Annotated in this window: 48 protein-coding genes and 1 pseudogene (1 of these 49 running past the window's edge); 19 read left to right on the top strand and 30 right to left on the bottom strand. The window is 73.5% G+C overall.

Annotated elements, in window-relative coordinates; translation table 11 throughout:
* Both gatA and gatC read right to left on the bottom strand, forming a co-directional pair.
* Nucleotides 1–350, bottom strand: part of the annotated coding region (gene gatA, locus EPD83_RS08335) for an Asp-tRNA(Asn)/Glu-tRNA(Gln) amidotransferase subunit GatA (RefSeq protein ID WP_165566456.1) (this coding region is incomplete at its 3' end). The annotated region extends 1,017 nt beyond the left edge of the window; 350 of its 1,367 annotated nt are in view.
* Between the two features lie 70 nt (nt 351–420).
* Nucleotides 421–717 carry an Asp-tRNA(Asn)/Glu-tRNA(Gln) amidotransferase subunit GatC gene (gene gatC / locus EPD83_RS08330; RefSeq protein WP_128367774.1) on the bottom strand — a complete coding sequence of 99 codons (297 nt, stop codon included), beginning with the start codon at nt 715–717 and terminating at the stop codon, nt 421–423.
* A 105-nt stretch (nt 718–822) separates the two neighbouring features.
* On the opposite strand from gatC, the gene EPD83_RS08325 reads away from it, so the two are divergent.
* Nucleotides 823–1,491: a trimeric intracellular cation channel family protein gene (locus tag EPD83_RS08325; protein WP_235950414.1), complete on the top strand. Its 669-nt coding sequence runs from the start codon at nt 823–825 to the stop codon at nt 1,489–1,491.
* Nucleotides 1,492–1,503: 12 nt separating this feature from the next.
* Here the strand turns inward: EPD83_RS08325 and ligA are convergent, their stop codons facing one another.
* The 4 genes from ligA to EPD83_RS08305 all read right to left on the bottom strand — a co-directional run bounded on the left by ligA (nt 1,504) and on the right by EPD83_RS08305 (nt 6,958).
* The gene (gene ligA, locus EPD83_RS08320) at nt 1,504–3,750 is read right to left on the bottom strand and encodes an NAD-dependent DNA ligase LigA (RefSeq protein ID WP_165566455.1); all 2,247 of its coding nucleotides are present in this window, start codon (nt 3,748–3,750) and stop codon (nt 1,504–1,506) included.
* A 76-nt stretch (nt 3,751–3,826) separates the two neighbouring features.
* A complete protein-coding gene (locus EPD83_RS08315; protein ID WP_128368222.1) occupies nt 3,827–4,288 on the bottom strand; it encodes a mycothiol transferase in 462 nt (153 codons plus the stop codon).
* Between the two features lie 25 nt (nt 4,289–4,313).
* Entirely contained in the window at nt 4,314–5,813 is a 1,500-nt protein-coding gene (locus EPD83_RS08310; protein ID WP_165566454.1) for a hypothetical protein, read from the bottom strand.
* 389 nt (nt 5,814–6,202) lie between these two features.
* The gene (locus EPD83_RS08305) at nt 6,203–6,958 is read right to left on the bottom strand and encodes an endonuclease/exonuclease/phosphatase family protein (protein WP_407676019.1); all 756 of its coding nucleotides are present in this window, start codon (nt 6,956–6,958) and stop codon (nt 6,203–6,205) included.
* Between the two features lie 227 nt (nt 6,959–7,185).
* Between EPD83_RS08305 and EPD83_RS08300 the strand changes: the two genes are divergently transcribed.
* Both EPD83_RS08300 and EPD83_RS08295 read left to right on the top strand, forming a co-directional pair.
* Nucleotides 7,186–8,676 (top strand): long-chain-fatty-acid--CoA ligase, encoded by a 1,491-nt coding sequence (locus tag EPD83_RS08300; protein WP_128367562.1) that lies wholly within the window; start codon nt 7,186–7,188, stop codon nt 8,674–8,676.
* Nucleotides 8,673–9,473, top strand: coding sequence for a hypothetical protein (locus tag EPD83_RS08295; RefSeq protein ID WP_165566453.1), 801 nt, complete (start codon nt 8,673–8,675; stop codon nt 9,471–9,473). Before EPD83_RS08300 ends, EPD83_RS08295 begins: the two co-directional genes overlap by 4 nt.
* Nucleotides 9,474–9,489: 16 nt before the next feature.
* Here the strand turns inward: EPD83_RS08295 and EPD83_RS08290 are convergent, their stop codons facing one another.
* Nucleotides 9,490–10,512, bottom strand: coding sequence for a uroporphyrinogen decarboxylase/cobalamine-independent methonine synthase family protein (locus EPD83_RS08290; protein WP_165566452.1), 1,023 nt, complete (start codon nt 10,510–10,512; stop codon nt 9,490–9,492).
* Nucleotides 10,513–10,796: 284 nt separating this feature from the next.
* On the opposite strand from EPD83_RS08290, the gene EPD83_RS08285 reads away from it, so the two are divergent.
* Nucleotides 10,797–11,603 (top strand): hypothetical protein, encoded by an 807-nt coding sequence (locus tag EPD83_RS08285; RefSeq protein ID WP_128367739.1) that lies wholly within the window; start codon nt 10,797–10,799, stop codon nt 11,601–11,603.
* A 78-nt stretch (nt 11,604–11,681) separates the two neighbouring features.
* Here EPD83_RS08285 and EPD83_RS08280 read toward each other — a convergent pair whose 3' ends face one another.
* Nucleotides 11,682–12,656 (bottom strand): pirin family protein, encoded by a 975-nt coding sequence (locus EPD83_RS08280; protein WP_128367741.1) that lies wholly within the window; start codon nt 12,654–12,656, stop codon nt 11,682–11,684.
* 216 nt (nt 12,657–12,872) lie between these two features.
* Between EPD83_RS08280 and EPD83_RS08275 the strand changes: the two genes are divergently transcribed.
* Both EPD83_RS08275 and EPD83_RS08270 read left to right on the top strand, forming a co-directional pair.
* Entirely contained in the window at nt 12,873–14,366 is a 1,494-nt protein-coding gene (locus EPD83_RS08275) for a S8 family peptidase (protein ID WP_205859467.1), read from the top strand.
* Between the two features lie 92 nt (nt 14,367–14,458).
* Nucleotides 14,459–14,653, top strand: coding sequence for a hypothetical protein (locus tag EPD83_RS08270; RefSeq protein WP_128367730.1), 195 nt, complete (start codon nt 14,459–14,461; stop codon nt 14,651–14,653).
* Nucleotides 14,654–14,722: 69 nt separating this feature from the next.
* Here the strand turns inward: EPD83_RS08270 and EPD83_RS08265 are convergent, their stop codons facing one another.
* The 6 genes from EPD83_RS08265 to EPD83_RS08240 all read right to left on the bottom strand — a co-directional run bounded on the left by EPD83_RS08265 (nt 14,723) and on the right by EPD83_RS08240 (nt 19,699).
* Nucleotides 14,723–14,995, bottom strand: coding sequence for a TraR/DksA family transcriptional regulator (locus EPD83_RS08265; RefSeq protein WP_128367731.1), 273 nt, complete (start codon nt 14,993–14,995; stop codon nt 14,723–14,725).
* Nucleotides 14,996–15,053: 58 nt separating this feature from the next.
* Complete coding sequence (gene mnmA / locus EPD83_RS08260; RefSeq protein ID WP_128367729.1) at nt 15,054–16,136, bottom strand: tRNA 2-thiouridine(34) synthase MnmA; 1,083 nt, start codon at nt 16,134–16,136, stop codon at nt 15,054–15,056.
* Nucleotides 16,136–17,317 (bottom strand): cysteine desulfurase family protein, encoded by a 1,182-nt coding sequence (locus EPD83_RS08255; RefSeq protein WP_128367728.1) that lies wholly within the window; start codon nt 17,315–17,317, stop codon nt 16,136–16,138. The genes mnmA and EPD83_RS08255 overlap by 1 nt, the downstream gene beginning before the upstream one ends.
* A 46-nt stretch (nt 17,318–17,363) precedes the next feature.
* Nucleotides 17,364–17,771: a VOC family protein gene (locus tag EPD83_RS08250; protein ID WP_165566451.1), complete on the bottom strand. Its 408-nt coding sequence runs from the start codon at nt 17,769–17,771 to the stop codon at nt 17,364–17,366.
* 149 nt (nt 17,772–17,920) lie between these two features.
* Nucleotides 17,921–18,877 (bottom strand): electron transfer flavoprotein subunit alpha/FixB family protein, encoded by a 957-nt coding sequence (locus tag EPD83_RS08245; protein WP_128367321.1) that lies wholly within the window; start codon nt 18,875–18,877, stop codon nt 17,921–17,923.
* A gap of 30 nt (nt 18,878–18,907) precedes the next feature.
* Nucleotides 18,908–19,699, bottom strand: coding sequence for an electron transfer flavoprotein subunit beta/FixA family protein (locus tag EPD83_RS08240; protein WP_128367320.1), 792 nt, complete (start codon nt 19,697–19,699; stop codon nt 18,908–18,910).
* A 200-nt stretch (nt 19,700–19,899) separates the two neighbouring features.
* On the opposite strand from EPD83_RS08240, the gene EPD83_RS08235 reads away from it, so the two are divergent.
* Nucleotides 19,900–21,195: a DUF2254 domain-containing protein gene (locus tag EPD83_RS08235; protein WP_164896543.1), complete on the top strand. Its 1,296-nt coding sequence runs from the start codon at nt 19,900–19,902 to the stop codon at nt 21,193–21,195.
* A 28-nt stretch (nt 21,196–21,223) separates the two neighbouring features.
* On the opposite strand, the gene EPD83_RS08230 is transcribed toward EPD83_RS08235, so the two are convergent.
* Together EPD83_RS08230 and EPD83_RS08225 are read right to left on the bottom strand one after the other, a co-directional pair.
* A complete protein-coding gene (locus tag EPD83_RS08230; protein ID WP_128367318.1) occupies nt 21,224–22,003 on the bottom strand; it encodes an enoyl-CoA hydratase/isomerase family protein in 780 nt (259 codons plus the stop codon).
* On the bottom strand, nt 22,000–22,470 hold the full coding sequence (locus EPD83_RS08225) for a T3SS (YopN, CesT) and YbjN peptide-binding chaperone 1 (RefSeq protein WP_128368507.1): 471 nt from the start codon (nt 22,468–22,470) through the stop codon (nt 22,000–22,002). The genes EPD83_RS08230 and EPD83_RS08225 overlap by 4 nt, the downstream gene beginning before the upstream one ends.
* A gap of 91 nt (nt 22,471–22,561) precedes the next feature.
* Here EPD83_RS08225 and glgX point away from each other — a divergent pair, with 91 nt between their 5' ends.
* From glgX to glgB, 8 genes are all read left to right on the top strand, one after another.
* A complete protein-coding gene (gene glgX, locus EPD83_RS08220; RefSeq protein ID WP_165566450.1) occupies nt 22,562–24,724 on the top strand; it encodes a glycogen debranching protein GlgX in 2,163 nt (720 codons plus the stop codon).
* Between the two features lie 86 nt (nt 24,725–24,810).
* Nucleotides 24,811–25,701 (top strand): phytanoyl-CoA dioxygenase family protein, encoded by an 891-nt coding sequence (locus EPD83_RS08215; RefSeq protein ID WP_128366730.1) that lies wholly within the window; start codon nt 24,811–24,813, stop codon nt 25,699–25,701.
* Between the two features lie 211 nt (nt 25,702–25,912).
* Nucleotides 25,913–27,217: an alpha-hydroxy-acid oxidizing protein gene (locus EPD83_RS08210; protein WP_128366731.1), complete on the top strand. Its 1,305-nt coding sequence runs from the start codon at nt 25,913–25,915 to the stop codon at nt 27,215–27,217.
* A 130-nt stretch (nt 27,218–27,347) separates the two neighbouring features.
* Nucleotides 27,348–29,918: a glycogen/starch/alpha-glucan phosphorylase gene (locus EPD83_RS08205; RefSeq protein WP_235950413.1), complete on the top strand. Its 2,571-nt coding sequence runs from the start codon at nt 27,348–27,350 to the stop codon at nt 29,916–29,918.
* Between the two features lie 78 nt (nt 29,919–29,996).
* Complete coding sequence (locus tag EPD83_RS08200) at nt 29,997–32,024, top strand: alpha-1,4-glucan--maltose-1-phosphate maltosyltransferase (RefSeq protein ID WP_165566449.1); 2,028 nt, start codon at nt 29,997–29,999, stop codon at nt 32,022–32,024.
* Between the two features lie 14 nt (nt 32,025–32,038).
* On the top strand, nt 32,039–33,772 hold the full coding sequence (gene treS / locus EPD83_RS08195) for a maltose alpha-D-glucosyltransferase (RefSeq protein ID WP_128366775.1): 1,734 nt from the start codon (nt 32,039–32,041) through the stop codon (nt 33,770–33,772).
* On the top strand, nt 33,765–35,213 hold the full coding sequence (locus tag EPD83_RS08190; protein ID WP_128366773.1) for a maltokinase N-terminal cap-like domain-containing protein: 1,449 nt from the start codon (nt 33,765–33,767) through the stop codon (nt 35,211–35,213). Before treS ends, EPD83_RS08190 begins: the two co-directional genes overlap by 8 nt.
* Nucleotides 35,210–37,435 carry a 1,4-alpha-glucan branching protein GlgB gene (gene glgB / locus EPD83_RS08185; RefSeq protein ID WP_165566448.1) on the top strand — a complete coding sequence of 742 codons (2,226 nt, stop codon included), beginning with the start codon at nt 35,210–35,212 and terminating at the stop codon, nt 37,433–37,435. Before EPD83_RS08190 ends, glgB begins: the two co-directional genes overlap by 4 nt.
* Nucleotides 37,436–37,451: 16 nt before the next feature.
* Here glgB and EPD83_RS20635 read toward each other — a convergent pair whose 3' ends face one another.
* Complete coding sequence (locus EPD83_RS20635; protein WP_235950412.1) at nt 37,452–38,474, bottom strand: FAD-binding oxidoreductase; 1,023 nt, start codon at nt 38,472–38,474, stop codon at nt 37,452–37,454.
* An 11-nt stretch (nt 38,475–38,485) separates the two neighbouring features.
* Nucleotides 38,486–38,818 (bottom strand): annotated as a pseudogene (locus tag EPD83_RS21040) (FAD-binding protein); the annotation flags it as partial.
* Nucleotides 38,819–38,982: 164 nt separating this feature from the next.
* On the opposite strand from EPD83_RS21040, the gene pgm reads away from it, so the two are divergent.
* On the top strand, nt 38,983–40,647 hold the full coding sequence (gene pgm, locus EPD83_RS08175) for a phosphoglucomutase (alpha-D-glucose-1,6-bisphosphate-dependent) (protein ID WP_165566446.1): 1,665 nt from the start codon (nt 38,983–38,985) through the stop codon (nt 40,645–40,647).
* Nucleotides 40,648–40,680: 33 nt separating this feature from the next.
* Here pgm and EPD83_RS08170 read toward each other — a convergent pair whose 3' ends face one another.
* The 8 genes from EPD83_RS08170 to EPD83_RS08135 all read right to left on the bottom strand — a co-directional run bounded on the left by EPD83_RS08170 (nt 40,681) and on the right by EPD83_RS08135 (nt 49,216).
* Nucleotides 40,681–41,208 carry a hypothetical protein gene (locus EPD83_RS08170; RefSeq protein ID WP_128367903.1) on the bottom strand — a complete coding sequence of 176 codons (528 nt, stop codon included), beginning with the start codon at nt 41,206–41,208 and terminating at the stop codon, nt 40,681–40,683.
* Between the two features lie 1,431 nt (nt 41,209–42,639).
* Nucleotides 42,640–43,908, bottom strand: coding sequence for an ATP-grasp domain-containing protein (locus EPD83_RS08165; protein WP_165566445.1), 1,269 nt, complete (start codon nt 43,906–43,908; stop codon nt 42,640–42,642).
* A 22-nt stretch (nt 43,909–43,930) separates the two neighbouring features.
* Nucleotides 43,931–44,677 (bottom strand): esterase family protein, encoded by a 747-nt coding sequence (locus tag EPD83_RS08160; protein WP_128368530.1) that lies wholly within the window; start codon nt 44,675–44,677, stop codon nt 43,931–43,933.
* Nucleotides 44,678–44,711: 34 nt separating this feature from the next.
* Complete coding sequence (locus tag EPD83_RS08155; protein WP_128368529.1) at nt 44,712–45,752, bottom strand: alpha/beta hydrolase-fold protein; 1,041 nt, start codon at nt 45,750–45,752, stop codon at nt 44,712–44,714.
* Nucleotides 45,753–45,755: 3 nt separating this feature from the next.
* Nucleotides 45,756–46,763, bottom strand: coding sequence for a co-chaperone YbbN (locus EPD83_RS08150; protein ID WP_128367608.1), 1,008 nt, complete (start codon nt 46,761–46,763; stop codon nt 45,756–45,758).
* A 43-nt stretch (nt 46,764–46,806) separates the two neighbouring features.
* Entirely contained in the window at nt 46,807–47,859 is a 1,053-nt protein-coding gene (locus EPD83_RS08145) for a hypothetical protein (protein ID WP_128367607.1), read from the bottom strand.
* Nucleotides 47,856–48,572: a hypothetical protein gene (locus EPD83_RS08140; RefSeq protein WP_128367606.1), complete on the bottom strand. Its 717-nt coding sequence runs from the start codon at nt 48,570–48,572 to the stop codon at nt 47,856–47,858. Before EPD83_RS08140 ends, EPD83_RS08145 begins: the two co-directional genes overlap by 4 nt.
* Nucleotides 48,573–48,700: 128 nt before the next feature.
* Nucleotides 48,701–49,216: a MarR family winged helix-turn-helix transcriptional regulator gene (locus EPD83_RS08135; protein WP_128367605.1), complete on the bottom strand. Its 516-nt coding sequence runs from the start codon at nt 49,214–49,216 to the stop codon at nt 48,701–48,703.
* A 72-nt stretch (nt 49,217–49,288) separates the two neighbouring features.
* Between EPD83_RS08135 and EPD83_RS08130 the strand changes: the two genes are divergently transcribed.
* Together EPD83_RS08130 and EPD83_RS08125 are read left to right on the top strand one after the other, a co-directional pair.
* Entirely contained in the window at nt 49,289–50,044 is a 756-nt protein-coding gene (locus EPD83_RS08130) for an HAD family hydrolase (protein ID WP_235950411.1), read from the top strand.
* A complete protein-coding gene (locus tag EPD83_RS08125; protein WP_128366211.1) occupies nt 50,041–52,587 on the top strand; it encodes a glycoside hydrolase family 65 protein in 2,547 nt (848 codons plus the stop codon). Before EPD83_RS08130 ends, EPD83_RS08125 begins: the two co-directional genes overlap by 4 nt.
* Here EPD83_RS08125 and EPD83_RS08120 read toward each other — a convergent pair.
* The gene (locus EPD83_RS08120; protein WP_128366210.1) at nt 52,568–53,152 is read right to left on the bottom strand and encodes a GNAT family N-acetyltransferase; all 585 of its coding nucleotides are present in this window, start codon (nt 53,150–53,152) and stop codon (nt 52,568–52,570) included. The two genes, EPD83_RS08125 and EPD83_RS08120, sit on opposite strands and share 20 nt — an antisense overlap.
* Before the next feature lie 124 nt (nt 53,153–53,276).
* Between EPD83_RS08120 and EPD83_RS08115 the strand changes: the two genes are divergently transcribed.
* Complete coding sequence (locus tag EPD83_RS08115) at nt 53,277–54,650, top strand: 13E12 repeat family protein (RefSeq protein WP_164896245.1); 1,374 nt, start codon at nt 53,277–53,279, stop codon at nt 54,648–54,650.
* Between the two features lie 12 nt (nt 54,651–54,662).
* Here EPD83_RS08115 and meaB read toward each other — a convergent pair whose 3' ends face one another.
* The 3 genes from meaB to EPD83_RS08100 all read right to left on the bottom strand — a co-directional run.
* Nucleotides 54,663–55,622 (bottom strand): methylmalonyl Co-A mutase-associated GTPase MeaB, encoded by a 960-nt coding sequence (gene meaB / locus EPD83_RS08110; protein ID WP_128366213.1) that lies wholly within the window; start codon nt 55,620–55,622, stop codon nt 54,663–54,665.
* A 4-nt stretch (nt 55,623–55,626) separates the two neighbouring features.
* Nucleotides 55,627–56,826, bottom strand: a complete 1,200-nt coding sequence (locus tag EPD83_RS08105; RefSeq protein WP_128366208.1) for an acetyl-CoA C-acetyltransferase — start codon at nt 56,824–56,826, stop codon at nt 55,627–55,629.
* A gap of 122 nt (nt 56,827–56,948) precedes the next feature.
* A partial coding sequence (locus EPD83_RS08100) for a family 43 glycosylhydrolase (protein ID WP_165566444.1) occupies nt 56,949–57,671 on the bottom strand: 723 nt, incomplete at its 5' end.

The following is a 57,671-nucleotide window of genomic DNA, read 5'->3' as shown; positions in this document are numbered from 1 at the left end:
ATCCCCGCCGCGCGCAGCCGCGCGACGAGCGTCGCGTCGTACGGCGGGACCCAGCCTTCGAGGATGCGGCTGCCGCACGTCGTCGGCAGGCCCTCGGTCGCCATGACGTCCTTGACGGCGACCGGGACGCCCGCCAGGACGTGCAGCGGCTCCCCCGCCGTCCGGGCCTGGTCGACGGCGTCGGCGGCGGCGAGGGCGCCCTCGGCGTCGACGTGGAGGTAGGAGTGCACGGCACCGTCCACGGCCGCGGTGCGGTCCAGCAGCGCCTGGGTCACCTCCCGGGAGGAGACGGTGCGGGCGCCGAGCAGGTCGGCGAGCTCGGCGGCGGTGGCGCGGGTCAGGTCGGTCACGGTCGGGTCCTTGCGGGGGCGGGTGCGGGAGCGGCGGGGTGACGGGGAGCGGCGGAGACGGGCTCCGGCGTCACTCCTCCTCGAGGATGCGCGGGACGCTGAAGCGCTGCTGCGCGGCGTCCGGGGCGCCGGCGAGCGCCTGCTCGGGGGTCAGCGAGGGCCGGACCACGTCGGGCCGGGTCACGTTGACGAGCGGCAGCGGGTGGCTCATCGGCTCGACGCCGTCGGTGGGGGCCTGCTGCACCGTCGCCACCGACTCCAGGATGACGCCGAGCTCGCCGACCATGCGGTCCAGCTCGTCGTCGGACAGGTCGATCCGGGCGAGCCCGGCGAGGTGGGCGACGTCGTCGCGGGTGAGGTCGGCCATGGCGGCCAGTCTATGGGTGGCCGCGAGGTCCCCCGACCCGCCCTTCGGCCCGCCCGTCGACCCGCCGCCCGACGCTCGGCGGCCCGGTGCTGCCATGATCCTCCGGTGCTCACCGACACCGCGACGGTGCAGACCGTGCTCGACGTCTGCGGGGTCTTCGTCTTCGCCCTGTCGGGAGCCCTCGTCGCCGTCCGTGCCGGGCTCGACCTCCTCGGCCTCCTCGTCCTGGCCTGGGTCGCCGGGCTGGGTGGCGGCATCGTCCGCGACCTCTTCCTCGGCATCACCCCGCCGGTCGCCGTCAGCGACTGGCGGCTGCTGGCCGCCGCCGTCCTCGCCGCCCTGCTCGTCTTCCTCCTCCACGGCACCTGGCAACGCGCGGCGGACGACGCCGTGGGCGGGCGGCGGCGCCTGGTCTCCCGCGCGGTCCGGCTGCTCGACGCCGCCGGGCTCGCCCTGTTCGCGGTCAGCGGCGCCCTCGTGGCGCTGGCGAACGACGCCGGGCCGCTGGCCGCGACCCTCATCGGCGGCATCACCGCGGTCGGCGGCGGGCTGCTGCGCGACCTCCTGGCGGGCCGGGTGCCCGAGGTGCTCCAGCGCGAGCTCTACGCCCTGCCCGCCCTCGCCGGGGCCGCGCTCGTCGTCCTCCTCGACCGCCTCGGGGTGCTCTCGACGGTGACGGTCTGGGCGGCGGTGCTGCTCGTCTTCGCCATCCGGGTGCTCGCCGTGGCGCTGGACCTCAACGCCCCACGCGCCCTGCGCAGCCGCGACCGCTGACCGGCGGAGGGCTCAATCCGCGGGCTCGGAGTCGCCCGCGGCGTCGTCGGGCCCGGTCTCCGCCTCGTCCTCGGCGGGCTCGTCCTCCGCCGGCTCGGGCTCGGGCGGGTCCTCGGGACCGTCCGCGAGGAGGCGGGTGAACCCGGCCTCGTCGAGGATGGGGAGGCCGAGCTCGCGGGCCTTGGTCTCCTTGGTCCCCGCGTTGGCGCCGACGACGACGTAGTCGGTCTTCTTCGACACCGACCCCGACGCCTTTCCGCCGCGGGCGAGGATGGCCTCCTTGGCGGAGTCGCGCGAGAACTCCTCGAGCGACCCGGTGACGACGACGGTGAGCCCGGCCAGTGTCTGCTCGACCGAGGTGTCGCGCTCGTCCTCCATGCGGACGCCGTCGGCGCCCCACCGCTCGACGATGCGGACGTGCCAGTCGTTGCCCTCGCGGTCGAACCAGTCGCGGACGGCCTCGGCGATGACGGGCCCGACGCCCTCGACCCCGGCGAGCTCCTCGGTGCTCGCGGCCCGGATCGCGTCCATCGACGCGAAGTGCTGGGCGAGGGCCCGGGCCGCCGTGGGCCCGACGTGGCGGATCGACAGGGCCACGACGACGCGCCAGAGCGGCTGCTCCTTCGCGGCGTCGAGGTTGTCGACGAGCCGCCGGCCGTTGGCCGAGAGGACGCGGCCGTCCACGACCGCGTCCTGCGGGTCGGACCGCTTCGCGGCCCGCGTGTAGAGCGGGACACGGGCGACGTCCTCGGCGGTGAGCGAGAAGAGCATCGACTCGCACGGGCCGCCGAGCTCGGGGTCGTCGAGCACGCCGGACTCCAGCAGCGCCGAGGCGCCCTCCATGCCCAGGGCCTCGATGTCGAACCCGCCGCGGCCGGCCAGGCTGAACAGCCGCTCGCGCAGCTGGCTGGGGCAGGACCGGGAGTTGGGGCAGCGGAGGTCCTTGTCCCCCTCCTTCTCCTCGGCCAGCGGGGTCCGGCACGACGGACACCGGGTCGGCATCTTCCAGCGCCGGGTGCCCTTGGGGCGCAGGTCGACGACGGGGGCGAGGATCTCGGGGATGACGTCGCCGGCCTTGCGCAGCACGACGGTGTCGCCGGGCCGGACGTCCTTGCGGGCGACCTCGTACTTGTTGTGCAGGGTCGCCATCGAGACCGTCGACCCGGCGACGGTGACCGGCTCCATGACGCCGAAGGGGGTGACCCGGCCGGTGCGGCCGACGTTGACCTCGATCCGCAGGAGCCTGGTGTTGACCTCCTCCGGCGGGTACTTGAACGCCATGGCCCAGCGCGGCGCGCGGCTGGTGGACCCGAGCTGGCGCTGCACCGCGATCTCGTCGACCTTGACGACGACGCCGTCGATCTCGTGCTCGACGCTGTGCCGCTGCTCGCCGTAGCCGTCGACGAACGCCTGCACCTCCTCCAGCGAGTCCAGCACCCGGTAGTGGCTGCTCGTCGGCAGACCCCAGCCGTGGAGCAGCTCGTAGGCCTCGGACTGGCGGGTGATGTCGAGACCCTCCCGCCGGCCGAGGCCGTGGACGAGCATCCGCAGCGGCCGGGTGGCCGTCACCCGGGGGTCCTTCTGGCGCAGCGACCCGGCGGCGGCGTTGCGCGGGTTGGCGAAGGGCGCCTTGCCCTGCTCGACGAGGCCCGCGTTGAGGTCGGCGAAGGCCTCGATGGGGAAGAAGACCTCGCCGCGGACCTCGACGAGCCCCGGCAGGTCGTCGCCCTGCAGCTCGGAGGGCACCCCGTCGACGGTGCGCACGTTGAGGGTGACGTCCTCCCCCTCGCGGCCGTCGCCGCGGGTCAGGGCCCGGGTGAGGCGGCCGTTCTCGTAGAGCAGGTTGACCGCGAGCCCGTCGATCTTCAGCTCGCAGAGGTAGTGCAGCTCCGCTCCCCCGGCGTCCCGCTCGACCCGGGCCGCCCACGCCGCGAGCTCCTCGGCGGTGAAGGCGTTGTCGAGGCTGAGCATCCGCTCGAGGTGCGTGGCGGTGCGGAAGTCGGTGGAGAAGACCGCACCGCCCACCTGCTGGGTGGGGCTGTCCGGGGTGCGCAGGCTCGGGTGCGTGTCCTCGATCGCGTTGAGCCGCTTCATGAGCGCGTCGTACGCCCCGTCGCTCACGGTCGGCGCGTCCTTGACGTGGTAGGCGAACTGGTGGGCGCGGGCCTCCTCGGCCAGGCCCTCCCACTCGTGGCGGACGTCGTCGGGCACGGCGTCGGCGGGCTGCTGCGCGGCGGGGTCGGTGGGGGTCTCGCTCACGGTCCGATCCTGCCGCACGGCGCCGACACCGGGGCCGCCTCGGGCGCACGCACGGCCACCCGGCCGGCGACTTCGCTCAGGAGCGGCCGGCGAGCAGGACGTCCGCCGTCACCTCGAGCTGCCCCAGGTGCTGGGCGAGCTCCTCGTAGACGTGGAGCAGCACGTCGCCCTGGGTCTCGTAGACGACGGTGACGTCGTCGGTCACGGGGTTCACCGGCGGCGCGTGGACCTCGCTCGCGGCGACGTCCTCGTACAGGCGTGTCCGGGCGTGCTCCAGCAGCGCCAGGGCGTCCTCGACCGTCCCGGTGGCCGTGAACTCCGCGTCGCGGTCGCGCGGGACCGCGAGACCCCGGTTGGTCGTGCGGGCCCAGAACCCCATGACCCCGCAGACGTGCGCGACGACGGCCGAGGCGCTGTTGCTGCCCTCGACGTGCTCGAGGCGGGCGTCGACGAGGTCGTCGCCCAGCCGCCGGCAGAGCGCCGCGTACTGGTCGAGCGCGTCGTCGCAGTAGCGGAGGAACTGCTCGCCCGTCACCATCCCCCGACGGTAGGCGACGCCGGGACTACTCGTTCACGAAGGACGCGATCGTCCTCCACTCCGCCGGGCACGGTCCTCCCGGCGGGCACGCGGTGTGCCGGAGCACCAGGGTCTCGCCCGACCTGCCCCGAGGGACGGTCGCCGACCAGGTCGCGGTCCCGTCCGGGCCCGAGGAGACCGTCGCGTCCAGGACGTGCCTCGTGTGCCTGCCGTTCCTGCTGCGGCACAGCTCGACCCGGGTGAGGGTGCCGGGCTGGACGTCCGAGGCCGCGAACGTGGCCTCCAGGGTGTTGCTCCGACCTGGCTCGATGGCGGCCGACACCTCGGCCAGTCCCGGCCCACTGGCCGGGTTGCGGACCCTCACCACCTCCGAGGTCACGACGGGCGCGCCGTCCGGCCCCGTCGGGCAGGTGGGTCCGCCGATCTCCTCGTCGCCGACCAGGCAGTAGCCGACACTCACGCTGTCCCACCGGGTGGGCGAGATCGGGATCGAGATCGTCCGCTCGATCCGGTCGAGCCCGTCGGGACGCAGGACCTCGGACCAGATGTCCGAGCGCGCGACCGCCGCCGCCGCCGTCGACGGCTCGTCCGTGACCCGCGCGGCGCGGGCTCGCGGGGTCCCCCACACCTGGAGGGCGAGGTTCCGGCCTCGCGAGCGGTCCGCCCGCACGGACACCTCGAGCGTGCTGCGACCCTCGGCGGTCCCCACGTCGGCCACGACGGACGGGACGACCGCGAGCGACTTCGACTGGACGGCCAGCTTCGTCGCTCCGTACAGCCCGAGGGAGGTGGCCGACACCGCGACGACGACCAGGGCTGCCGTCGTCGGGAGGGTGATCATCCGCAGCAGCGACCAGCCCAGGAGGGCCAGGAAGCCACCGACGAGGACGAGCGTGAGTCCCACGGTCATGATCCGGCCCGCGTCGACGAGGACCCGACCGGACCCCTCGTCGACGGTCCGGGGGAGCAGGAGGCCGACGGCCAGGGCGCCGAGGACCAGCGACCAGGCAGCCCACAGGACGACCCTCGCTCGAGTGCCCGTCACGGTCGGTCCACCGTCGATGGCGAGGGCGTAGGCGGCGACGGCGCACGCCGCGGCCACGACGAAGAGGGCACCGCCGATCCACGGATGCGACGTCTCGAGCAGCCAGGCCTTCATGCCTCCCCCCGCGGGCGGGGTGTCAGCAGCCTCGGGCAGGTAGACCGACGTCGCCAGCAGCATGACGAGGAGGACGGCGATCAACGCCCACAGACGGGTCCGCGAGCCGAAGGTCACCGCGCGGGAGAAAAGGGCGCACACGACGCCGATGCCGAGGAGGACGAAGATGCACATGGTCGCAGGCGCATAGATCCGCAGCCCTTGGTCCAGCGTGCCCTCCTTGATGCCGAGGAACGTGAGGACCGACGCCGCCGCGGTGAATCCCGCGGCCGTCCAGGCGAACGCCTTCGAGAGTCCCTTCTCGTTGATGACGCTCGTCGCCGAGGGCTCCGGCCGCGACGCCGGAGGCGCATCCCGCTGCGCCACAGGGTCCCCGCCCTCCGCGGGGGTCCCTCCCGAACCCGTGGGGGTGCTCTCGCCACCAGCGCCGGACGGCGCGGGGTCGCCGAAGGGACGGAGGCGCTCTCGCCAGGACACGCGCGCCGACTGCGGCCCCGGCCCCGAAACGGAACGCCCACCATGAATGATCACGTGCCCACCGATTCCGTCCTCGAATGCGATGACGGCACCAGTGTCGATTCGACGACGGGACCCCGTCGATAGCACGGAGGGGCTATTCGGCCAAGACGTCCTCGCGGCGCCCGCTGCCCGGTCGCGGACCCACGGACGACCACCCCGGGAGCCGGTCGGTCCACGGCCGTCCGTGGCCGTGGACCGACCGGCTCCGTCACGTACCCGTCGCCTCGCGGTGGCCGTCAGTACGTCGAGGGGACGAGCAGGACCATCTGGACCGCGTCGTGTCCCTTCGAGGCGAAGCCCACCTCACGCACGGACCCGTCCTGGGCGAGCCTCGCGGGCTTGTAGAAGCCGTCGATGTCCTCGGGGAGTGCGCGGGGCACGATCCGCCCCCCGGTGCGCCTGCTCAGGTCGTTCGGGTCGCTGCGGACGACCTTGTTCCAGTCACCGCCGATGACCAGCCGGCCGGGGTAGAGGTCGGACATGTTCTTCAGCGAGGTGATCATCTCGTCGTAGGCGCTGCCGCCCCCCGTCTGGCAGGACCCCGGGGGCAGGTGGGCCGACGCGGGCCGGATGACCCCGCCGTTGTTCAGCCGCACGGTGACGTGGGCGATGTACCGGGCCTGGGTGCGGCAGTCGCCCGCCGTGGTGCCGAGCCTCAGCTGGACCGGGCCGACGGCGCTGCGGGACGGGACGATCGAGCGCCGCACGATGACGGCCGAACCCGCCTTGGCCGAGCCGCGGCCGTCCGAGACGTCCTGCCGGACGATCCAGCGGTCCCCGAGGAGGGTGTGGAAGTTGACGTTCTTGGCCTCCTGCACCAGCACGATGTCCGCCCGCTGGCTGTAGTTCTCGAAGCGCTGCCGCACCGTGGCCCCGTCGAGCGCGAAGTTGACGTTCGCCGTCACCACCCGCACCCGCTGGGTGTCCACGGCGCTCGCCGCCGGCGCGCTCGCGGCCACCGCCCCGGCCGCCGCCGCACCCGCCACCAGCATCACCAGGGCCCGTCGTCCCCATGTCCTGCGTCCCATCCCGACCACTCCCCTCGCTGCGCCCACCCCTCCGGCGGGTCGTCGCGACGAGCCTCGCCCGGGCCGCTGCGACGCCGGTACGGACCCGCTGCGAACGCGGTGCGCGCCCCGGATCCCCGGCAGGTGCTGGCGTCCTGCGCCCGCGCGGGGAAGGATGGAGGTCCCGCCACCGACGTCGGACCGGAGCCACGATGACGAACCTCTCGACCAACCTCACGACGACCGCTGCCGAGCAGCCGGACAAGGACGCGCTGCGCGTCAACGGCCAGGGGGTGACGTACGCCCAGCTGCACGCGATGGCGGCGAAGGTCGCGGGGACGCTGCGCGAGAACGGGGTCGAGCCGGGCGACCGGGTCGCGGTGATCCTCCCGAACGTCCCGTCCTTCCCCGTCGTCTACTGGGGGATCCTCCTGGCCGGCGGCGTCGTCGTCCCGATGAACCCGCTGCTCAAGGCGGGCGAGATCGACTTCTTCTTCACGAACTCCGGCGCGAAGATCGCCTTCGTCTGGCCCGACTTCGTCGAGGAGGCGACCAAGGGCGCGCAGAACAGCGGCACCCGCGTCGTCACGACGGGCCCGATGGGCCCGGAGGACTTCGAGGGCGGCGACCCGGTCACCGAGCCCACGCCCCGCGAGGACGACGACACGGCGATCATCCTCTACACCTCGGGGACGACGGGCCGTCCCAAGGGCGCCGAGCTGACCCACAGCAACATCCACCTCAACGCGACCCGCTCGGCGCAGGTGATCCAGACGCTGTCCTCCGACGACATCGTCATGGGCTGCCTGCCGCTCTTCCACGTCTTCGGCCTCGTCGTCGGGCTCAACGCAGCGACGACGGTGGGGGCCTCGCTCGCGCTCATCCCGCGCTTCGACCCGGCCGCGGCCATCGAGGTCATCGAGAAGGAGCGGGTGACGATCATGCAGGGCGTCCCCACGATGTACGCCGCGATCCTCAACCACCCGCAGTCCGACGGCATGGACGCCTCCAGCCTGCGCACCTGCGCCTCGGGCGGCTCGGCGATGCCGCTGGAGGTGATGAAGGCGTTCGAGGAGAAGTTCGGGTGCGTCATCCTCGAGGGCTACGGGCTGTCCGAGACCTCGCCGGTCGCCTCCTTCAACATGCCCGACAAGGAGCGCAAGCCGGGCACGATCGGGGTCGCCATCCCGGGCTGCGAGATGCGCTGCGTCGACCTCGACGGCGCCGAGGTGCCGGTCGGCGAGGTCGGGGAGATCGCCATCCGCGGCGACAACGTCATGAAGGGGTACTGGCAGAACCCCGAGGCGACGGCCGAGGCCATCCCCGACGGCTGGTTCCGCACCGGCGACCTCGCGACGATGGACGACGAGGGGTACTTCACGATCGTCGACCGCAAGAAGGACATGATCCTGCGCGGCGGGATGAACGTGTACCCGCGCGAGGTCGAGGAGGTCATCTACCAGCACCCCGACGTCCTCGAGGTCGCCGTGGTGGGGATGCCCGACGACCTCCTCGGCGAGCAGGTCGGCGCCGCCGTCGCGCTGCGTGAGGGCTCGGACGCGACCCCGGAGGACGTCATCGCCTTCACCAAGGAGCGCATCGCCGCGTACAAGTACCCGCGCAAGGTGTGGGTCGTCGACGCACTGCCCAAGGGCCCGACGGGGAAGATCCTCCGCCGCGAGGTCCACGCCCCGGCCGAGTGAGCGCGCAGCCCGCCGCCCGCCGCCGGCGGTCCGAGCGCGAGGTCGACCTGGCGGCCCGCCGCCGGGTCGCCGAGCTGTGGCGTGCCACGGGCCTCGGCTTCACCATCGTGTGGACCGTGCTGCTCGTGCTCGTCGTCGGCTTCTGGGTGCGGGTGACCTTCCTCCCGCGCCCCGGGGACGACCTGCCCGGCTCGCTCCAGGTGCTGCTCGCCCCGGTGGCCGTCATCTCGGCGGGGATGGTCGTGTGGGGCCTCGTGTGCGGCTGGCGGCTGCTGCGGCGCCGCACGAGCGGCTGGGACGCCGTCGTCGTCCTCGGCGCCTTCGCCATCGCCGTCGCCGTCATGGTCTGGGCCCCCGGCCGGTTCCTGGACAGCCTGGACAAGGCGCCGACGGACGTCGCCGTGGCCCTCGTCGTCCTCGGCGTCGCCTCGGTGGGCACCGGTCTGCTGGGTCAGCGGGCCTTCCGCCGGGCGTCCACCGGCCTGGAGCCGAGCGACGTCGACGAGTACGAGTACGAGGACGAGGAGCCGGTGCCGCAGGACGGGTACGGCGACCCCGATGTCCGGACCACCGCCGACTACCCGGTGCAGTACGCCGACGGGCCCTCCGCCGGCGAGGACGACACCCGCCGGTACGGCGGCGACCACGACACGCGGGCGTACGACCCCGACGGGTACGACACCCGCCGTCACGGCGGCGACGACGACACGGTGACGTACGACCCCGACGGGTACGACACCCGCGGTCGCGGCGGGTACGACGACCCGACCGGCCCGGAGCACGACCGGCGCTGGTGAGCCCGCGGCCGGCGCCTCAGCCGCCGGCGTCCTCGGCGAGCCGGCGCGCCGCGTCGAGGGCCGACCGCTGCACCCGGACCGCCGTCTCGACCGTGCGCCCGCCGAGGCCGCACGCGGGAGAGACGACGAGCCCCCGGACGGCGTCCAGCGCCAGACCGGCACGTTCCAGCCCGTCCGAGACCACCTCCCGGGCCCGGGTGTCGGGGGTCGAGCCGTCGGTGGCGAGCACCCCGGCGACCAGCCCGGTCCCGCTCTCGAGGGTCGCCGCCACGGACTCCCACCGGGCGGGCGAGGCGTCGACGAGGTCGACCGCGAGCGCTCCCGCGCCGCTGTCGCGCAGCAGCGGCAGGGGCGCCCGCGGGTGGCAGCAGTGCAGCACCGTGGGGCCGTCGTGGGTGGCCAGCATGTCGCGCAGGGTGTCGCCGACGACCTGGGCGTCCACCGGCCGGACCCGGCCGTAGCCGGACGCGGTGGGAAGCGACCCCTCGAGCACCGAGGGCAAGGCGGGCTCGTCGACCTGCAGCACGACCTCGGCGCCGGGGACGAGGCGCCGGACGTCGGCGACGTGCCGGGCCATGCCCTCGGCCAGTGACGCGGCGAGGTCGGCGACCGCCCCGGGGTCGCTCACCGCGCGCTCCCCGCGGGTCAGCTGCACCGTCGCGGCCAGCGTCCAGGGCCCGCACACCTGGACCTTGAGCGGTCCGGCGTAGTCCTCGTAGGCCTCGGCCAGCTCGTCGAGGTCCTCGCGCAGGAGGGATGCCGTGCGCCCGGCGTCCCGGCCGGGACGGTCGACGAGCCGCCAGCCGCTCGGCTGGAGGTCGACGGCGAGGTCGACGAGCAGCCCGGCGCCGCGGCCGACGAGGTCGGCGCCCGGGCCGCGGTCCGGGGTCTCGGGCAGGTAGGGCAGCCCGACGCCCTCACCGTCGACGAGCAGGTCGCGCACGGTCCGGACCGCCTCACGGGCCGAGCGTCCCGGCCAGGAGCCGATGCCGGTGGCGCGGACGGCCGCCCGGTCCCCGGCCGGGGTGGTCGCGCTCACCGCTGCCGCCCCACGGGCGCCGTCACCGGCTCCGGGCCGGGCGGCCCGGCGGCGTCGGCGGGCAGGTCGACGCTGCAGCACTCGTGTCCGGGACGCATGGTGAGGCTCACGCGGGCCATCCTCTCGCGCCGACGGGCCCGGCCCCGGCCGGGGTGCGCGGCCGCGGGGTCGGTCCCGGCCACGGACGGGGGCCGCAGCGAACGCGCAGCGACGCCGCAGCGGACCGGGACATCGTCGAGGGCACGGCCGGGACGAGACCGGCCGACGACCCTGGGGGGACCACCATGACCGACGACCAGACCACTCCGAGCCGCCGCCTGCTGCTGGGCGGCGCCCTCGCCACGACCGCCCTCGGCGGCCTGGGCCTCGCCACCGCGGGCCCGGCCGCGGCGCACGGCACGATCCAGACCTACCCGGGCATCAACGGCGCCCGGACCTACTACGAGGTGAACGGCGGGGCGGGCAGCTGGGGCTACCGGCCCGGCTTCCACGACCGGCTCAACACCTGGCTGAAGTTCTGGAACGCCAACACGCCGTCGTCGTGGGGCGACGCCTCGCGGGTGTGGGGCTACGGCGCGCACTACGACGGGCGGTACTCCGAGGCGCACAACGCCGGCCGCGGCTTCGACCTGTCCCGGATCTACGTCGGCTCGAACCGCCAGTTCTTCGCCCGCCAGGACCTGTGGCGGAACTACGCCGACGCCGACATGCGGCGCAACCGGCGGCACTACTGGGCGACCTCGGCCTCGATCCACTACCACTTCCGCAACGTGCTGACCTACCTCTACAACGCCGACCACGCGAACCACATCCACATCGACAACCTCGTGTCCGGCAGCGGCAACTCGACGTTCTCGACCGGCTCCGGCGCGCAGGTGCAGCACGTACAGGCGTGCTGCCGCCTCGTGTGGGGCCTCAACACGACGATCGACGGCAAGTGGGGCTCGCAGACCGCCAGCCACTCCACGCGCGTCCTGCGCGCGGCCGGCGTCTCCAGCGGCGGGATCACGACGTCGCAGGCGAAGTGGCTCGCCTTCAACCGGGCGACGACGCGGCGGGGCTACGGCACGCAGTCCTACCCCTCGCCCTGAGCGACGGCCCTCGGGCCCACGGACGCCGACGCCCCCGGTGAGTAGCGCTCCCGGGGGCGTCGTGACGTCCGGCGGCGGTCAGAGCACGTCGTGACCGGGGTGCGGCTCGCTCGGGACGGTCCCGAGGCGGCCGGCCTGGAAGTCCTCGAAGGCCTGGACCAGCTCGTCGCGGGTGTTCATGACGAACGGGCCGTAGGCGGCGACGGGCTCGCGGATCGGGCGCCCGCCGAGGATGTAGAGGTCCAGGCTGGGGCTGCGCGACTCCTGCTGCTCGTCCGCGCCGACCTCGACGACGTCACCGCCGCCGAGCACGGCCAGCTGCCCCATCGAGAGGGGCCGGCGGTCCGGACCGACGCTGCCGCGGCCGTTGAGGGCGTAGACCAGCGCGTTGTAGCCGGGGTTCCAGGGCAGGCGCACCCGGGCGCCCGGTGCGACGGTGACGTGCAGCGCGACGATCGGGGTGTGCGTGATGCCCGGCCCCTCGTGGCCGTCGAGCTCGCCGGCGATGACCCGCACGAGCGCGCCGCCGTCCGGGCTCGACAGCAGCTGGACGTCGTTGCCGCGGATGTCCTGGTAGCGCGGGGGCGACATCTTCTGCGCCCGCGGCAGGTTCACCCACAGCTGGAGGCCGTGGAAGAGTCCGCCCGACATGACGAGCTCCTCCGGCGGCACCTCGATGTGCAGCAGACCGGAGCCGGCCGTCATCCACTGGGTGTCGCCGTTGGTGATGACGCCGCCGCCACCGGTGCTGTCCCGGTGCACGAAGGTGCCGTCGATGATGTAGGTGACGGTCTCGAAGCCCCGGTGCGGGTGCCAGGCGGTGCCCTTCGGCTCCCCCGGCGCGTACTCGACCTCGCCCATCTGGTCCATGTGGATGAAGGGGTCGAGGGCCGCGAGGTCGACGCCGGCGAACGCGCGGCGGACCGGGAAGCCCTCGCCCTCGAAGCCCTGCGGAGCGGTCGTGACGGACCGCACGGGACGGGACACCGCCCCCGCGGACGGCTCGGAGACCCGCGGCAGGGTCAGGATGTTCTCGACGGTCACGGCCGGCATGTCGCTCACGCTCCTTCTGCGTCGATCCTCCCCTCGGAGGGTCACCGCGTCCAACGATAGTTGATCTTTCAACATTCCCGGCGGGACCGGGGAGAAGGGACCCGATCGCAACTCGCCTGTCGCTCCGGTCGCCGTCGTCGGTGGACCGACCTAAGGTGTGGCGGCACCGGCGTCATCCGCCGGAGAGCCGAACGATCAGGAGATCCCGTGTCCCGCATGTCCCGCACCCTTGTCGGTGCGTCCGCCGTCGCTGCGCTGACCGCAGCGGCGTTCGGCGGCGCGTCAGCAACGGCCGCACCGGCCCCCTCGGCCGCCACGTCCGCCTCCGGTGGCAGCTACCTCGTCCTCGCCCCGCAGGGCAAGAGCACCGCGAAGGCGCAGCAGCGCGTCGCCGCCGCCGGCGGCACCGTCGTCGCCAGCTACGACGCCATCGGCGTCCTCGTCGTGCGCTCGGCCAACGCCGACTTCGCCACCGACGTGCGCGGCGCCGGCGTCGAGTCCGCGGCCTCCACCGCCGGCCTCGGCACTCCGCTCGACGAGGGCGCGACGACCACCGTCGACGCCCCCGCCGCGGTCGACGCCACCGGCGACCCCACCGCCGAGCCGCTCTACGGCCTGCAGTGGGACATGGACCAGATCGACGTGCCCGAAGCGCACGCCGTGACCACCGGGAGCCCGGACGTCACGGTCGGCGTCCTGGACAGCGGGATCTCCAGCACCCACCCGGACCTCGCCACCCAGATCGCCAAGGACCAGAGCGTCTCGTGCATCGGCGGCACGCAGAACACCGCCGAGGCCGCGTGGAACCCCACGACCTCCGACCACGGCACCCACGTCGCGGGCACCATCGCCGCGGCCATCAACGGGGTCGGCATCGCCGGCGTCGCGCCGGGCGTCAAGGTCGCGTCCGTCAAGGTCGTCAACGACGACGGGTACATCTACCCCGAGGCCGCGGTCTGCGGGTTCATGTGGGCCGGTGCGCACCAGATGGAGGTGACGAACAACAGCTACTACATCGACCCGTGGGAGTTCAACTGCCGCAACGACGCGCGTCAGCGTCCGGTGTGGCAGGCCGTCCAGCGGGCCATCCGCTACGCGAACTCGCAGGGCACCCTCAACGTCGCCTCCGCCGGGAACTCCAACGTCGACCTGCAGCACAAGTTCATCGACGACAGCAGCCCCAACGACGGCAGCTACCCCGTCGAGGAGCGCACCATCACCGGTGCCTGCGTCGACCTGCCGGCCGAGGCCCCGGGTGTCGTGACGGTCTCCGCCACCGGCCCGACCCAGGAGAAGTCCTACTACTCCTCGTACGGCCAGGGCGTCGTCGACGTCGCCGCCCCGGGTGGTGACAGCCGCGTCCGCAGCGCCGGCGCCACCTCGCGCAGCGCCGACGCCATCCTGTCGACGACCTTCAACACCCGGACCCGCACCAACGGGTACGGCTACAAGCAGGGCACCTCGATGGCCGGCCCGCACGCCGCCGGCGTCGCCGCCCTCGCCGTCTCGGCGCACCCGAACCTCAAGACCGGGGCCCTGGCCTCGATGCTCGAGCGCACCGCGACGCCGCTGGAGTGCCCGGACGGGGTCTTCAACGCCGTGCCGAACCACCCCGCCGGCCCGCACGCCTACGACGCCACCTGCACCGGCGGCCAGCGCAACGGGTTCTACGGCGCGGGTGAGGTGAACGCGTACAACGTCGTCCGCTGACGACCGCGACGTCACCACCGCACCACCCGGGGCCGGCCGGCATCATCGCAATCCGGCCGGCTCCGTCGCGTCCGCGGGCTAGCCTCGAGGCCATGAGCCGCACCGTCGCCGTCGTCCTCGGGGTCCTCTGCATCGCCATGGGCCTGCTGTGGACCTTCCAGGGCCTCGGCTACGTCGGTGGCAGCCCGATGACCGGGGTGACGCTCTGGGCCGTCGTCGGACCGGTCCTGGCCCTGGCGGGGCTCGCCCTCGTCGTCGTGGGGGGCCGGGCCCGCCGACGCGAGTGACGAGGACGGCCGACCCAGCCGCACCGCCGGGACCCCCGCCTCGCCGGGGACCGTCGTCGCCGCGCGGCGTCAGCGGGCGTGGGTGACGCAGGTCCGGGCGGTCGGGCGCGCCTCGAGCCGCTCGACGGGGATCGGCTCGCCGCACACCTCGCACCGGCCGTAGGTCCCCGCCGCCACCCGCTCGCCCGCCGCGTCGAGCTCGGCGAGGCGCGTGCGCAGCCCGTCGGTGAGGGCCATCAGCTGCGAACGCTCGTAGGCGATGGTCTGCCCCTCGGGGTCGTGCTCGTCGTCCGCGTTGCTGTCCCGCGAGGCCTCGACGAGCCGGCGCAGGTCCTCCTCCATCGCGGTCAGGCGCACCCGCAGGTCGGCTCGCTCGGCCACGACCCGCGCCGCGGGGCCGTCAGGCGGCACGGCGGGTGCCGGTGACGGTCGCCGACCCGAGCACCCGGGTGCCCTGGTAGAGCACGACGGACTGGCCCGGCGCGACGCCGCGCAGCCGGCGGGCGAGCCGGACGGCCACCGTGTCACCGGACACCCTCGCGGTGGCCGGGACCTCCTCGCCGTGGGCGCGCACCTGGGCCCCGACCGCGACCTCGCCGTCCGGGACCGGGCCGCACCAGCGCAGGTGCTCGCCGTCGAGGACGTCGACGCCGAGGAGGTCGGCGGTCCCGATGACGACCCGGTTGCGGGGCGCGTCGACCTCGACGACGTAGCGCGGCTCGCCGTCCAGCCGGGAGCGGTCGACCCCGAGTCCGCGGCGCTGGCCGACGGTGAAACCGTAGGCGCCCGCGTGCTCACCGACGACCTCGCCGGAGACGGCGTCGACGAGCTCACCGCGCTGCTCGCCCAGGCGGCGGGTGAGGTAGCCGCGGGTGTCGCCGTCGGCGACGAAGCAGATGTCGTGGCTGTCCGGCTTCTTCGCCACCGACAACCCCCGGGCGGCGGCCTCGTCGCGGACGTCGGACTTCACGGTGTCCCCCAGCGGGAAGAAGGCCCGGGCCAGCTGCGCCTCGTCCAGCACCCCGAGGACGTAGGACTGGTCCTTGGCCGGGTCGACCGCCCGGTGCAGCTCGCGCCCGTCCGGGCCGTCGAGCACCTGCGCGTAGTGGCCGGTGGCGACGGCGTCGAACCCCAGCGCGACCGCCTTGTCGAGCAGCCCGGCGAACTTGATCGTCTCGTTGCAGCGCAGGCAGGGGTTCGGGGTGCGGCCGGCGGCGTACTCGGCGACGAAGTCCTCGACGACGTCGCGCTCGAACCGCTCGGCGAGGTCCCAGACGTAGAAGGGGATGCCGAGCCGGTCGGCGACCCGGCGGGCGTCCCCGGCGTCCTCGATGGTGCAGCAGCCGCGCGCGGACTCGCGCAGCGTGGCCGCCGAGCGTGACAGCGCGAGGTGGACGCCCACGACGTCGTGGCCGGCGTCGATCATCCGGGCGGCGGCAACGGCGGAGTCGACCCCGCCGGACATCGCGGCGACGACGCGCATCAGGCGATGCCCCCGGCCCTCCGGGCCCGCTCGACGACCCCGGGCAGCGCGGCGAGGACGGCGTCGACGTCGGCGTCGGTGCTCGTGTGGCCGAGGGTCAGCCGCAGCGCCCCGCGGGCCTCCTTCTCGCCGTAGCCCATGGCCAGGAGGACGTGGCTGGGCTGCGGGACCCCGGCCTGGCAGGCCGAGCCCGTGCTGCACTCGACGCCCGCGGCGTCCAGCAGGTAGAGCAGCGAGTCGCCCTCGCAGCCGGGGACGAGGAGGTGGGCGTTGCCGGGCAGCCGGCCGACGCCGTCCCCGGCCCGCCAGCAGCCGCTGACCGTGATGCCGAGGTCGAGGGCGAGCGCGCCCTCGACGAGCCGGTCGCGCAGCGTGAGCACCCGCTTGGCCTCGACGTCGCGGGTGGCGACGGTCTGCTCCAGGGCCACGGCGAAGGCATGGACGCCGGCGACGTCCAGGGTGCCGCTGCGCACCTGCCGCTCCTGGCCGCCGCCGTGCAGCTGCGGGACGAGCCGGGCGTCGCGGCGCGCCAGCAGGGCGCCGACGCCGACCGGGCCGCCGACCTTGTGCGCCGTGACGGACATCAGGTCCGCCCCCGACTCCTCGAACCGCACGTCGAGGTGCGAGAGGGCCTGGATGGCGTCGGTGTGGAACGGCACGCCGTGCTCCCGGGCGACGGCGGCGAGCTCGGCCACCGGCTGGACGGTGCCGACCTCGTTGTTCGCCCACATGACGCTGACCACGGCGACGTCGTCGGCCTCCTCGAGGGCCGCGCGCAGGTCTTCGACGGCGGTGTGCCCGCAGCGGTCCGGCTCGAGCCAGGTCACCGTCGCCCCGCGCCGCTCGACGAGGTACTCGACCGGGTCCAGGACGGCGTGGTGCTCGATGCCGCTCGTGACCACGCGGACCCGGGCGGGGTCCTCGTCGCGCCGTGCGGCCCAGGTACCCTTGACCGCGAGGTTGTCGGACTCGGTGCCGCCGGAGGTGAAGACCACCTCGGACGGACGGGCGCCGAGTGCGCCGGCGATGCGCTCGCGGGACTCCTCGATCACCTTGCGGGCCGCGCGACCCGCCGTGTGCAGCGAGGACGCGTTCCCCACCCGCCGCGCGGACTCGACGAACGCGTCGACCGCCGCCGGCAGCATCGGCGTCGTCGCCGCGTGGTCGAGGTAGGCGCTCACAACCGGCGAGTCTACGTTTCGGCCGGCCGCTCGGACCGCCCGCGGGTCAGGCCACGAAGAGACAGAACGGGTGGCCCGCGGGGTCGGCGAGGACGTAGAGGGGCTCCTCCTCGTCGTCGGTCCGGTCCAGCCGCAGCTGCGCCCCGAGCGCGAGGGCCCGGTCCTTCTCGCGCTCGAGCTCGGAGCGGTCGGCGACGGTGGCGTCGACGTGCAGCTGCATCGGGACCTCGTGCGACGGCCACGTCGTCGGCGTGAGCCCCGGCACCAGCTGGAAGGCGAACCGGTTGGCGCCGTCCGTGTCGCGCAGCACGAGCCAGTCGGCGTCGTCGGCGCCGCCGTCGGTGGGCGGCTCGTCCCCCGGCCGGTAGACCAGCCCGAAGAGCTCGCGGTAGAACTCCGCGAGGCCGCGGACGTCCGGTGTGTCGAGGACCGTGTGGAGGATCCGTGGTGGCATGGCGACCCCTTCCCGTCGTCCCCGCACGTTAGCGGCACGCGCCGACAGGGGGGGTTCGGCCGCGGACGACGACAGGGCGACCGAGTCGGTCGCCCTGTCGTGTCCGCACTGCCGCGCGGCGTCCCGCCTCGTGAGCGGGTGGTCGTCTCTCAGCCCTTGCGCTTCTTCACCTCTCCGGTGGCTTGCGGGAGGACCGAGAACAGGTCACCGACGACGCCGAAGTCGACGAGCTCGAAGATCGGCGCCTCCTCGTCCTTGTTGACGGCGATGATCGTCTTCGAAGTCTGCATGCCGGCACGGTGCTGGATGGCCCCGGAGATCCCGGCCGCGACGTACAGCTGCGGCGAGACCTGCTTGCCGGTCTGCCCGACCTGGTTGCTGTGGGGGTACCAGCCGGCGTCGACGGCGGCGCGGCTGGCGCCGACGGCGGCGCCGAGGGAGTCGGCGAACTCCTCGACCGGGCCGAAGTCGCCGCCGGTGCCGCGGCCGCCGGAGACGACGATGGCGGCCTCGGTGAGCTCCGGGCGTCCGGTGGCCTTCTTCGGCTGGCTGTCGGTGACCTTCGCGGCCTTGGCGGCGTCGCTGACGCCGGCCTCGACAGCCTCGACGGTGCCGGCCTCGGGGGCGGCCTCGATGGACGCCGAGTTCGGCTTGACGCAGATGATCGGCGTGCCCGTCGTCACCGTCGCCGTCACCGTGTACGAGCCGGCGAACACCGACTGGGTGGTCTCGACCCCGGCGTCCCCGGCGCGCACGTCGACGGCGTCGGTGATCATGCCGCTGCCGGTCTTGATGGCCAGCCGCGCGGCGATCTCCTTGCCGGCCGCGTTGCTCGGGACGAGCACGGCGGCCGGGGACACCTTCTCGACGAGCTGCGCGAGGATCTCGGCCTGCGGGGCGACGAGGTAGCTCGGCGCGTCCGGGTCGTCGACGGCGTACACCTTGTGCGCGCCGTACTTCGCCAGCGTCTTCTGCGCGGCCTCGGCGCCGGGGCCGATGTGCACGGCGCTCGGCTCGCCGAGGCGGCGGGCCAGGGTCAGCAGCTCGGCGGTGGCCTTGCGCAGCTTGCCGCCGGCGTGGTCGGTGAGGACGAGTACTTCAGTCATGGTCGTGGGTGCTCCTGTCTCGGCGCCGGCTCAGAGGAACTTCTGGGTCGAGAGGAACTCGGCCAGCCGCGTGCCGCCGTCCCCCTCGTCGGTGACGAGCTGGCCCTGCTCGCGCGGCGGGCGCTTGGCGTACGAGACCACCCGGGTCCACGCGGCGTCGAGGCCGACGTCCGCGGGGTCGACGCCGAGGTCGGCGAGCGACCACGTCTCGACCGGCTTCTTCTTCGCCGCCATGATCCCCTTGAACGAGGGGTAGCGCGGCTCGTTGATCTGGTCGGTGACCGAGACCAGGGCGGGCAGGCTCGCCTCGACGGTCTCGGAGGCGGTGTCGCCGTCGCGGCGGATGGTCACCGACCCGTCGCCGACGGTGAGCTCGGAGGCGTAGGTGACCTGCGGCAGGCCGAGGCGCTCGGCCATCATCGCGGGGACGACGCCCATGACGCCGTCGGTGGAGGCCATGCCGGTGAGCACGAGCTCCGGGCTGCCGTCGGTGGCCTTCTTCACGGCCTCCGCGAGGACCAGCGAGGTGCCGACGGCGTCCGAGCCGTGGATGGCGTCGTCCTGGACGTGCACGCCCTTGTGGGCGCCCATCTGGAGGGCCTTCTTGATGGCGTCGGCGGCGGCGGCCGGGCCGACGGTGACGACGGTGACCTCGCCGTCCCCCTGCGCCTCGACGATCTTCAGCGCCTCCTCGACGGCGTACTCGTCGAGCTCGGACAGCAGGCCGTCGACGGCCTCGCGGTCGACGGTGCTGTCCGACTCCTGGAACGTCCGCTCGGACTGTGCGTCCGGGACGTACTTGACGCAGACGACGATGTTCATGCGCGCCTCGTCCTCCCTCGGTGGATGGTGGTGGGGCCCGGACGTCACCGGGCGCTCGCTCGCTCCATCCTGTCAGCAGGTGAGCGCTCGTTCACCACCCGGGCGGCGTGATCGTGACCACGCGTCGAGCCTCGCCGGGACAGCCGGGCGACGGCGCGGGCAGCGGTGCCCACCACGCCGCGCATGACAGGATCGGGGGCGTGAGCAGCGAGGACGTCGTCGGACCGGGCACCGTGCGGCGCACGGTCGGTCCGCTCGGTGACCCCGAGACCGTCGGCTGGTGGGAGGCGACCTGGCGCCCCTTCTGGGTCCTGCCGTCGGTCATCACCGTCGGCGCGGTCGTCGTCGGGATCCTCCTGCCCCTCGTCGACGAGTACCTTCTCGGCGACGTGGCGTTCCTCTTCAGCGGCAACGTCGACTCCGCCCGCAGCCTGCTCGGGACCATCGCCAGCGCGATGATCTCGGTCACCGGCCTCGTCTTCTCGATCACGATGGTCGTCATGCAGCTGGCGAGCAGCCAGTTCACCCCGCGGCTCGTCGGCTCCTTCCTCGGCAGCCGCATCGTGCAGACGACGCTCGGGGTCTTCACCTCCTCGTTCGTCTTCGCCCTCATGGTGCTGCGCGACGTGCGCGGCGGGGACCGCATCTTCGTCCCCCAGCTCTCGGTCTCCGTCGCCTTCGTGCTCGTCCTGCTCAGCGTCGGCATGTTCTTCGCGTTCATCCACCACATCACGATGTCCATCCAGGTCGACCAGGTCATCGACCGCATCGCGGCCTCGACCGTCCGGGCGCTGGAGAAGGGGTCCGAGGAGGAGTGGGACGACTCCTCGGCCGTGCCGCCCTCGTGGTCCCAGCAGCCGGGGCCCTCGGTCGTCGTGACGAGCCAGGAGGGGCACGGCGTCGTCCAGCGGATCCACTACAGCCACCTCGTCGAGCACGCCCAGGAGGCCGGGGTCGTCGTCGAGCTGCTCACCCGGCCCGGCGACGTCCGGCACCGGCGCCACGAGCTCGCGGTGGTCCACGGGGCCCACGCCGGCGACGACGTCCTCGACCGGGTCCGCGAGGGCTTCGGCCTCGGCCGCGAGCGCACCCTGCAGCAGGACCCGGAGTTCGGCTTCCGCCAGCTCGTCGACATCGCCGAACGGGCCCTCTCCCCCGGCATCAACGACCCGACGACGGCGGTCCAGGTCCTCGACGAGCTGCACCGTCTGCTGCGGGTCGCCGCCACCCGCCCGGACCGCTCGTCCTACCTCGTCGACGGCGACGGCTCGGTGCGGCTCGTCGACCGGCCGACGACCTTCGCCCGCATGCTCGACCTCGCGATCGACGAGATCGCGCACTACGGCCAGGACACGCTGCAGGTGCCGCGGCGCATCGAGGCGCTGCTGGACGACGTCCAGGGCATGGCCCGGCCCGAGCACGCCGCGACGGTGGCCGCCAAGCGCGCCGACCTGCGCTCGAGCCACGGCGGCCGGCACGCCGACGACGGCGACTGACGCCGCCGGGGACCGACGCCGCCGGGGCTCAGGACCCCTCGAACGGCGCGGGGCCCTTGCCCTTCTCGACGAAGTGGCGCATGCCGGTGGCGCGGTCCCGGGTCGCGAACAGCCCCGCGAACAGCTGCCGCTCGATCTCCAGCCCGGTCTCGAGGTCGACCTCGAGCCCGCGGTCGATGGCCTCCTTGGCGGCACGGACGGCGTAGGACGGGCCGCCGACGTAGCGGGACACGAGCTCGCGGGAGGCGGTGTACACCTCGGCCGCCGGCACGACCCGGTCGACGAGACCGATGGCCAGCGCCTCCCGCGCGTCGACGAAGCGGCCGGACAGGACGAGGTCCTTGGCCCGCGCCGGACCCACGAGGCGGGCCAGGCGCTGGGTCCCGCCCGCGCCCGGGATGATCCCGAGGAGGATCTCGGGCTGGCCGAGCCGCGCGTCCTCGGCGGCGACCCGCCAGTCGCACGCGAGGGCGACCTCGCAGCCGCCGCCGAGCGCGTAGCCCGTGACCGCGGCGACGGTGGGCTTGGGCAGCCGGGCCAGGGCCCGGGTGAAGTCCTGGAGCAGGCCGGAGTGGTCGACCATGTCCGTGTAGGACATCGTCTCCATCTCCTTGATGTCGGCCCCGGCGGCGAAGACCTTCTCGCCGCCGTAGACGACGACCGCGGCGACGTCGGACCGCTCGGCGGCCTCGCGGCACGCCGCGACGAGCCCGTGCTGGATCTCGGCGTTGAGCGCGTTCATCGGCGGACGGTCGAGCCGGACCGTGCCGATGCCGTCCTCGACCTCGAGGCGGACGAGGTCGCTCACGCCTGCTCGCCCTCGGGCCGGCCGGTCTCGGGGTCGATGCCGAGGACCCGCTGGTGCCACAGGTGGACCGCCGACAGGACGGTCTGGACGGAGATCTGGACGAGGACCGGCAGGTCGGACCCGGGCGTCACGAGGTGCTCGCCGAGGACGACGAGCGTGCCGTCGGCCACGCCGGTCTTGACGTGGTTCATGTGCAGGTTGACGTCGTTGCAGGTCTCGTAGAGCTTGAGCCGGTCGGCGGTCAGCTCGTCCTGGATCTTCCACTGGCCGAAGACCCGCATGATCTGGACCTCGCCCTCGATGCAGCGCACGAAGAGGGTCTGGTCGTTGACGGTGAACGCGACGTCGCCGTCCTCGTCGAGGTTCGGCGCGACCCCGAGATCGGTGAGCACGTCGAGGACCCGGCCGCGCAGCGGGTGCTCGTCCGGGGGCGGCGGGAAGTTCGGCAGCGAGGTCGGATCGGTCATGTCCCCACCGTAACGACTCGGGCGCACCGGCGACCACGCCGACCGGACGGGCTCCGGCGCGCGCCCCGGCGCGGTCACTAGCCTGTCGCCCATGCCTCCCTGGTCCGCCACCCACGTGCCGCCGCCGGGGCCGCTGACCCGCGACCTGCCCCCGCCGCCGGGGGTCACGCCGGTCGCGGGCGGCTGCGACGTCGCGGTCTACGCGGGGCACGCCGAGGGCGTTGAGGTCTGCCTGTTCGAGCCCGGGGACGCCGCCGGCGAGAGCGAGCGCCGCGTCCCCCTGCGCGAGCGGGCGCACGGCTGGTGGTTCGGGACGGTGCCCGGCATGGTCGCCGGTCAGCGCTACGGCCTGCGGGCCGCCGGCCCCTGGGACCCCGAGCGCGGGATGCTGCACAACCCGGCCAAGCTGCTGCTCGACCCGTACGCCGACGCGCTCGAGGGGTCGGTCACCTGGGGACCGGAGCTCTACGCCCACGTCGTCGACGGCTCCTGGCACGGGGAGCTCGACCGCCCGTCGGCGCTGGACAGCCGCGGCCACGTGCCGCGCGGCGTCGTCGTCGACCACGCCTTCGACTGGGGCGCGGACTCCCCGCCGGGGCGCACCCGCAGCGAGTCCGTGCTCTACGAGGCGCACGTGCGCGGCCAGACCATGCGCCACCCCGGGGTGCCGGAGGAGCTGCGCGGCACCTACGCCGGCCTCGCGCACCCGGCGGCGGTCGAGCACCTGGTCTCCCTCGGCGTCACCGCCGTCGAGCTGCTGCCCGTGCACGCCTTCACCCACGAGCCGCACCTCGTGCGCCGCGGCCTGACGAACCACTGGGGCTACAACACGCTCGGGTTCATGGCGCCGCATCCCGCCTACGCCGCGGCCCGGGATCCCCAGGGGGTGGTCGACGAGGTCAAGGGCATGGTCAAGCTGCTCCACGCGGCCGGCATCGAGGTCGTCCTCGACGTCGTCTACAACCACACGGCTGAGCAGGGGCGCACCGGCGCCGCGCTCTCCTGGCGCGGGCTGGACCAGCGGGCGTACTACCGGCTGGACGAGCGCGGCCGCGACATCGACGTCACCGGCTGCGGCAACACCCTCGACCTGCGCCACCCCGTCGTGTGCCGGATGGTCCTGGACTCCCTGCGGCACTGGGTGCAGGAGTACCACGTCGACGGCTTCCGCTTCGACCTCGCCGTGGCGCTGGGCCGCGGCCGCGGGGACGACTTCGACCCCGACCACCCGTTCCTCGTCGCCCTGCGCACCGACCCCGTTCTCTCCCGGGTCACCCTCGTCGCCGAGCCCTGGGACCTCGGCATCCACGGCTGGCGCACGGGCCAGTTCCCGCCGCCCTTCCTGGAGTGGAACGACCGCTTCCGCGACACCGCGCGCCGCTTCTGGGTCGGCGACCAGCGGGCCCAGCGCGACGGGCACGCGGGGCACGACGCCCGCGAGCTCGCCACCCGGCTCACCGGCTCCCGGGACCTCTTCGGCGCCCGCGACCGCGGCCCGACGGCGTCGGTCAACTTCGTCACCGCGCACGACGGCTTCACCCTCGCCGACCTCGTGTCCTACGACCACAAGCACAACGAGGCCAACGGCGAGGACAACCGCGACGGCTCGGACGGCAACGGCTCGTGGAACCACGGCGCGGAGGGACCCACCGACGACGACACCGTCCTCGCGGCCCGCCGTCGGACGGTGCGCGCGCTGCTCGGCACGCTGCTGCTCTCGCAGGGCGTGCCCATGCTCACCGCCGGCGACGAGCTGGGGCGGACCCAGGGCGGCAACAACAACGCCTACTGCCAGGACACCGAGGTCGCGTGGGTCGACTGGGACCTCGAGCCCTGGCAGGAGGACCTGGTCGCCACCACCCGGCACCTGCTGGCCCTCCGGCGCCGGCTGCCGGCGTTGCGCCGGCGGATGTGGCTGCTCGGCCGGCCCGTCGAGGGCGACCGCCTGGACGTCGCGTGGTTCGGCGCCGACGGCGCCCCGATGCACGGCCGCTGGGAGCAGGCCGGCTCGCGGGTGCTCCAGATGGCCCTGGCCCCCACCGGGCCCGGCGAGCCCGGCGTCCTGCTCGTCGTCAACGGCACCGACCGCGACGTCGAGGTCACGGCGCCCGACGGGCTCGGCGGGGGCCGGCTGCTCTGGGACAGCGCGTGGGACCGGCCGGAGGGGAGCGAGCCCGGGGAGGGCGAGCGCACGGAGCCTGAGAGCCCCGCCCTCGTGGCCGCGACCTCGCTGCGGGTCTACGCGACGGTCTGACCCGCCGGGCCCGCGCCGTCCGGGTCCCCGCCGCCGCCCGCCCTACACTGTCGGCAGACGCGACCCCACGTGAAGGAGCATCTGGCATGACCGCGACCGCGCCCGCCCCGACGGGGTACGAGCCGCTCGACCCCGCGATCCGTGAGCAGTACGACCGCGACGGCTTCGTCGTCATCAAGGGCGCTCTGCCCGAGGACGACCGCGCCTACTTCGAGGACGCCGTCGACCGGATCTACGCCGAGGAGGAGGCCGCCGACCGCCTGCGGCCCGACCGGTCGATCCACGTCATGGGCTGGCTGCACAAGGACCCGCGCTTCCCGGAGCTGCTCACCTGGCCCACGACCTTCCCCTACATCTGGGGGAACATGGGCTGGAACATCTACACCCACCACAACCACATCGACGTGAACCCGCCGAAGGACGAGCCGCCGTTCTGGAACTGGCACCAGGACGGGTACCGGCAGAACTCGGACATCGACATGGACGTGCGTCCGATGTTCATGACCAAGATCTGCTTCGCCCTCACCGACCTGTCCGAGCCCGGCTACGGCAACACCAAGGTCATCCCCGGCAGCCACAAGAACAACACCCTGGCCGGCCGGCCCGAGAAGCCGGGCGACCCGATCATCGAGCCCGAGGGCGCCGTCGAGGTCCTCCTCGAGCCCGGCGACGCGTTCATCTTCGACCGCCGCATCTGGCACAGCCGCTCGATGAACCAGAGCGAGCGCATCCGCAAGCTCATGTTCATCGGCTACACCTACCGCTGGATCCGCCCGCTCGACGAGAACGTCGCCGACCAGGACTCCGAGTGGTTCGCCGGCCTGTCGCCGGTCCACCAGCAGCTCCTCGGCCACGGCCCGGACCACGCCTCGTTCTGGGGCATCAAGCAGACCGGGGCCATCGACTACGAGATCCCCCTCGCCGCCGAGCTCAAGGAGCGCGGCCTGCTCGACCGGAGCATCCCCTACCTCCGCTGACCCCCCGGCCCCCGGACATTTCGGGGTGACCCCGAAATGTCACCGAGACCCCGGTTACGACGTGGTGCACCGCGGACATTTCGGGGTCACCCCGAAATGTCAGCGAGACCCCGGTTGCGAACCGGGGTCTCGCGGACGTTCCGGGGTGTCGGGGTCGTCGTGCCCCGCCGCGCCCCGCCGCGCACCCCGCGGGGTGCGCTAGAACGGGGCGATGGAACGCGACCTCGGCCGGCTGGTGCAGTCCGCGATCTACCGCGCGGGGACCTTCGGCCACCGGCCGGTCGTCCCCACCGACGCCGGCCGGCTCGAGGCCGCCGCCGAGCGGGCGATGTCCCGGCGGGACTTCGCCTACGTCGCCGGCTCCGCGGGCGGCGAGGCCACGGCCCGCGCCAACCGCGCCGCCTTCGACCGGCACCGCGTCGTGCCGCGGATGCTCGTCGACACCCGGGAGCGGGACCTGTCGGTGGACCTGCTCGGTCGCCGCCACCCCACGCCGTTCCTCCTCTCCCCCGTCGGCGTGCTCTCCAGCGCCCACCCCGAGGCCGACGAGGCCGTGGCCCGCGGCGCCCGGGCCGCCGGCGTGACGCCGGTCCTCAGCACCCAGGCCGACGTCTCCATGGAGACGGTCGCGGCGGTGTCCGGCCGCGGCGGCTTCTGGTACCAGCTGTACTGGAGCCGCCACGACGACCTCGCCGCCAGCCTCGTCCGCCGGGCCGAGGCCTGCGGCGCCGAGGCGCTCGTCGTCACCGTCGACACGCCCTACCTCGGCTGGCGCCCGCGCGACCTCGACCTCGGCCACCTGCCGTTCGCCCGCGGCGCCGGCATCGCGCAGTACACCTCCGACCCGGTGTTCCGGCGGCTCGTCGAGGAACGGCTCGCAGCCGCGGCGGACGCCGAGCCGGCGGGGACCCCGCGCCCCACCCCGGCCGCCGTCCGGACCCTCGTCGCGATGAGCCGCAACCACCCCGGCCGGGCCCGCGACAACCTCCGCTCCCCCGCGCCCCGGGCGGCGGTCGAGACCTTCCTCGACGTCTTCTCCCGCCCCGGGCTCACCTGGGAGGACCTACCCCGGCTGCGTGACCTCACCTCCCTCCCCGTCGTGCTCAAGGGCGTGCTGCACCCCGACGACGCGGCGCGGGCCCTGGACGCCGGCCTCGACGCCGTCTGGGTGTCGAACCACGGTGGCCGGCAGGTCGACCGGTCGGTGGGCGCCCTCGACGCCCTGCCCGGCGTCGTCGCCGCGGTCCGGGCCCGCGACGCCCACCTCCCCGTCCTCTTCGACTCCGGGGTGCGCACCGGCGCCGACGCGTTCGTCGCGCTCGCCTTGGGGGCCACCGCGATCGGCATCGGCCGCCCGCACGTCTACGGCCTGGCGCTGGACGGCGCCCGCGGCGTCGAGACCGTCCTGCGCCACCTCGCCGCCGAGCTCGACCTCACGATGGCCCTCACCGGCTGCGCCACCGTCGCCGATGTCACCGCGGACCGCCTGACGAGACGGCCCCCCGACCAGGACTGACACGCGGGCCCCGGCCCGCCGGCGACGCGCGCCGCGAGCGGTCGTGCCGCGGCCGGCGGCGGAGTGCGTACCCTGTCCACCGCACCACCGTCGCTGCAGCCACCCCCGCCTGCCCGAAGGACGATGCCCGATGTCCGAGTCCACGCCCGCCGCCGTGTCCGAGGCGACCGCGTCGCCCGCCATGGTGTCCGACGAGTCCCCGTCCACCGACGCGCGGCGCATCGGCCCGTCCTTCAAGGCGAACCACCCGCTGGCCAGCGGCCCGGTCGTGCAGCCCGCCCCCACCGTCGACGGGTTCGTCGAGGCCTTCCTCGCCGAGCTCAACTACGGCCAGGGCGTGCTGCTCTCCCAGTCGACCGTCAACGACCAGTACCTCGCGCTGGCCCGCACCGTGCGCCGGTACCTCATGGCCGACTGGCTCGAGACCGGCGCCCGCCGCCGCCAGGCGCAGCAGAAGACCGTCGCCTACCTCTCGGCCGAGTACCTCCTCGGCCGCCAGCTCGGCAACAACCTCCTCGCGACGAACCTCCAGGACGTCGCCGAGGAGGCCATGCGCCGCTCCGGCATCGACATCGCCGCCCTGCGCTCCCAGGAGGTCGAGCCCGGCCTCGGCAACGGCGGCCTCGGCCGGCTCGCCGCGTGCTTCGTCGACTCCCTGGCGACGATGGACGTGCCGTGCATCGGCTACGGCATCCGCTACGAGTACGGCATCTTCCGGCAGACCTTCGTCGAGGACCGCCAGGTCGAGCTGCCCGACTCCTGGCTCTCGCTCGGCAGCCCGTGGGAGTTCCCGCACCCCGAGCGCCAGGTCATCGTCAGCTTCGGCGGCCACACGGAGACGACGACCGACGACGCCGGGGTCGAGCGCAGCCGCTGGATCCCGGACTGGAACGTCCTCGGCATGCCGTACCACTACATGGTCCCCGGCTTCCGCAACGGCGTCGTCAACACCCTGCGCCTGTGGAGCGCGCGCGCCACGCACGCCTTCGACCTGCAGATCTTCAACTCCGGCGACTACGCCCAGGCCGTCCGCTCGCAGACCTTCGCCGAGAACATCTCCAAGGTCCTCTACCCCGAGGACTCCACGCCCCAGGGCAAGGAGCTGCGGCTGCAGCAGCAGTACTTCTTCGTCGCCTGCTCCCTCCACGACTTCATCGACAACACCCTCCCGGCCGACTACGACCTGCGCAGGCTGCCCGAGCGGCTCGTCGTCCAGCTCAACGACACCCACCCGGTCATCGCCATCCCCGAGCTCATGCGGATCCTCGTCGACCGCAAGGGCTTCGACTGGGACGAGGCCTGGGACATCACGAAGCGCTGCTTCGCCTACACCTGCCACACCCTGCTGCCGGAGGCGCTGGAGGTCTGGTCGGTCGACCTGCTCGGCCGCCTGCTGCCGCGCCACCTCGAGATCATCTACCGCATCAACGAGGAGTTCCTCGACGAGGTCCGCGAGGCCTTCCCCGGCGACGAGATGCGGGTGCGCCGGATGTCTGTCATCGCCGAGCACCCCGAGCGCTCGGTGCGGATGGCCTACCTCGCGACGGTGGCGGGCGCCAAGGTCAACGGCGTCGCCGAGCTGCACAGCCAGCTGCTGCGGGACAAGGTGCTGCCGGACTTCAGCCAGCTGTGGCCCGAGAAGTTCACCAACGTCACCAACGGCGTCACCCCCCGCCGCTTCGTCCTGCTCGCCAACCGGCGCCTCTCGGACCTGGTCACCGACACCATCGGCGAGGGCTGGGTCACCGACCTGGACCGGCTGCGCGAGCTCGAGCCGCACGCCGAGGACCCGGAGTTCCGGGCCGCGTTCCGGCAGGTGAAGGCCGACAACAAGGAGCGCCTCTACAAGCTGCTGCGGGTGCGCGACGGGCTGGACCTGCCGCGCGAGGCGATGCTCGACGTCATGGTCAAGCGCCTCCACGAGTACAAGCGCCAGACCCTCAAGCTCCTCCACATCGTCTCGCTCTACGAGGGCGTCGTCTCCGGCCGGGTCGCCCCCGAGGACCTCACCCCGCGCACCGTCGTCTTCGGCGCCAAGGCGGCCCCCGGCTACCACATGGCGAAGGAGATCATCTTCCTCATCAACGCCGTCGCGGACACCGTCAACGCCGACCCGCGCGTCGCCGGCCGGCTGTCCGTGGCGTTCCCGGCGAACTACAACGTCACGCTGGCCGAGAAGCTCATCCCCGCCGCCGACCTGTCCGAGCAGATCTCGCTCGCCGGCAAGGAGGCCTCGGGCACCGGAAACATGAAGTTCGCCCTCAACGGCGCGCTCACCATCGGCACCGACGACGGCGCCAACGTCGAGATCCGCCGGCTCGTCGGCGACGACAACTTCTTCCTCTTCGGGATGACCGAGCCCGAGGTCGAGACGCTGCGCGGCGAGGGCTACGTGCCCGCGGACCTCTACGAGCAGGACCCGGTGCTGCGGGCGACGATCGACCTGCTGGCCAGCGGCCACTTCACCGGCGGCGACCGCCAGGTCGTGGCCCCCGTGGTCGACAACCTCCTGCACCAGGACGCGTTCATGGCGCTGGCCGACTTCCCGGCCTACCTCGAGGCCCAGGCCCGGGTGGACGCGGCGTACGCCGACCCCGACACCTGGTCGCGGATGGCCATCCTCAACGTCGCCCGGTCCGGCTTCTTCTCCTCCGACCGCTCGATGCGCGACTACCTCGAGCGCATCTGGACGGCGCGCTGAGCCGCCGCCGCCCCCACGCCCGACCGCGCGCCGACACGGGGATGAGCCCGCACCCGGTGTCCGTGTAGGTTCGTGGGGGTGAGTGACGCCCTCCGCACCGCCATTCCGCAAGCCCCCATCGGACGCATCCCCGTCCTGGACGTCAGACCCGTCGTCGACCACGGCGCGCGACCCGCGAAGTCGGTGCTCGGCGAGGAGTTCGAGGTCACGGCCACCGTCTTCCGCGAGGGCCACGACGCCGTCAACGCGACGGTCGTCCTGACCGACCCCGACGGCGCCGAGCATCACGTCCCCATGACCTGCGTCAACGAGGGCCTGAACCACTGGGTCGCCCGGATCGCCCCGGACGCGCTCGGCTGGTGGTCCTACCGGGTCGAGGGGTGGTCGGACCCGTACGGCACGTGGGAGCACGACGCGACGATCAAGGTCGCCGCCGACGTCGACACCGAGCTCATGCTCGAGGAGGGCGCCCGGGTGCTGGAGCGCGCCCTCGACGAGGTCGAGCGCACCGCCGAGCAGGAGCAGGTGCTCGTCGACGCCATCCACACCCTGCGCGACACCGCGGGGACGCCGACGGTGCGCCTCAAGGCCGGCACCGACGCCGCCGTCGAGGCCGAGCTCGGGGAGCGGCCGCTGCGCGACATGGTCACGCCCTCGGCCGACCTGCCGCTGCTCGTCGAGCGCGAGCGCGCCCTCTACGGCGCCTGGTACGAGCTCTTCCCCCGCAGCGAGGGCGCGACCTACGACGAGGACGAGCACGTCTGGCGCACCGGCACGCTGCGCACCGCCGCCGAGCGGCTGCCGGCGGTCGCCGGCATGGGCTTCGACGTCGTCTACCTCACCCCCGTCCACCCCATCGGCCAGGCCGCGAAAAAGGGCCCGAACAACACCCTGGACGCGCGCCCCGAGGACCCGGGCAGCCCCTACGCCATCGGCAGCCCCGACGGCGGGCACGACGCCATCCACCCCGACCTCGGCACCTTCGAGGACTTCGACGCCTTCGTCGCGCGCGCCGAGGAGCTCGGGATGGAGGTCGCGATGGACCTCGCCCTCCAGTGCTCGCCGGACCACCCGTGGGTGCAGTCGCATCCGGAGTGGTTCACCACCCGCGCCGACGGCACCATCGCCTACGCCGAGAACCCGCCGAAGAAGTACCAGGACATCTACCCCCTGAACTTCGACAACGACCCCGAGGGCATCTACCGCGAGGTCCGCCGGGTCGTCCAGGTGTGGATCGACCACGGCGTGAAGATCTTCCGGGTCGACAACCCGCACACCAAGCCGGTCGAGTTCTGGCAGTGGATCATCGACGACGTCGCGCGCGACCACCCGGACGTCATCTGGCTCGCCGAGGCGTTCACCAAGCCCGCGATGATGCACACCCTGGGCAAGGTCGGCTTCCAGCAGAGCTACACGTACTACGCGTGGCGCAACACGGCCGAGGAGATCGAGGAGTACCTCACCGAGCTCTCCGGCGAGGCGGCCGCGTACATGCGCCCCTCGTTCTGGCCGACGACCCACGACATCCTCACGCCGTACATGCAGTTCGGCGGCGCGTCGGCGTGGAAGCTGCGCAGCGCGCTCGCGGCGACGCTCGTGCCGACCTACGGCATCTACGCCGGCTACGAGCTCATGGAGCACGTCGCCCGCCCCGGCGCCGAGGAGCAGATCGACAACGAGAAGTACGAGTACAAGGACCGGCGCTGGGCCGACTTCGAGCCCGGCGGCGAGCGGGCCGGGCAGTCGCTCTCCGGCTGGCTGACGACGCTCAACGAGATCCGCCGGGCCCACCCGGCGCTGCACCGGCTGCGCAACATCCGCTTCCACGACGTCGACGACGACAACTTCCTGGCCTTCTCCAAGCGCCGGGTGCTGGAGGACGGCACCGAGGACGTCATCCTCGTCGTCGCCAACCTCGACCCGCACTCGACCCGCGCGACGACGATGCGCCTGGACCTGCCCTCGCTCGGCCTGGAGCCGGGCGACGCCATCGAGGCCGAGGACCTCGTGAGCGGCCAGGTCTGGTCCTGGCAGCGGGACGTCTACGTGCGGCTCGGCCCCGAGGTCGAACCGTGCCACGTCGTCGCCGTGAGGAGGATGCAGTGAGCGCGATCCCCGGCATGGGCCACAGCCTCCCCGGGCTCGGGATGAACCAGCCCGGGCTGCGGCACGACCCCGAGTGGTTCCGCACCGCGGTCTTCTACGAGGTGCTCGTGCGGGCCTTCGGCGACTCCACGGGCTCCGGCGAGGGCGACTTCGCCGGCATCGTCGGGCGGCTGGACTACCTGCAGTGGCTCGGCATCGACTGCCTGTGGCTGCCGCCGTTCTACGCCAGCCCCCTGCGCGACGGCGGCTACGACATCTCCGACTACACCCAGGTGCTGCCGGAGTTCGGCACGCTGCCGGAGTTCCGCGAGCTCATCACCCAGGCCCACGCCCGCGGCATCCGGATCATCACCGACCTCGTGATGAACCACACGAGCGACCAGCACCCGTGGTTCCAGGCCTCGCGCAGCGACCCCGAGGGCCCGTACGGCGACTTCTACGTGTGGTCCGACACCGACGACAAGTACACCGACGCCCGGATCATCTTCATCGACACCGAGACCTCGAACTGGACCTTCGACCCGATCCGCCGGCAGTTCTTCTGGCACCGCTTCTTCAGCCACCAGCCGGACCTCAACTTCGAGAACGAGGCCGTCCACGACGCGATCTTCGACGCCGTCCGGTTCTGGATGGACATGGGCATCGACGGCTTCCGCCTCGACGCCGTGCCCTACCTCTACGAGGAGGAGGGGCACAACGGCGAGAACCACCCCCGCACCCACGAGTTCCTCGCCAAGCTGCGCCGCATGGTCGACGAGGAGTACCCGGGCCGGATCCTCCTCGCCGAGGCCAACCAGCCGCCGAGCGACGTCGTCGACTACTTCGGCACCGAGGAGTCGCCGGAGTGCCAGATGTGCTTCCACTTCCCGGTGATGCCGATGCTCTACTACGCCCTGCGCGAGGAGAAGGCGGCCCCGATCATCGACGTCCTCGCCGACACCCCGGCCATCCCGCCCGGCACCCAGTGGGGCACGTTCCTGCGCAACCACGACGAGCTCACCCTGGAGATGGTGACGCCGGAGCAGCGCGCGGCGATGTACGGCTGGTACGCCCCGGACCCGCGGATGCGCGCGAACATCGGCATCCGGCGGCGGCTCGCGCCGCTGCTGGACAACAGCCGCCCCGAGTACGAGCTCATCCACGCGCTGCTGCTGTCCCTGCCCGGCTCGCCGTGCCTCTACTACGGCGACGAGATAGGGATGGGCGACAACATCTGGCTCGAGGACCGCGACGCCGTCCGCACCCCGATGCAGTGGACGCCGGACCGCAACGCCGGCTTCTCGACGTCCGACCCCGGCAAGCTCTACCTGCCGGTGATCCAGTCGCTCGTCTACCACCACAACCACGTCAACGTCGAGGCGCAGATGGCCTCCGGGTCCTCGCGGCTGCACTGGGTGCGCGGCATGCTCGCCGTCCGGCGCGAGCACCCGGTGTTCGGGCTCGGCGACTTCACGGTGTGCGCGTCGACCCACGACCGGGTGCTCGCGTACACCCGCGTCGACACCCGCGACCGCGACGTCGAGGACCGCTCGGCCAAGGCCGTCCTGTGCGTCAACAACCTCTCCTCGCGGCCGCAGGCCACGACGATCACCCTCCCCGAGCGGCTGGCCGGCTGGCAGACCCGCGACCTCTTCGGTGGCACCGGGTTCCCGGACATCGACGCCGACGGCACGCTGTCGCTGACGCTGGGCTCGCGCGACTTCTTCTGGCTGGCGCTCGACCCGCCGCCGGGGGGCCAGCATGGCTGAGCTGCACCCGGACGCCACCCTGACCCCGGGCAAGCGCGAGCTCGTCGAGGAGTGGATGGGCCGGCAGCGCTGGTACGCCGCCAAGGGGCGCCGGCCGCGGCTGCGCCGGCTGACGTCCTGGCGGCTCGACGACCCGGCCGGCGAGGTCGGGGTCGAGACGATGGTCCTCGCCGACGAGTCCGGCGACGACGCCGTCGTCTACCAGGTGCCGCTCACCTACCGCGGCGCACCGGTCGACGGCGCGGAGCACGCCCTCGTCGGCACGCTCGAGCACAGCGTCCTCGGCACCCGTTGGGTGTACGACGCCCCGCACGACCCGGTGTACGCGACCCAGCTCTTCGAGCTGCTCCAGGGCCGGGTGCCCGCCGCGTCGTCCTCGGAGTCGGACGCGCAGGACGACACCGTGGCCGGCGTGCCGCAGCCGAGCTGGGACACCGCCGTGCGGGTGCGCTCGGCGCGGGTGCTGTCCGGCGAGCAGTCGAACACCTCCGTCATCCTCGACGCCGAGACCGAGGACGGCGGCCACGTGCCGCTCATCGTCAAGGTCTTCCGGATGCTCTCCCCCGGCGACAACCCGGACGTCGTCCTCCAGGGCGCTCTCGTCGACGCCGGCTCGCGCCGCGTCCCGGGCGTCGTCGGGTCGGTCACCGGGTCCTGGCCGCAGCCCGGGCCCGAGGGCGACCTCGACGCCCACGGCCACCTCGCCTTCGCCCAGGAGTTCCTGCCCGGCGTCGAGGACGCCTGGCGGGTGGCCCTGCAGGCGGCCGAGGACGGCACGGACTTCACCGGCCCCGCCCGCGACCTCGGGGCCGCGACCGCCGAGGTCCACCGCGCGCTGGCCGCCTCGCTCGGAACGACGCCGACGACCCCGGAGCAGGTGGACGCCATCCTCGCCGGGATGCGCGTGCGGGTCGACGCCGCCGTCGCCGAGGTCCCGGAGCTCGAGGCCGCCCGGCCCGCCGTCGAGGACGTGCTCGCCGCGGCCGCCGGCGCGTCCTGGCCGGACCTGCAGCGCATCCACGGCGACTACCACCTCGGCCAGGTGCTGCACTCCCCCGAGCGGGGCTGGGTGCTGCTGGACTTCGAGGGCGAGCCGCTGCGCCCGCTCGCCGAGCGCTCGCTGCCCGACCAGTGGGTCCGCGACGTCGCCGGCATGCTGCGCAGCGTCGACTACGTCGGCGGCTCCCGCGAGCGCGGCGGCGGCGCCTCCGCCCGGGACTGGGTGCGCGCCGTCCAGGACGCCTTCCTCGGCGGCTACGCCGCGGCCGGCGGCACCGACCCCCGCGACCTCGGACCACTGCTCGCCGCCTTCGAGCTCGACAAGGCGATGTACGAGGTCGTCTACGAGGCCCGCAACCGGCCGGACTGGCTCGCCATCCCGCTCGGCGCCGTGCACCGCCTCACCGACCGTTCCGTCCCCTCCGAAGGAGGACCCTCGTGACCACCACCCCCAGCCCCGAGGTCGGCGGCGCCATCACCGCGCTGGCCCAGAACCGTCACCAGCAGCCGCACGACCTGCTCGGGCAGCACCTGGAGCACGGCGGGCTGCGCATCCGCGTCCTCAAGCCCCTCGCGCAGTCGGTGCGGGTGCGCTTCGAGGACGACGAGGTCGTCGACCTCGAGCACGAGGCCGAGGGCGTGTGGACGGCCGTGCGCCCCGACGCGACCCGAACGATGGACTACCGGGTGCTCGTCACCTGGGGCGACGGCATCGAGCACGAGCACGACGACCCCTACCGCTTCGCCCCGACCCTGGGCGAGGTCGACCTGCACCTGGTGGGCGAGGGCCGGCACGAGCAGCTGTGGACCGTCCTCGGCGCCCGGCTGCACGAGTACGACGGCCCGATGGGGCGCGTCGCCGGCGTCTCCTTCGCCGTGTGGGCGCCGCGGGCCAAGGCGGTCCGCGTCGTCGGCGACTTCAACGGCTGGGACGGCCGGGTGCACCCGATGCGGCTCATCGGGTCCAGCGGCGTCTGGGAGCTGTTCGTCCCGGGCGTCGGCGTCGGCGACGTCTACAAGTACGAGATCCGCGGCGCCGACGACGTCGTGCGCACCAAGGCCGACCCCATGGCGCGGCGCACCGAGTGCCCGCCGCGCACGGGGTCGGTCGTCGACGCCTCGAGCCACGAGTGGAACGACGGCGAGTGGATGGGCGCGCGCGCCGGTCGCGACCCGCACGAGGGGCCGATGAGCGTGTACGAGGTGCACCTCGGCTCGTGGCGCCAGGGCCTCACCTACCGCGAGCTCGCCGAGCACCTCGTCAACTACGTGAGCGACCTCGGGTTCACCCACGTCGAGCTGCTGCCGGTCATGGAGCACCCGTACGGGCCGTCCTGGGGCTACCAGGTCACCGGCTACTACGCGCCGACCGCGCGCTTCGGGACGCCGGACGAGTTCAAGTACCTCGTCGACACCCTGCACCAGGCGGGCATCGGCGTCATCCTCGACTGGGTGCCCGGGCACTTCCCGCGCGACGAGTTCGCCCTCGCCCGCTTCGACGGCCTGCCGCTCTACGAGCACCCGGACCCCCGCCGCGGGGACCAGCCGGACTGGGGCACCCACGTCTTCGACTTCGGCCGGCTCGAGGTGCGCAACTTCCTCGTCGCCAACGCCGTCTACTGGCTCGAGGAGTTCCACGTCGACGGCCTGCGGGTCGACGCCGTCGCCTCGATGCTCTACCTCGACTACTCCCGCCGCGACGGCGAGTGGATCCCGAACGTCCACGGCGGCCGCGAGCACCTCGAGGCCATCGGCCTGCTCCAGGAGGCCAACGCGACGTCCTACAAGCGGGTCCCCGGCGTCGTGACGATCGCCGAGGAGTCGACGTCCTGGCCGGGCGTCACCAAGCCGACGTCGACCGGCGGCCTCGGGTTCGGGCTGAAGTGGAACATGGGCTGGATGAACGACACCCTGCGCTACCTGCAGGAGCAGCCGGTGCACCGCCAGTACCACCACAACCTGCTGACCTTCTCGCTCATGTACGCCTTCAGCGAGAACTTCGTGCTGCCCATCAGCCACGACGAGGTCGTCCACGGCAAGGGCTCCCTGCTCAACAAGATCCCCGGGGACCGGCCCGACCAGCTGGCGACGCTGCGGGCGTTCCTCGCCTACATGTGGAGCCACCCCGGCAAGCAGCTGCTGTTCATGGGCAGCGAGTTCGCCCAGCCGCAGGAGTGGGCCGACGGGCGCTCGCTGGAGTGGTGGCTGCTCGACCACGCCGCGCACCACCGGGTGCACGCCCTCGTCAAGCAGCTGAACACCGTCTACCGCGAGCACCCGGCCCTGTGGGCGCTGGACTCGCAGCCGGCCGGCTTCCGCTGGCTCGACGCCGACGACAACACAGGGAACCTGCTGTCCTACCTGCGCTTCGAGCGCGGCGACGGCACCGGGGACGTCGTCGCCACGGTCGTCAACTACAGCGGCGCCGACAAGGAGTGGGTGCGCCTCGGGGTCCCGCGGGCCGGGAGCTGGGAGGTCGTCCTCGACACCTCCGGCTACGACGAGGCCTCCAGCCCGAGCCAGGCCGGCACGGTGCTCGAGGCCGAGCAGGTCCCGTGGAACGACCAGCCGTGGTCAGTCACCGTCCGGGTGGCCCGGCTCGCGGCGCTCTTCCTCGTGCCGATGCCCGGGTCCGAGCCCGACGGGCCGGCGCTCACCCTCTGAGGCGGCGCGGGCCGGCTTACAGGCCGTGCGCCGCGACGACGAGCCCGCCGGGGTCGAGGCGGTCGCGCACCACGCGCAGGCGGGCCAGCACGTCGTCGTCGTGGAAGCGGGACGGCTCGACCCGGCCCTCGGTGAAGGTCGGGGCGAGCCCGCCCGTGGACCACGGCGCCATCGCCCGCACGAGGGCGGCGGCGGCCGACCGGCCGGCCTCCTCGGCCGCCGCGTCCGGGGTGATGGCCACGGCGAGCATCCCGTACTCGCCGTCGAGGGCGCCCCGCGCGCCGGACGCCCCGATGGGCCGGGAGAAGGCCCCGCCGAGGTGGCGCAGCTCGGCGAACATCAGGCCCGCCCGCGTGCCCGGCCCCACCTGCGCGAGGAACGCGTCCAGGGCGGCGTCGTCGAGGTCGTGCAGCATCGCGTGGTCCCCGACGAAGGGCACCGGCGCCGGGGGGTCCATGTGGACCTCGAGCAGGGCGGCGCTGGGGATGCGGCCGACGGTGTCGACCTCGGGCTCCAGCGCCCGCAGCGGTGCGAGGAGGCCCGCGGCGGTCTCGTCGTCCTCGAGCAGGGCGCCGTCGAGGACGACGACGTCCCGCCCGGACAGGAACGGCGGCAGCTCGGGCACGGGCGGGAAGCCCATGACCCGCAGGGAAGTCGTCACCGACTCCGGCACCGTCCGGGTCCAGTCCCGCCAGGCCCGCAGGACCTCGGGGGCGCGCTCGCGGTCCCACAGGAGCATCCCGGCGACGACGTCCGGGTAGGGCAGCAGGTCGATCTCGACGGCCACGACGACGCCGAGCGACCCGCCGGCACCCCGGACGGCCCAGAACAGGTCCTCGTCGGCGGCGTCGACCCGGCGCAGCGTGCCGTCCGGGAGGACGAGCTCGACGGCCCGCAGGCACGAGACCCCGAGGCCGTGCGTGCGCCCGTAGAACGACAGGCCGCCGCCGAGGAGGTAGCCGACCGCGCCACGTCGGGGGCGCTGCCGTGCAGGGCGGTGAGCCCGTGCGGCGCGGCGGCCGCGACGACGGCGTCCCATGTCGTCCCGCCGAGCACACGGGCGGTCCGCGTCGCGGGGTCGATCGTGACGCCGGAGAGCGCGCCGGTCCGCAGCAGCACGGCGTCGGACAGGTCCTGCTCGCCGAGCGGGCCGGCGCCGTGCCCGGTGCACTGCGGGGCGACCCGCAGCCCGGCGCGGCCGGCGGCCACGACGACCTCGACGACGTCCTCGGCCGTCCGCGGCACCGCCACGGCGGCCGGGCGCTGGTCGACCGCGAGGTTCCAGGCCGTGCGCGCGACGTCGTAGCCGGGGTCCCCCGGCCGGTGCAGCTCGCAGGTGACGTCGGTGAGGGCGTCGGGCGTGAGGTCCGGGGCAGTGGTCATCGGGGTCCTTCCGGGATGGGCGGCTGCGCGCGCACCGGTCGACCGGGGCGTCGGGGCCCACGCTCCCCCCTCTCGCCCCGGTCCACCATGACCCGTTCGGGGGGTGCCGCCGCTCCTCGGACTCCTGCCTGTCCCCGCCCCACCGGTCGTGCCAGGATCGGGGGATGAGCTCCTCGCGCGCCGGACAGCCCGCCCAGCCCTCCGACCTCGTCGACGTCGCGTCGCTGGTCACGGCCTACTACACGCGCGAGCCGGACCCCGAGAACGTCGACGAGCAGGTCGCCTTCGGCACCTCGGGCCACCGTGGGTCGAGCCTGAAGACCTCGTTCAACGAGACGCACATCCTCGCGACGACGCAGGCCATCTGCGACTACCGGCGCGAGCAGGGCTACGACGGTCCGCTGTTCATCGGCCGCGACACCCACGGCCTCTCCGAGCCGGCGTGGGCCTCGGCCCTCGAGGTGCTCGTCGCCAACGACGTCACCGTCCTCGTCGACGCCGACGACCGCTACACGCCGACGCCGGCCGTCTCGCACGCGATCCTCGTCGCCAACCGCGGCAAGGTCTCCGGGGTGTCGGACATGCCGGCCGGACGCGGGCTCGCCGACGGCATCGTCGTCACCCCGTCACACAACCCGCCCACCGACGGCGGCTTCAAGTACAACCCGCCGCACGGGGGGCCGGCCGACTCGGACGCGACGAAGGTCATCGCCGCCGCGGCCAACGCCTACATCCGGGCCGGGCTCGACGGGGTGAAGCGGGTGCCGTTCGCGCGGGCCCGGGCCACGGTCGGCACCTACGACTTCCTCGGCACCTACGTCGACGACCTGCCCTCGGTGCTCGACATCGACGCGGTCCGCTCGGCCGGGGTGCGCATCGGCGCCGACCCGCTCGGCGGGGCCGCGGTCGACTACTGGGGCGCGATCGCCGAGCGGCACGACCTCGACCTCACCGTCGTCAACCCGCTCGTCGACGCGACGTGGCGCTTCATGACGCTGGACTGGGACGGGAAGATCCGGATGGACTGCTCGTCGCCGTCGGCGATGGCCTCGCTCATCGAGCGGCGCGCGGAGTACGACGTCGCCACCGGCAACGACGCCGACAGCGACCGGCACGGCATCGTCACCCCCGACGCCGGGCTGATGAACCCCAACCACTACCTCTCCGTCGCCATCCAGTACCTCTACGGCGGGGCGCGTCCGCAGTGGCGCGACGACGGGTTCGTCGGCAAGACGCTGGTGTCGAGCTCGATGATCGACCGGGTCGCCGAGGACCTCGGGCGCCGGCTCGTCGAGGTGCCGGTCGGCTTCAAGTGGTTCGTCCCCGGGCTGCTCGACGGGTCGGGCCCGTTCGGCGGCGAGGAGTCCGCCGGGGCCTCGTTCCTGCGGCGCGACGGCTCGGTGTGGACCACCGACAAGGACGGCATCCTCCTGGCCCTGCTGGCCTCGGAGATCATCGCGACGACCGGCAGGACGCCCTCCCAGCACTACGCCGAGCTCACCGCGAAGCACGGCGAGCCGGCCTACGCCCGCATCGACGCCGCCGCGTCCCGCGAGGAGAAGGCGAAGCTCGGGGGCCTCTCCCCCGACGACGTCACCGCCGAGTCGCTCGCCGGCGAGCCGATCACCGCCAAGCTCACCGAGGCACCCGGCAACGGCGCCGCGATCGGCGGCCTCAAGGTCGTCACCGAGTCGGCGTGGTTCGCCGCCCGCCCCAGCGGCACCGAGGACGTCTACAAGATCTACGCCGAGTCCTTCCGGGGCCCGGACCACCTGGCCCAGGTGCAGGAGGAGGCCAAGGAGGTCGTGAGCGCCGCTCTCGGGTCCTGACCCGGCCCCCACCGATGTGGTGGCGACGGTGGGTCAGTCGTCCTTGTCGACGAACTGGAACGGCTCGAGGTCGAGGCACGACGTCGGAGCCAGGAACCACTGGTACCGGGCCTCCTGCTGCGCCGTCCGCCCGCCGACCTCGTACGTGATGCGCAATGCCCGGACGACGCCGTAGGACTCGCCGGTCCGGCGCACGCCGAAGCTGACGGTGAGCCGCTCACCCGGGGCGACGACCGCGTCCCCCGGTTCCTGCGTGGCCTCCCAGCCTGGGTAGGGCTTGCCGTCCAGCACCGGCGGCCACCCAGTGACGACCCCGGGCGTCCGGTGGTCACCGGCCCAGACGGCTGCGCCGACGAGCTCCGCTCCGTCGGCGTCGGCCAGGGCGACGCCCGTGACCCGGATGTCCTCCGAGGCCTCGCTCCGTCCGACGGCACCGAAGGTCAGGATGCTCGCGCCCGCGACCGGGGCGGGGCCGCAGTCGGCGCCTTCGGAGACATTGAGCCGAAATGCGTCGCCCTCGCTACTGCACCCTGTCGTGGCGAGGACCGTAGTGAAGAACAACGCACCGATCCGCTTCATGGCCCACGGACCACGAGGCGCCGGGGACTACCTCCCGGTGTGTCGTGGGTTCCGCACAGTGTTCCAGCGGAGTAGTAGTGGACCCCCTGTTTCGCATCCGTGCGGAATCCCGTGCGAGAACTAAGGTCGATGCCGATGACCGACTCCAGCGAGGCACCTCGAACCCACTGCACCGCATTGCTATCCAGCTTGTAGACGGTGCTGTCCGCCTCGTAGTCGGTGCAGTACTGGATCGGGGTCAGCGGTACCGAGGACAGGATTGTCCGCGTTCCGCCTTCGAACCGGATGGCCTTGACTTGCCACTTGAAGCTTGGACCTGGACTGCGGTACGTCGTGCAGTACTTGCCATAGCTGTAGTGCGTGCGCATCGTCCTGCGGGCTGGCTCGGTGTAGCGAGGAAACTCAATGCTTAGTCCCGAAGACTTCTCACGCGTCACCGTGCCGGAGGCCGAGAACGAGCCGTAGCTACCATTTGTTCCCCACGAGACCCCCACGCCGAGAGCGCTGTCTGCTGTTCCGCTGTAGTAGAACCTGGAAGATTTCTTTTCTGGTGTGATGTAGATGGCCCCGACGATGACCTCCCGCAGACCAAGGTTCCTGACGAGTTTCGTCCCGGAGAGGGGACAGCCATTTGAAAGTCCGACTCGGTCTCCACAACGGCATCAGGTTCGGAATCATCGGACAGCGAACTCATGACACCAACGCCGACGTCGCGCTCGGGGCGCGACTGGCCGATGACAACGCCGAGATCGACCCGACTCGCGGTCTCGGCCAGTGTCTCGTCCGGCGTCAGCACACCGCCGGCGCCCGGTGGTACCCAGCTGAACGACGTCGCGGCCTGGCCAGTCTCGCCCAACGCGGTGACGTCGATGTCGACGAATTGTCCCAACAGCCCATGTCGGTTTAACTCGTCGTGCACGGACACCGTGAATTCGCCCTTGGAGTTCGTCTTGCCTCTCGCAAATTCCACGAGCGGGGCCTGACTGCCGTCGACGTCAGTGGCCCGCGCATCTGCGGGCCATGCCTCGATGATGAGCGAAGCATTCGACAGAGGCACTCCGTCGGCGTCCGTCATCGTGCCTTGCAGAACATGCGGAGGGGCTCAGCAGCCGCCGACTGAGACGAATGGGCACCAAGGAATGCGAGAAGCGTGACCCCGATCCCTAATGCAGTGCGGCTGACGTGACGACTCATTGATCCCCCACAATATACAAACTCATCTCCCGATGGATGCAAAACCCTGACAGAGTCTCAGAGTCCTGTCAAGCGCAGCCGCCGAAGTTTCCAGAAGGCCAGCTGATCATTTGCTCGTGGCAACCGGATGCCGCCGGGCAAGAAGACACAGGAAGGCCGTGGCGTTCGACTTCTCCAAGTCAAGACGTTAACAATGCTCTCGCACGACGCCCGCGCCCGTCAGTCGCCGGGCAGCCGGGCGGCCAGGCGGGCCTGCTCGTCGGAGCGCCAGAGGTCGAGCAGGCCGGCGACGTGCGCCTCGAACCGCTCCCACTCGTGCTGCGGGTAGGTCTGGCGGACCGTCGCGGTGAGCAGGGAGCGGAACTCCTCGGAGCCCACCCACTCCAGCACCATCTCGTCCAGGTGCGGCAGCGTCGTCTCGCAGAAGGAGCGGTAGCGGTCGGTCTCGAAGTACTCGTCCGCCAGCGACTGGTACGCCGCGAGCCGGCCCTCCTGCGTGAGCACCCGGTCGTCGGCGACCTCGAACCACGGCCCGGTGTCGACCTGGGTACGGGGCCGGCGGCCGGTGACGACGCAGAACACCGTCCAGCGCAGCAGCGCGCTCATCGCCCACGGGAAGTAGTAGTGCAGCGAGGTCACGGCGACGTCCGGGCAGGCGTTGGCGTAGTCGATGGGGTACACGACGCCGTCCTTGACGAGCATCTCGCAGGAGTTGAACTCCCACCGGAAGAAGGCGTTGACGGTCTGGCTGATCGTCACCACCTCGCGGCCGACCTCGGGCGAGAGGAAGTCGTGGGCCACGGCGTAGCGGTCGTGCATGGGCAGCTCGGGGCGGAACTTCATGACCATCGTCTCGGGGCCGATGGTCAGCGACCGGGCGAAGTGCTCGTAGTCCGGCACCGACGCCTGGAGGTGCATGAGCATCTCGCCGGAGTCGTCGTAGGACCGATGCAGGTCGGCCCGGCCCCGAACCATCGACACCCCGCGCCAGCCACCGCCGTCGAACGGCTTCATGAAGAGCGGGTAGCCGAGCTGCTCGGCGACGGAGTCCAGGTCGAAGGAGCGGTTGTAGCGCGCCGAGGTGTAGGCCCAGCGCGCGTTGTCGACGGGGTTCTTGTACGGGACGAGCACCGTCTCGGGGACGTTCATCCCGAGCCGCATGAGCGCGCAGTACGCCGAGTGCTTCTCCATCGACTGGAACGTGAACGGGCTGTTCATCAGGTACACGTCGTCCATGAGGGCGACCTTCTTCAGCCACTCCCGCGGGTGGTAGTACCAGTGCGCGAGCCGGTCGATGACCAGCTCGTGGCGCGGGCGGTCGCGCAGGTTGAACGGCTCGATGGTCATCCGCTCGGTCGCCACGGTGTGCTGCGAGCCGTCGGGCGCCGTGAGCACCCCGAGCCGGCGCGCCAGGGTCTCGAAGGCCCGGGGCCAGTCCTCCTCGGTGCCGAGGAGCAGGCCGACGAGGTGGTCGGTGGAGGCGGGCACGGGCGGTCCTTCCGGTGGGCGGTCAGAGGAAGCGGGGCAGGTGGTGGGCGAGCTGGCGCTGCCACCACGGCCAGTCGTGGGCGCTGTCGTGGCCCCAGACGTCGAGCTCGTGGCGCAGGCCCTGGCGGGCGAGGACCTCGGCGAAGGCGTGGGTGGCGGGCAGCGACCGGGTCGGCGAGACCTCGAACGGCCCCTGGCCGACGACGAGCAGCAGCGACACCCGCGAGCGCAGCCAGTCCAGGTGCTCGCCGTGGGCGTTCGCCACGTAGGCCTGCGGGTTGGCGAAGTACGTCGCGTCGCCGGTCCCGCCCCAGGCGTTCCACGTCGAGGGGTCGTAGTTGCCGGACAGCCCGATCGCGACGGGCACGACGTCGGCGCGGGTGAGGGCCAGGTGGACGGCGTGGTAGGCGCCGAGCGACGGGCCGGCGGCGACGACCTCGGCGGACCCGCCCGTCTCCCCCTGCACCCACGGCAGCACCGCCTCGGAGAGCCACGCGGTGTACGCGCCCGCCCGGCGGGCCCGCTCCTCGGTGGGCAGCGAGGTGTCCGACCAGGACCACCCGTCGAGGGAGTCGACGCAGAACAGGCTCATCCGGCCGGCGTCGACGAGCGGCCGGACGGCGTCGAGCATCCCGTTGTGCTCGGCGTCGGCGGCCGCCCCGGCCTCGGACGGGAACAGGAGCACCGGCCGTCCCCAGTGCCCGTGCCGGACGACCTCGAGGTCGGCGTCGTGGCCCGGGACCCCGAGTCGCACGCTGCGCCGCTCCATGGCGCACGACCCTAGCGGCGCGGGCCGTCCGGCCTCACTCCCTGTCCCACACCGCTCGCAGCACCTCGACGAGTCCGGGGTCGAGCGCGTCCCGCCAGGCGGTGTAGTTGTGCAGGTCCGCGACCTCGCGGTGGCGGACGTCGTGCCCGGCCCGCCGCAGCGCCGCCGCCATGTCGCGGTTGTTGGCGGCGTTCTCCTCCAGCGCCCCGCACGTCATCCCGACGACGAGGGGGTGGTCGGTGTGCCGGGCGTCGAGCACCGACTGCACCGTGCGCGAGATCCGCCCGAAGTACCGGTACCCGCTCTCGGCGTCGTCGTGGCGGACCTGGAAGAAGGACCCGGACTGCGCGAACACCCCGCCCACCCGCGGCGCCGCGGCCAGCCCGAGCAGCAGCGCGGTGAGGCCGCCGAGGCTCGCGCCCATGACGACGACCGGCGCGCGCACCGGGTGACGCTCGGCGAGGCGGTCCAGCCCGGCCGTGGCCAGCGTGCGCAGGTACTGCGGCGAGCCCGAGTACCAGGCGTCGCGCAGCACCGGGTGCGCCAGCGCCAGCCGGTGCGGCGGCAGCGTCCCGGCGGCGACGTGCGCGGCCGCGCAGCGCGTGATCCGCGCCAGGTCGTCGTACTCGGGGCCGTCGTGGACGACGAGCAGCGGGGCGGGCTCGTCGTCGGCCAGCCCGTCGGGCGACCACACGGTGACCGGGACGTCGTCGGCGGTCTCGCCCGCCACCGTCATCGGGTCGAACCGGCCGGCCGGGGTGTCGGCGTCGAGCCACCACGGGGGTGCGTACCCCGGCAGCTCGAGCACCGAGCGGTCCCCGAAGGCGGTGCGGACGGTCAGCGGGTTGCCCGGGTCGAGGACGACGTCGACGCCGGCCCCCCGGCGCACCGCGAACCGGTACTCGACGCGGTCCAGCCCGGGCGCGGGCAGGTCCAGGACCCACCCGTCGTCGCGGCGTTCGAAGGCGCGCGGCCCGGGCACGGCGGGGTCGCAGTCCAGGCCGACACCGGTGACCGCGGGGTCGCCGGCGTCGAACCGCAGGCGCACCCCGCCCTCGGTGACGTGCGCGGGCACGTCCTAGAAGAGGGCGCTCATGAGCGCGGTCCGGCCCTTGCGGACGCGCTCGTCGTCGTTACCGACGACCGAGAAGAGCTCGATGAGGTGCGTGCGGACCCGGTCGCGGTCCTCGCCGGCGGTCTCGCGGACGAGGTCGACGAGCCGGACGAAGGCGTCCTCGACGTGCCCGCCGAGGACGTCGAGGTCGGCGACCATGAGGGCGGCGTCGATGTCCGACGGGTCGGCCGCGGCCGCCGACCGGGCGGCGGCGAGGTCGACCCCGCTGGTCCGCTCCATGAGCCGGACCTGCGCCAGCCCCAGACGCGCGTCCTCGTCCTGCGGGTTCTCGGCCAGGGCCTGCTCGTACGCGGCGGCGGCGGCCGGCAGGTCCCCGCGGTCGATGGCGTCGTACGCGGCCTGGTGCAGCGGCGGGACCGGCTCCTCGGCGGGCTCCTCGCCCTCCGGCAGGGGGCCGAGGTCGACCCGCCCGGTGATGCCGTTCTGGACCGCGGCCTGCAGCAGCTGGTCGACCGCCTGCTGGACCTGGTCGGCGTCGGCGATGCCGGGGAACAGCGGCACCGGCTGCCCCTGGAGCAGCCCGAAGGTCGCCGGCACGGTCGGCTGGCCGAAGGCCTGGGTGAGCAGCGGCTGGAAGGCCTGGAGCAGCTCGGGCGAGGCGGACAGGTCCGCGGTGAGGACGAGGACCTTGCCCTGCTGGCGGGCCGCGACCTGCGCGACGGTGTCGACGAGGGCGCGGGTCTGCGGGTGCTCGGAGGCCCAGAGGACGAGGAGCCCCGCGACCTGCACGGTGCGGGTGAGCGCCTGCTGGAGGTTGGCGGCCGTGACCTCGACGACGAGGCCCGCGGGGACGCCCGCCGGCCCTGCGGCGGGACCGCCCGCCGGGGCGGCACCGGCCGCGCCGGGACCACCCGGTGCGGCGCCCCCGGGCGGGCCGCTGCGCGCGGCGCCCGTGACGGTGGACAGGTCGACGGCACCGCGGGTGCCGACCGGGTCGGGTGTCTGCGTCATGGTCGGATTCTCCCCCAGGTCCGGGTGTGCGGGGACGGGCGGGTCAGGAGCCCTTGCCGGAGACGAGCAGCTCGGTGGCGCCGATGGCCGTGACGTCGCCGGAGTCCGCGGGGATGACGAGGATCACCGGCTCCAGGCTCGTGAGGCTCATCGACTCGGTGACCTTCCTGCTGCCGACGAGCTTGGCGTAGGTCGTGGGCAGCACGAGCTCCTTGGCCTTCTTGCCGACGGTGATCGTGTCGGTGCGGGTCATGAGCCCGAAGGTCACCGCGCCGCCGTCGGCGAGCCGGAACGCGACGGCGTCCTTCGGGTCGGCCGTGTGCTTCTGGCGCAGGGTGGCGAGCTTCTTCAGCGCCTTCGCCTGCCGGTCGGCCGACGCCGTGAGCGCGTCGTGGAACGGGTCCTCGGCGCTGATCCCCTTCGGCTCCTTCTCCGGCTCCGGCCGGCGCAGCGCGCTCGCGTAGCCCGTCAGGGCCTTGTCCGGCGACATGGCGAGGCCGTCGCGGGCGCTCGGGTCGACGAACGGGGAGCCGGTGCCCTCGGTCGCGACCGCCGGCAGGGCGGCTCCGCCGAACATCGGCACCGACGCCTCGAGGACGAACGCCTCGGTCGGCTTCCGGGAGACGAGGACGTGGAGGTACTGGGTGCTCGTCGCGTCGTCCAGGGTCGTCGCGAGGATGGCGCGCGGCCAGTCGCGGCCCTCGCTCTGGGCGATGACGGTCGGCTCGCTCGCGGTGCCGAGCGCGCCCTCGCCGTCGGAGGCGGCGCCCGCCTTCGCCAGGGCGTTCGCGTAGGTGAGGGCGTCGCCGCGCATGACCTCGGCGCGTGCCCGGTTGCCCTTCTTGCCGGTGTCGGTGGCGACCGCGCGGGCGGCGTCGAGGACGCGGGCGGTGACGGCCTGGGCGCCGTCACCGTCGAGCGGCTCGGCGGCGGCCGGCTCGGCCGGGGCGGGGTGCAGCCCGGCGAGCGTGTCGGGCACGCCGCAGCCGGCGGTGGCGAGCGCGAGCGCCAGGGCGCCGACCGCGCCGGCGCGGCGGACGCGCTCGCCCGGACGGGTGACGGGGCGGCCCTGGGGGGACGCGGGGTGGCGGGTCATCGGGAGACCTCCTCGGGGTCCTCGGCCGGTCGGGCAGCGGGTGTCTCGGCCGGCTCCGCGGCGTGCTCCTCGCGCACGGCGGACGGGTCGTCGAACACCGGCGGCGGGACCGGCGTGCGGCGGCGGCGCGGCCAGGCCGCGACGACGCCGGCGACGAGCAGGAACAGCCCGACGAGCGCGGCGACGACGGCCTCGACGAACCAGCGCTTGTCGGTGACGGTCATGGTCACGGTGTCGACCTCGCCGCCGTCCAGGCCGCGGACGACGACGGTCTCGGGCGCCTGCGCCTGCTCGACGGTGAGGGTGACCGGACCCTCGGCGTCGTCCGTCTGCCGCCACAGGTCGGCGGCGGCGATCATCGGGGTCTCGCCGGAGCCGACGGTCGTCGTGGTCAGCAGCCAGTCCCGGACGTCGACGCCGGTGACCTGCACGTGCTCGGCGTCTCCGAGGACGTCCTGCGCGTCCGAGGGGTTGGCCAGGGCCATCCACACCCGGTCGCCGTCCGCCGGGGTCGCGGTGACGCGGACGTCGGCGTCCACCCGGTTCAGCACCTGCGGCGGCAGCAGCACGACCTGCCCGGCGGCCGGACGGGTCGTGAACACCGCGGTCCCGGACCCGCCGAGCTTGAGGGCCAACCACACGCCGACGACGGTCAGCGACAGCCCGGCGAGCGCCAGCAGCACGCCGACGAGACGCACGACGATCCTGACCATGTGGGTGTTCCTCCGAGTAGCGGTGCCCGGGACGACGTCGGTCCACAGGGCGCGTGGGACCCTCCACGATGACAAACGGGCGGGCCGCCCGACAAATCCCCGGTCTCAGGTCCGGGCCCGGGAGGGTGTCAGGGGAGGAAGTCGCGCGACCCCACGCGCACCTCGCGCAACAGGGAGAACAGGGCGTCGTGCCCGTCCGGGTCGAGCATGTCGAGGCCGAAGTCGGCCTCCTCCAGGTCCCGGGTCACCGCCTCCATCGCCTCGATGCCCGCGGCCGTCACGACGGCGAAGGCGCTACGACGGTCGGCCGGGTTGGGCACCCGCTCGACGAACCCCTGGGCCACGAGCCGCTGGACGATGTTCGTCGCGCTCGTCGGGTGCACCATGAGCCGCTCGCCGACGGTCGACATCGACAGCCGCCCCTCCCGGCTGAAGGCCAGCAGCACGAGCGCCTCGTACCGGGCGAAGGTCAGGCCGTGCCGGCCGGCGATGGCGTCGAAGCGGGCGAGGAGCAGCTGCTGCACCCGCATGACCGAGGTCGCCGTCGCCATCGACGTCGCCCGCGACCCCTCGCCCCAGCGCGCGACCCACAGCTCGCGCGCCCGCGCGATGGGGTCGAACGGCAGACGCACCGGCTCGCTCACGAGAGGCCACGGTAGCGAAGCCGCCGGGTGGCCGATTGTGCGTTCCGCGCCGCTGTCCCTAGGTTGGGGCGGGTGACCGGCTCGAGCCCCCTGGCCTGGAACGACTACGAGGCCGTCCTCTTCGACCTCGACGGCGTCCTCACGCCCACCGCCGAGGTGCACATGGCGGCGTGGGCGGAGATGTTCTCCACCTTCCTCGGGGGGCTCGACACCTCCCGCCCCGAGTTCGCCGACGCCGACACCTCCGCGTACACCGACGAGGACTACTACGCCCACGTCGACGGCAAGCCCCGCTACGAGGGCGTCGCCGACCTCCTCGCCGCCCGCGGTGTCGAGCTGCCCCAGGGCAGCCCGTCGGACCCGCCGGAGGCCGAGACGGTGTGCGGGCTCGGCAACCGCAAGAACGACGCCTTCACCGCCGTCCTGGAGCGCGACGGCGTGCGGCCCTTCCCCGGGTCGCTCGCCCTGCTGGACCACCTGCGCGACCTCGGCCTGCCCCTGGCCGTCGTCTCCTCCTCCGCCAACGCCCGCGCCGTGCTCCGGGCCGCCGGCATCGCCGACCGCTTCGTCACCGTCGTCGACGGCCGCACCGCGGCCGCCCTGGAGATCCCCGGCAAGCCCGAGCCCGACACCTTCCTGCACGCCGCCCGCGACTGCGGCGCCGCGCCGGCGGCGGCCGTCGTCCTCGAGGACGCGGTCTCCGGGGTGCGGGCGGGGGCGGCCGGCGGGTTCGGGCTCGTCGTCGGGGTCGACCGGGGCGCCGGGGAGCAGACGCTGCTGACCGCCGGGGCTCACCGCGTCGTCACCGACCTCGCGGACCTCGTGTGAGGACCGACCGGGTCGGCGCCGACCCGCTGGACCGCACCCGCCTGCCCGCCGACCCGTGGCGCCTCGTCGAGCGCGCCCCTGACCCCACGGACCTCGGCCTCACGGAGACGCTGTTCGCCGTGGCCAACGGGTACATCGGCCTGCGGGCCAACCCCGAGGAGGGGCGCGAGGCCCACGAGCACGGCACCTTCGTCAACGGCTTCCACGAGACCTGGCCGATCCGGCACGCCGAGGGCGCGTACGGGTTCGCGCGGACCGGGCAGACCATCGTCAACGTCCCCGACGCCAAGCTCATGAAGCTCTACGTCGACGACGAGCCCCTCGTCATCGGCCAGGCCGACCTCGAGCACTACGAGCGCTCCCTGGACTTCCGCGACGGCATCCTGCGCCGCTCGCTGCTGTGGCGGACCCCGTCGGGCAAGCGGGTGCGGGTCGACTCCACCCGGATGGTGTCGATGACCGAGCGGCACCTCGTCGTCCTCACCCTCGAGGTGACGATGCTCGGGGGCGACGCGCCGGTCGTCGTGTCCTCCCAGCTGCTCAACCGCCAGGACGGCGAGGACGAGTACCACGCGCCCGCGCAGACCAAGGTGACGATGGCCGACCCGCGCAAGGCCGGCTCCTTCGAGGGGCGGGTGCTGCTGCCGGTGCTGCACGCGGCCGACGAGAGCCGCATGACGCTGGGCTTCCGCTGCGCGAACTCGGGGATGACGGTGGCGGCGATGGCCGACCACGTCGTGAGCACGACCGACCCCTACGAGACCGTCACCCGGGCCGAGGACGACCTGGCCAAGACCGTCTACCGCGTCGAGGCTCGCGAGGGGCACACGCTGCGGATCGAGAAGCTCGTGGCGTACCACACCTCCCGCAGCCTGCCCGTACGCGAGCTCGCCGACCGCTGCGAGCGCACCCTGGACCGCACCGGCGCGCACGCCGTCGAGGACCTCCACGCCCAGCAGCGCGAGTGGTACGACCGGTTCTGGGCCGCGAGCGACGTCGAGGTCGACACCGCCGGGCCGGAGGACGCCGCGCTGCAGCAGGCGATCCGCTACAACCTGCTCGCGCTGGCCCAGGCCAGCGGGCGCGCCGACCAGCAGGGCGTCCCGGCCAAGGGCGTCACCGGGTCCGGGTACGAGGGCCACTACTTCTGGGACAGCGAGGTCTACGTCGCGCCGTTCCTCACCTACACCCAGCCCTCGCTGGCCCGCAACCTCATGCACTTCCGCAGCCGGATGCTGCCGGCCGCCCGCGACCGGGCGCGCGAGATGTCCCAGCGGGGGGCGCTGTTCCCGTGGCGGACGATCAACGGCGAGGAGGCCTCTGCCTACTACGCGGCCGGCACCGCCCAGGTGCACATCGACGCCGACGTCGCGCACGCCCTCGGGCAGTACCTCGCGGCCACCGACGACGTCGGGTTCCTCGTGCGCGACGGGCTGGCCGTCCTCGTCGAGACCGCGCGGATGTACACCGACCTCGGCTTCTGGCGCAGCAACGGCACCCCGAGCTTCCACATCCACGGCGTGACCGGCCCGGACGAGTACACGACGGTGGTCAACAACAACCTCTTCACCAACGTCATGGCCCGCGGCAACCTCGAGCAGGCGGCCCGGGCCGTCGAGCGGGTGCGGGCCGAGCGGCCGCAGGAGTACGCGCGGGTCGCGGCCGACCTCGGGATCAGCGACGACGAGGTCGCCGAGTGGCGGGCCTGCGCGGCGGGCATGCACATCCCGTTCGACGACGGCCTCGGCATCCACCCCCAGGACGACCTCTTCCTCGACCGCGAGGTGTGGGACCTCAGCCGGACCCCCGCGTCGGTCCGCCCACTCCTGCTGCACTACCACCCGCTCGTCATCTACCGCTTCCAGGTGCTCAAGCAGGCCGACGTCGTCCTCGCGCTCTTCCTCCAGGGCGACCGGTTCACGATGGAGCAGAAGCGCGCCGACTTCGAGTACTACGACCCCATCACGACCGGGGACTCGACGCTGTCGGCCGTCGTCCAGTCGGTCGTCGCGGCCGAGGTCGGCTACCACGAGACGGCGCTGGACTACTTCTACCGCGCCCTCTACGTCGACCTCGCCGACCTGCACGAGAACACCGTCGACGGGCTGCACGTCGCCTCGGCCGGCGGGGTGTGGGCCGCGCTGGTCAGCGGTTTCGGCGGGATGCGCGACCACGGCGGGGTGCTGCGCTTCGACCCGCGGCTGCCCCAGGGCTGGCGCTCGCTGGTCTTCCGGCTCACCTGGCGCGGGACGCGGGTGCGGGTCCGGCTCACCGAGCGGGAGGTCGAGCTCGTGGCCGAGGCCGGCGAGGAGGCCGTGCCGGTCGAGATCCGCGGGTCCCGGCACACGGTGACGCCCGAGGCGCCCGTCGTCGTGCCGCTGGACGGGCACGGCCTGCGGATCGACGGGCTGCTCGGGCCGCGGCCGAAGACCGGCGGCATCCGGGCCGACGGCACCCGCATCACGGCCGGCGTGCCCGACCCCATCCCCTTCGAGGAGCTGGAGCAGCAGCCGGACGGCGTCGTCAGCGAGGCGCGGGGCTGAGCCCGTCGGCGGTCAGCTCCATCTCCGTCGCCGCGACCGCGACGCCGTCGAAGAGCAGCGCCGCCTCGTGGGTGGCGACCGGGACGAAGCCGACCTTCTCGTAGACGCGGCGGGCGCGCGGGTTGAAGTCGTAGACCTCCAGGGTCAGCCGGCGCAGACCGAGCGGGCCGAGGGCGTACTCGCAGACCAGCCGGACCGCCTCGGTCCCGAGCCCGCGGTCGCGCCCGCGCGGGCCGACGAGGGTGCGCAGGTTGCAGGTGAGCGTGTCGGCGTCGTACTCGTTGAGGACGACCTCGCCGACGAGGCGCCCGGTCGCGGCGTCCTCGACCGCGAGGTCCAGACGGTCCGGCTGGTCGGCGCGGCTGGCGTACCAGTCGAGCAGCCGCTCGTCGACCGGTTGGGGGGTCTCCGCCTCCTCGGTGCTCGCGACGCTGCCGGTGAGCCGGCGGACCTCGGGGTCGGAGAGGATCTCGCCCATCAGCGGGCCGTCCTCGGCGGTGAACGGCCGCAGCGTGACGAGGTCTCCGCGCAGGGTGGGCTTGGTGGCGAGGTCGGGGTCGGTCATGCCGTCACCCTCGCACGCGCGGAGGGCGTGGCTGCACCGGGTGCATCCGCCCCCGCGCCGCGGTGCCGGACCCTTGTCGGTGGTCACGTCTAGCGTGGTCGGCAGGTGGAAGGGGGCGGCGAGGATGGCCGAGCAGGTGGTGCAGCAGCGGGGCGGAGCGGCGACGGTCCACGCCGTCGCCGCGTTCCGCGCGTCGCTCGCAGCCGTCGACGTCGAGGCGATGGATGACCACGAGCGGGTCGCCCTCGTCGCGGAGCTGGAACGGGTCAAGGGCGCCGCCTCGGCAGCGCAGGCACGGGCGACGGACGCCCTCCGGCGGTCACGCGAGGTCCTCACCCCGCAGGACGCCGCCCGGTCGGTGGGGTCGGAGGTCGCGCTGGCGCGGCGGGAGTCCCCGACCCTCGGTGACCGGTACGTCGGGCTCGCGCGCGCCCTCGTCCACGAGATGCCGTGCACGATGACCGCTCTCACGGACGGCACGATCTCGGAGCGCGCGGCGCTGGAGGTGGTCCGCGAGACCGCCACGCTGAGCACACAGGACCGGGCCGAGGTGGACCGTCGCCTCGGACCCGACCTGCACCGGCTGTCCTGGCGTACGGCCGGGCGGGCGGCGGCCCGGGTGGCGGCCGAGCTGGACGCCGCGTCCGTCGTCCGCCGGATGGAGGCCGCCGTGAGGTCCCGGCGGGTGTCGGTGCGTCCGGCCCCCGACGGCATGGCGTACCTCACCGTGCTCGGGCCGCTGCGGGAGGTGGTCGGTGCCTACGCCGCCCTCACTCGCCGCGCCCGCAGCGTGGTCGGCGGCCAGGACGTCGACGAGGCCACCGCCGGACGCGGTGTCGGTGCTGTCGCCGCCGACACGGCGCTGGCGCTGCTGTCCGGCCGAGCGGTGGGACAGGTGCAGCCGGTCGAGATCCAGCTGGTCATGACCGACCGGGCCCTGCTCGGCACCGGCGACGAGGGTCGGTCCGTGCACGAGCCCGCGCGCGTCCCGGGTCACGGCTCGGTGCCCGCTCCCGTCGCCCGCAGCTGGGTCCACGGGGCCGGACCGGCGTCGGTGTGGCTGCGACGGCTGTACACGGGGCCGGACGGGCGGGACCTCGTCGCGATGGACTCCCGTCGGCGCACCTTCCTCGGCGGCCTCCGCCGCGTGCTGGTCCTGCGCGACGACGTGTGCTCGACCCCGTTCTGCGACGCCCCGATCGTCCACGTCGACCATGCCCACCCCGCCCGCGCGGGTGGCGCGACGAGCGTGTGGAACGGCAACGGCAGATGCGCCCGCTGCAACCACGTCAAGGAGGCCCCCGGCTGGCGGGTCACCGTCGTCCGCGGGTCGCCGCACGAGACCGAGACCCGCACCCCGACGGGCCACACCTACCGGGGCCTCGCCCCGCCCCTCCTCGGCTGGGGGTCGACGACGCCCGCGACCGGCGGAGCGGCCGCGGCCGAGGAGTCCGCGCTCGAACGCCGGATCGACTGGCTGTTCGTGTCGGCCGCCTGAGGACCGGTCCGGTCACTCGAGCGTCGCGAGCAGCCGCTCGGCCGCGCCGTACGGGTCGGTGCGCCCGTGGACGACGTCGTCGGCCAGCCGGTCGAGGACGCCGGTCCCCGCCCCCGTGCCCACCCGGGCGCGGAGCAGCTCGACGGCGAGGGCCTCGACCTCGCGCGCGGCCCGGAGGCGACGCCGCTCGCCCAGGCCGGCGCCCCCGAGGTGCTCGCGGTGGCTCTCGACCAGGTCCAGCAGCGCGTCGACTCCGTCGCCCGATGTCGCGACGGTCCGCAGCACCGGCGGCCGCCACGACCCCTCGTCGTGCTCGCGCATGGCGACCGCGCCGCGCAGCTCTCGGGCGGTGCGGTCCGCGCCGGGGCGGTCGGCCTGGTTGACGACGAGGACGTCGGCGACCTCGAGGATCCCCGCCTTGCTCGCCTGCACCCCGTCACCGAGACCTGGGGCGAGGAGGACGACGGTCGTGTCCGCGGTGGCGGCCACCTCGACCTCGCCCTGGCCCACCCCGACGGTCTCGAGCAGCACGACGTCGTAGCCCGCGGCGTCCAGCACCCGCACGGCGGCGGGCGCCGCCCAGGACAGCCCGCCGAGGTGCCCGCGCGAGGCCATCGACCGGATGAACACACCCTCGTCGCCGGCGTGCTCGGTCATCCGGATCCGGTCCCCGAGCAGCGCGCCGCCGGAGAACGGCGAGGTCGGGTCCACCGCCAGCACCCCGACCCGCAGGCCGCGGGCGCGGTACGCGGTGACGAGCGCACTCGCCGTCGTCGACTTCCCGACGCCCGGCGGCCCGGTGAGGCCGACGACATGGGCGTGCCCGGTGTGCGGGGCGAGCGTCGCCGCGACCTCCCGCAGCGCCGGGTGGCCGTCCTCGACGAGCGAGACGAGCCGGGCGACGGCGCGAACGCTCCCCTCCCGCGCCGAGGCGACGAGGGAGGGGACGTCGACGTCGCGCGCGGCGGCCAGCGGGTCAGCCCTGGGCCGGGACCCGCAGGACGAGCGCGTCGCCCTGTCCGCCGCCACCGCAGAGGGCGGCCGCGCCGGTGCCGCCGCCTCGCCGCTTCAGCTCCAGCGCCAGGTGCAGCGCGATCCGCGCGCCGGACATCCCGACCGGGTGCCCGAGGGCGATGGCTCCACCGTTGACGTTGACCTTCTCGGGGTCCAGGCCGAGCTCCTTGGTCGAGGCGAGCCCGACGGCGGCGAACGCCTCGTTGATCTCGACGAGGTCGAGGTCGGTGGGGGCGATGCCCTCGCGCTCGCACGCCTTGGCGATGGCGCGCGCGGGCTGGCTCTGGAGGGTGGAGTCCGGTCCGGCGACGACGCCGTGGGCGCCGATCTCGGCCAGCCACGTGAGCCCCAGCTCCTCGGCCCTGGACTTCTTCATGACGACGACCGCGCAGGCGCCGTCGCTGATCTGCGAGGCGGAGCCGGCGGTGATGGTGCCGTCCTTGCGGAACGCCGGCCGCAGCCCCGCCAGCGACTCGACGGTCGTGTCGGGACGGATGCCCTCGTCGCTCCGGAACTCGACCGGGTCGCCCTTGCGCTGCGGGATGGTGACGGGGACGACCTCGTCGTCGAAGAAGCCGTCCTTCCAGGCCCGCGCGGCGAGCTGGTGGCTGCGGGCGGCGAACTCGTCCTGCTCGGCGCGGCTGAACGCCTGGTCACCGGTGTTCGCGGTGTCGGTGAGCAGGCCCATGGCCTGGTCGGTGAAGGCGTCCCAGAGGCCGTCGGCGGCCATGTGGTCGTGCATCGTCACGTCGCCGTACTTGAAGCCGTCGCGGCTCTTCTCCAGCAGGTGCGGCGCGTTCGTCATCGACTCCTGCCCGCCCGCGACGACGACGTCGAACTCCCCCGCCCGGATCAGCTGGTCGGCCAGGGCGATGGCGTCGATGCCCGACAGGCACACCTTGTTGACGGTGAGCGCCGGCACGGTCATCGGGATGCCCGCCTTGCTCGCGGCCTGCCGCGCGGGGATCTGCCCCTCGCCCGCGGTGAGGACCTGCCCCATGATCACGTAGTCGACGTCGGCCGGGTCGACCCCGGACTTCTCGAGCGCGCCCTTGATGGCGACGCCCCCGAGGTCGCTGCCGCTGAAGCCCTTGAGCGCGCCGCTCATCCGCCCCATCGGGGTGCGGGCGCCGGCGACGATGACGGTCGGGTCGGTGGACATGCGGGGCCTCCGAGGTCGGTGACGGGAATCGCCTCGATGCTAGCTCCCGGGGCCGGGCCGGGGCCGCCGCCGGTGACCCGCGCCACCCGGTGTGGTGGCGCGGGTCCGGTGCGGGCCGGGCCTCAGCTGACGAGCATCGACCCCGAGAGCGTCCCGGTCTTCGCCCGGCGCGCCCCGGTGTCGACGTCGTACCAGTGCCAGACGACCCGGGCCCGGCCGGCGTTGTCCCGGAAGGCCGACATGCCTCCGGGTCCCTTGTGGTTCGCGGGCAGGCCGTGCACGGGGTCGATGTCGCCGGCGCCGACGAAGCCGAGCCACGGCCGGCCCACGTGGGTCGGGGTGCAGCGCCCCGACATCACCGACTCGCCGCAGTCGGCCAGGCCCGTGGCGTACCGCCGGGTGTCCCACTTGTTGCCGGACCACAGCAGCTTCCACCGGCCCCCGACCCGGATGAGGCTCGGGTTCTCGACGATGTGGGTGCCGGAGGCGTCGCCCGCGGTGTCCCACGTGATGTCCCGGGAGGTGAGCAGCGTCTGCCGGGTGCTCCACTTGCCGAAGCCGTTCGCGTCGAGCTGGACCACGGAGATCCCCGTCTCCGCGCCGGTGGTGACGGCGTCGTCGCGGTAGACCATCACCAGCCCGTGGCCGGGGGTGGTGAGGACCTCGGGGTCGATGGCCCAGCGCCCGCCCGCGGGGCAGGCGACCTCGCGACCCCCGGTGTAGGGGCCGGCCGGACGGTCGGCGACGGCCCGGCCGATGCAGCGGTGCCCGTTGCCGTTCCCGCCCGCGCAGCCGGCGGTGCCCTTCTTCGGGGCGGTGTAGTAGAGGAACCACTTCCCCCCGGC

It is taken from the genome of Phycicoccus flavus (assembly GCF_004025965.2).
In the GTDB taxonomy this organism is placed as follows: Bacteria; Actinomycetota; Actinomycetes; order Actinomycetales; family Dermatophilaceae; genus Phycicoccus; species Phycicoccus flavus.
Note: the sequence above shows the minus strand (reverse complement) of the source record. Positions and strands in the feature narration are given on the sequence as shown.

What these genes read in the sequence shown, in the direction of transcription:
- gatC (WP_128367774.1), bottom strand. Translation starts at nt 717, where the DNA reads ATGGCCGACCTCACCCGCGACGACGTCGCCCACCTCGCCGGGCTCGCC.
- EPD83_RS08315 (WP_128368222.1), bottom strand. Translation starts at nt 4,288, where the DNA reads ATGGTGACGGGCGAGCAGTTCCTCCGCTACTGCGACGACGCGCTCGAC.
- EPD83_RS08305 (WP_407676019.1), bottom strand. Translation starts at nt 6,958, where the DNA reads ATGCTGGTGGCGGGTGCGGCGGCGGCCGGGGCGGTGGCCGCGAGCGCG.
- EPD83_RS08300 (WP_128367562.1), top strand. Translation starts at nt 7,186, where the DNA reads ATGACGAACCTCTCGACCAACCTCACGACGACCGCTGCCGAGCAGCCG.
- EPD83_RS08285 (WP_128367739.1), top strand. Translation starts at nt 10,797, where the DNA reads ATGACCGACGACCAGACCACTCCGAGCCGCCGCCTGCTGCTGGGCGGC.
- EPD83_RS08280 (WP_128367741.1), bottom strand. Translation starts at nt 12,656, where the DNA reads ATGCCGGCCGTGACCGTCGAGAACATCCTGACCCTGCCGCGGGTCTCC.
- EPD83_RS08275 (WP_205859467.1), top strand. Translation starts at nt 12,873, where the DNA reads ATGTCCCGCACCCTTGTCGGTGCGTCCGCCGTCGCTGCGCTGACCGCA.
- EPD83_RS08270 (WP_128367730.1), top strand. Translation starts at nt 14,459, where the DNA reads ATGAGCCGCACCGTCGCCGTCGTCCTCGGGGTCCTCTGCATCGCCATG.
- EPD83_RS08265 (WP_128367731.1), bottom strand. Translation starts at nt 14,995, where the DNA reads ATGGAGGAGGACCTGCGCCGGCTCGTCGAGGCCTCGCGGGACAGCAAC.
- mnmA (WP_128367729.1), bottom strand. Translation starts at nt 16,136, where the DNA reads ATGCGCGTCGTCGCCGCGATGTCCGGCGGGGTCGACTCCGCCGTTGCC.
- EPD83_RS08250 (WP_165566451.1), bottom strand. Translation starts at nt 17,771, where the DNA reads ATGCCACCACGGATCCTCCACACGGTCCTCGACACACCGGACGTCCGC.
- EPD83_RS08245 (WP_128367321.1), bottom strand. Translation starts at nt 18,877, where the DNA reads ATGACTGAAGTACTCGTCCTCACCGACCACGCCGGCGGCAAGCTGCGC.
- EPD83_RS08240 (WP_128367320.1), bottom strand. Translation starts at nt 19,699, where the DNA reads ATGAACATCGTCGTCTGCGTCAAGTACGTCCCGGACGCACAGTCCGAG.
- EPD83_RS08225 (WP_128368507.1), bottom strand. Translation starts at nt 22,470, where the DNA reads ATGACCGATCCGACCTCGCTGCCGAACTTCCCGCCGCCCCCGGACGAG.
- glgX (WP_165566450.1), top strand. Translation starts at nt 22,562, where the DNA reads ATGCCTCCCTGGTCCGCCACCCACGTGCCGCCGCCGGGGCCGCTGACC.
- EPD83_RS08215 (WP_128366730.1), top strand. Translation starts at nt 24,811, where the DNA reads ATGACCGCGACCGCGCCCGCCCCGACGGGGTACGAGCCGCTCGACCCC.
- EPD83_RS08210 (WP_128366731.1), top strand. Translation starts at nt 25,913, where the DNA reads ATGGAACGCGACCTCGGCCGGCTGGTGCAGTCCGCGATCTACCGCGCG.
- EPD83_RS08205 (WP_235950413.1), top strand. Translation starts at nt 27,348, where the DNA reads ATGTCCGAGTCCACGCCCGCCGCCGTGTCCGAGGCGACCGCGTCGCCC.
- treS (WP_128366775.1), top strand. Translation starts at nt 32,039, where the DNA reads ATGGGCCACAGCCTCCCCGGGCTCGGGATGAACCAGCCCGGGCTGCGG.
- EPD83_RS08190 (WP_128366773.1), top strand. Translation starts at nt 33,765, where the DNA reads ATGGCTGAGCTGCACCCGGACGCCACCCTGACCCCGGGCAAGCGCGAG.
- EPD83_RS20635 (WP_235950412.1), bottom strand. Translation starts at nt 38,474, where the DNA reads ATGGGACGCCGTCGTCGCGGCCGCCGCGCCGCACGGGCTCACCGCCCT.
- pgm (WP_165566446.1), top strand. Translation starts at nt 38,983, where the DNA reads ATGAGCTCCTCGCGCGCCGGACAGCCCGCCCAGCCCTCCGACCTCGTC.
- EPD83_RS08160 (WP_128368530.1), bottom strand. Translation starts at nt 44,677, where the DNA reads ATGGAGCGGCGCAGCGTGCGACTCGGGGTCCCGGGCCACGACGCCGAC.
- EPD83_RS08150 (WP_128367608.1), bottom strand. Translation starts at nt 46,763, where the DNA reads ATGACGCAGACACCCGACCCGGTCGGCACCCGCGGTGCCGTCGACCTG.
- EPD83_RS08145 (WP_128367607.1), bottom strand. Translation starts at nt 47,859, where the DNA reads ATGACCCGCCACCCCGCGTCCCCCCAGGGCCGCCCCGTCACCCGTCCG.
- EPD83_RS08140 (WP_128367606.1), bottom strand. Translation starts at nt 48,572, where the DNA reads ATGGTCAGGATCGTCGTGCGTCTCGTCGGCGTGCTGCTGGCGCTCGCC.
- EPD83_RS08120 (WP_128366210.1), bottom strand. Translation starts at nt 53,152, where the DNA reads ATGACCGACCCCGACCTCGCCACCAAGCCCACCCTGCGCGGAGACCTC.
- EPD83_RS08115 (WP_164896245.1), top strand. Translation starts at nt 53,277, where the DNA reads ATGGCCGAGCAGGTGGTGCAGCAGCGGGGCGGAGCGGCGACGGTCCAC.
- EPD83_RS08105 (WP_128366208.1), bottom strand. Translation starts at nt 56,826, where the DNA reads ATGTCCACCGACCCGACCGTCATCGTCGCCGGCGCCCGCACCCCGATG.